Annotated in this window: 51 protein-coding genes and 1 tRNA gene (2 of these 52 running past the window's edge); 24 read left to right on the plus strand and 28 right to left on the minus strand. The window is 69.0% G+C overall.

The window, feature by feature from the left end:
• From G398_RS0113375 to G398_RS18485, 5 genes are all read right to left on the minus strand, one after another.
• On the minus strand, positions 1–202 hold the beginning of the coding sequence (locus tag G398_RS0113375; protein ID WP_026853970.1) for a type IV pilus inner membrane component PilO. 410 nt of this gene lie to the left of the window's left edge; the window shows 202 of its 612 coding nt (coding positions 1–202); its start codon is at positions 200–202; its stop codon lies beyond the left edge, outside the window.
• A gap of 8 nt (positions 203–210) precedes the next feature.
• Entirely contained in the window at positions 211–810 is a 600-nt protein-coding gene (locus tag G398_RS0113380; RefSeq protein WP_026853971.1) for a PilN domain-containing protein, read from the minus strand.
• Positions 807–1,901, minus strand: coding sequence for a type IV pilus assembly protein PilM (gene pilM / locus G398_RS0113385; RefSeq protein ID WP_026853972.1), 1,095 nt, complete (start codon positions 1,899–1,901; stop codon positions 807–809). The genes G398_RS0113380 and pilM overlap by 4 nt, the downstream gene beginning before the upstream one ends.
• A gap of 70 nt (positions 1,902–1,971) precedes the next feature.
• Complete coding sequence (locus G398_RS0113390) at positions 1,972–2,739, minus strand: Stp1/IreP family PP2C-type Ser/Thr phosphatase (RefSeq protein ID WP_043484977.1); 768 nt, start codon at positions 2,737–2,739, stop codon at positions 1,972–1,974.
• Positions 2,740–2,741: 2 nt separating this feature from the next.
• Positions 2,742–3,488 (minus strand): J domain-containing protein, encoded by a 747-nt coding sequence (locus G398_RS18485; protein ID WP_043484980.1) that lies wholly within the window; start codon positions 3,486–3,488, stop codon positions 2,742–2,744.
• 211 nt (positions 3,489–3,699) lie between these two features.
• Here G398_RS18485 and gatA point away from each other — a divergent pair, with 211 nt between their 5' ends.
• The gene (gene gatA / locus G398_RS0113400) at positions 3,700–5,160 is read left to right on the plus strand and encodes an Asp-tRNA(Asn)/Glu-tRNA(Gln) amidotransferase subunit GatA (protein ID WP_026853974.1); all 1,461 of its coding nucleotides are present in this window, start codon (positions 3,700–3,702) and stop codon (positions 5,158–5,160) included.
• Positions 5,161–5,169: 9 nt separating this feature from the next.
• Positions 5,170–6,510 (plus strand): dihydrolipoamide acetyltransferase family protein, encoded by a 1,341-nt coding sequence (locus G398_RS0113405; RefSeq protein ID WP_026853975.1) that lies wholly within the window; start codon positions 5,170–5,172, stop codon positions 6,508–6,510.
• A 282-nt stretch (positions 6,511–6,792) separates the two neighbouring features.
• Here the strand turns inward: G398_RS0113405 and G398_RS0113410 are convergent, their stop codons facing one another.
• A complete protein-coding gene (locus G398_RS0113410) occupies positions 6,793–8,166 on the minus strand; it encodes a replicative DNA helicase (RefSeq protein ID WP_026853976.1) in 1,374 nt (457 codons plus the stop codon).
• A 17-nt stretch (positions 8,167–8,183) separates the two neighbouring features.
• The gene (locus tag G398_RS0113415; protein WP_157492422.1) at positions 8,184–11,327 is read right to left on the minus strand and encodes a CehA/McbA family metallohydrolase domain-containing protein; all 3,144 of its coding nucleotides are present in this window, start codon (positions 11,325–11,327) and stop codon (positions 8,184–8,186) included.
• A 187-nt stretch (positions 11,328–11,514) separates the two neighbouring features.
• Between G398_RS0113415 and G398_RS0113420 the strand changes: the two genes are divergently transcribed.
• Together G398_RS0113420 and G398_RS0113425 are read left to right on the plus strand one after the other, a co-directional pair.
• Positions 11,515–12,084 (plus strand): SanA/YdcF family protein, encoded by a 570-nt coding sequence (locus tag G398_RS0113420; protein WP_052571958.1) that lies wholly within the window; start codon positions 11,515–11,517, stop codon positions 12,082–12,084.
• Positions 12,081–13,223 carry a thiolase family protein gene (locus G398_RS0113425; protein WP_026853979.1) on the plus strand — a complete coding sequence of 381 codons (1,143 nt, stop codon included), beginning with the start codon at positions 12,081–12,083 and terminating at the stop codon, positions 13,221–13,223. Before G398_RS0113420 ends, G398_RS0113425 begins: the two co-directional genes overlap by 4 nt.
• Here the strand turns inward: G398_RS0113425 and G398_RS18490 are convergent.
• Positions 13,220–15,850, minus strand: coding sequence for an AMP-binding protein (locus tag G398_RS18490; RefSeq protein WP_052571959.1), 2,631 nt, complete (start codon positions 15,848–15,850; stop codon positions 13,220–13,222). The two genes, G398_RS0113425 and G398_RS18490, sit on opposite strands and share 4 nt — an antisense overlap.
• A gap of 128 nt (positions 15,851–15,978) precedes the next feature.
• Here G398_RS18490 and G398_RS0113435 point away from each other — a divergent pair, with 128 nt between their 5' ends.
• The gene (locus G398_RS0113435; protein WP_026853980.1) at positions 15,979–16,710 is read left to right on the plus strand and encodes an ABC transporter ATP-binding protein; all 732 of its coding nucleotides are present in this window, start codon (positions 15,979–15,981) and stop codon (positions 16,708–16,710) included.
• Positions 16,711–16,754: 44 nt separating this feature from the next.
• Positions 16,755–17,423, plus strand: a complete 669-nt coding sequence (locus G398_RS18495; protein ID WP_052571960.1) for a carbonic anhydrase — start codon at positions 16,755–16,757, stop codon at positions 17,421–17,423.
• Here G398_RS18495 and era read toward each other — a convergent pair.
• The 4 genes from era to G398_RS18500 are packed head-to-tail and all read right to left on the minus strand — an operon-like array spanning position 17,420 to position 21,350.
• Positions 17,420–18,352: a GTPase Era gene (gene era / locus G398_RS0113445; RefSeq protein ID WP_052571961.1), complete on the minus strand. Its 933-nt coding sequence runs from the start codon at positions 18,350–18,352 to the stop codon at positions 17,420–17,422. The two genes, G398_RS18495 and era, sit on opposite strands and share 4 nt — an antisense overlap.
• Entirely contained in the window at positions 18,345–19,130 is a 786-nt protein-coding gene (gene lpxA / locus G398_RS0113450; protein WP_026853982.1) for an acyl-ACP--UDP-N-acetylglucosamine O-acyltransferase, read from the minus strand. The genes era and lpxA overlap by 8 nt, the downstream gene beginning before the upstream one ends.
• Positions 19,127–19,597, minus strand: coding sequence for a 3-hydroxyacyl-ACP dehydratase FabZ (gene fabZ, locus G398_RS0113455; protein ID WP_026853983.1), 471 nt, complete (start codon positions 19,595–19,597; stop codon positions 19,127–19,129). The genes lpxA and fabZ overlap by 4 nt, the downstream gene beginning before the upstream one ends.
• Positions 19,598–19,646: 49 nt before the next feature.
• Positions 19,647–21,350: an HD family phosphohydrolase gene (locus G398_RS18500; RefSeq protein ID WP_084512688.1), complete on the minus strand. Its 1,704-nt coding sequence runs from the start codon at positions 21,348–21,350 to the stop codon at positions 19,647–19,649.
• Positions 21,351–21,438: 88 nt separating this feature from the next.
• Between G398_RS18500 and G398_RS0113465 the strand changes: the two genes are divergently transcribed.
• Genes G398_RS0113465 through G398_RS0113475 form a run of 3 tightly spaced genes read left to right on the plus strand, consistent with a single transcriptional unit; the run spans position 21,439 to position 23,368 of the window.
• The gene (locus tag G398_RS0113465; RefSeq protein WP_026853984.1) at positions 21,439–22,611 is read left to right on the plus strand and encodes a class I SAM-dependent RNA methyltransferase; all 1,173 of its coding nucleotides are present in this window, start codon (positions 21,439–21,441) and stop codon (positions 22,609–22,611) included.
• Positions 22,608–22,991, plus strand: coding sequence for an adenosylmethionine decarboxylase (gene speD, locus G398_RS18505; RefSeq protein ID WP_052571962.1), 384 nt, complete (start codon positions 22,608–22,610; stop codon positions 22,989–22,991). The genes G398_RS0113465 and speD overlap by 4 nt, the downstream gene beginning before the upstream one ends.
• Complete coding sequence (locus G398_RS0113475; RefSeq protein WP_052571963.1) at positions 22,988–23,368, plus strand: YbaN family protein; 381 nt, start codon at positions 22,988–22,990, stop codon at positions 23,366–23,368. Before speD ends, G398_RS0113475 begins: the two co-directional genes overlap by 4 nt.
• A 166-nt stretch (positions 23,369–23,534) precedes the next feature.
• Here G398_RS0113475 and G398_RS18510 read toward each other — a convergent pair whose 3' ends face one another.
• The 4 genes from G398_RS18510 to G398_RS19915 all read right to left on the minus strand — a co-directional run bounded on the left by G398_RS18510 (position 23,535) and on the right by G398_RS19915 (position 26,943).
• Positions 23,535–24,131, minus strand: a complete 597-nt coding sequence (locus G398_RS18510; RefSeq protein ID WP_084512691.1) for a methylated-DNA--[protein]-cysteine S-methyltransferase — start codon at positions 24,129–24,131, stop codon at positions 23,535–23,537.
• The gene (locus G398_RS0113485) at positions 24,128–25,540 is read right to left on the minus strand and encodes a DNA-3-methyladenine glycosylase 2 (protein ID WP_026853986.1); all 1,413 of its coding nucleotides are present in this window, start codon (positions 25,538–25,540) and stop codon (positions 24,128–24,130) included. The genes G398_RS18510 and G398_RS0113485 overlap by 4 nt, the downstream gene beginning before the upstream one ends.
• A gap of 383 nt (positions 25,541–25,923) precedes the next feature.
• Complete coding sequence (locus G398_RS18515; protein ID WP_052571964.1) at positions 25,924–26,448, minus strand: methylated-DNA--[protein]-cysteine S-methyltransferase; 525 nt, start codon at positions 26,446–26,448, stop codon at positions 25,924–25,926.
• 30 nt (positions 26,449–26,478) lie between these two features.
• Positions 26,479–26,943, minus strand: coding sequence for a methylated-DNA--[protein]-cysteine S-methyltransferase (locus G398_RS19915; RefSeq protein WP_052571966.1), 465 nt, complete (start codon positions 26,941–26,943; stop codon positions 26,479–26,481).
• Between the two features lie 34 nt (positions 26,944–26,977).
• Here G398_RS19915 and G398_RS19920 point away from each other — a divergent pair, with 34 nt between their 5' ends.
• From G398_RS19920 to G398_RS0113525, 6 genes are all read left to right on the plus strand, one after another.
• Positions 26,978–27,787, plus strand: coding sequence for a menaquinone biosynthetic enzyme MqnA/MqnD family protein (locus G398_RS19920; protein WP_052571969.1), 810 nt, complete (start codon positions 26,978–26,980; stop codon positions 27,785–27,787).
• 40 nt (positions 27,788–27,827) lie between these two features.
• A complete protein-coding gene (pepQ, locus tag G398_RS0113505; RefSeq protein ID WP_026853987.1) occupies positions 27,828–29,141 on the plus strand; it encodes a Xaa-Pro dipeptidase in 1,314 nt (437 codons plus the stop codon).
• Between the two features lie 116 nt (positions 29,142–29,257).
• Entirely contained in the window at positions 29,258–29,581 is a 324-nt protein-coding gene (locus G398_RS0113510; protein ID WP_026853988.1) for a hypothetical protein, read from the plus strand.
• 25 nt (positions 29,582–29,606) lie between these two features.
• Complete coding sequence (locus tag G398_RS20900) at positions 29,607–30,278, plus strand: hypothetical protein (RefSeq protein WP_026853989.1); 672 nt, start codon at positions 29,607–29,609, stop codon at positions 30,276–30,278.
• A complete protein-coding gene (locus tag G398_RS18530; RefSeq protein WP_026853990.1) occupies positions 30,254–31,093 on the plus strand; it encodes a sensor histidine kinase in 840 nt (279 codons plus the stop codon). The genes G398_RS20900 and G398_RS18530 overlap by 25 nt, the downstream gene beginning before the upstream one ends.
• 46 nt (positions 31,094–31,139) lie before the next feature.
• Complete coding sequence (locus G398_RS0113525) at positions 31,140–33,302, plus strand: S9 family peptidase (protein ID WP_026853991.1); 2,163 nt, start codon at positions 31,140–31,142, stop codon at positions 33,300–33,302.
• Here the strand turns inward: G398_RS0113525 and G398_RS0113530 are convergent, their stop codons facing one another.
• From G398_RS0113530 to G398_RS0113565, 8 genes are all read right to left on the minus strand, one after another.
• On the minus strand, positions 33,303–34,565 hold the full coding sequence (locus G398_RS0113530) for an MFS transporter (RefSeq protein WP_169720672.1): 1,263 nt from the start codon (positions 34,563–34,565) through the stop codon (positions 33,303–33,305).
• Between the two features lie 120 nt (positions 34,566–34,685).
• Positions 34,686–35,114 carry a CBS domain-containing protein gene (locus G398_RS0113535; protein ID WP_043484984.1) on the minus strand — a complete coding sequence of 143 codons (429 nt, stop codon included), beginning with the start codon at positions 35,112–35,114 and terminating at the stop codon, positions 34,686–34,688.
• 10 nt (positions 35,115–35,124) lie between these two features.
• Complete coding sequence (locus G398_RS0113540; protein WP_026853994.1) at positions 35,125–35,829, minus strand: ABC transporter ATP-binding protein; 705 nt, start codon at positions 35,827–35,829, stop codon at positions 35,125–35,127.
• Positions 35,822–36,541 (minus strand): ABC transporter ATP-binding protein, encoded by a 720-nt coding sequence (locus tag G398_RS0113545; RefSeq protein WP_026853995.1) that lies wholly within the window; start codon positions 36,539–36,541, stop codon positions 35,822–35,824. The genes G398_RS0113540 and G398_RS0113545 overlap by 8 nt, the downstream gene beginning before the upstream one ends.
• Complete coding sequence (locus G398_RS0113550; RefSeq protein ID WP_026853996.1) at positions 36,541–37,590, minus strand: branched-chain amino acid ABC transporter permease; 1,050 nt, start codon at positions 37,588–37,590, stop codon at positions 36,541–36,543. The genes G398_RS0113545 and G398_RS0113550 overlap by 1 nt, the downstream gene beginning before the upstream one ends.
• Positions 37,591–37,600: 10 nt before the next feature.
• Positions 37,601–38,470: a branched-chain amino acid ABC transporter permease gene (locus G398_RS0113555; RefSeq protein ID WP_026853997.1), complete on the minus strand. Its 870-nt coding sequence runs from the start codon at positions 38,468–38,470 to the stop codon at positions 37,601–37,603.
• Positions 38,471–38,536: 66 nt separating this feature from the next.
• Complete coding sequence (locus G398_RS0113560; protein WP_026853998.1) at positions 38,537–39,682, minus strand: ABC transporter substrate-binding protein; 1,146 nt, start codon at positions 39,680–39,682, stop codon at positions 38,537–38,539.
• Positions 39,683–39,829: 147 nt separating this feature from the next.
• Positions 39,830–41,092 carry a porin gene (locus G398_RS0113565; RefSeq protein WP_026853999.1) on the minus strand — a complete coding sequence of 421 codons (1,263 nt, stop codon included), beginning with the start codon at positions 41,090–41,092 and terminating at the stop codon, positions 39,830–39,832.
• A 479-nt stretch (positions 41,093–41,571) separates the two neighbouring features.
• Here G398_RS0113565 and G398_RS0113570 point away from each other — a divergent pair, with 479 nt between their 5' ends.
• The 8 genes from G398_RS0113570 (at position 41,572) to G398_RS0113605 (ending at position 50,330) form a co-directional block, all read left to right on the plus strand.
• Positions 41,572–42,813, plus strand: coding sequence for a porin (locus G398_RS0113570; RefSeq protein ID WP_026854000.1), 1,242 nt, complete (start codon positions 41,572–41,574; stop codon positions 42,811–42,813).
• Positions 42,814–42,941: 128 nt separating this feature from the next.
• Positions 42,942–44,219, plus strand: a complete 1,278-nt coding sequence (locus G398_RS19925) for a LytS/YhcK type 5TM receptor domain-containing protein (protein WP_169720673.1) — start codon at positions 42,942–42,944, stop codon at positions 44,217–44,219.
• Positions 44,216–44,956 (plus strand): LytR/AlgR family response regulator transcription factor, encoded by a 741-nt coding sequence (locus tag G398_RS0113580; protein ID WP_026854001.1) that lies wholly within the window; start codon positions 44,216–44,218, stop codon positions 44,954–44,956. The genes G398_RS19925 and G398_RS0113580 overlap by 4 nt, the downstream gene beginning before the upstream one ends.
• A gap of 133 nt (positions 44,957–45,089) precedes the next feature.
• A complete protein-coding gene (locus G398_RS0113585; RefSeq protein ID WP_026854002.1) occupies positions 45,090–46,493 on the plus strand; it encodes an SLC13 family permease in 1,404 nt (467 codons plus the stop codon).
• Between the two features lie 4 nt (positions 46,494–46,497).
• Positions 46,498–47,901: an FAD-binding oxidoreductase gene (locus tag G398_RS0113590; protein ID WP_052571974.1), complete on the plus strand. Its 1,404-nt coding sequence runs from the start codon at positions 46,498–46,500 to the stop codon at positions 47,899–47,901.
• Positions 47,898–49,130 carry a (Fe-S)-binding protein gene (locus G398_RS22060; RefSeq protein ID WP_211229093.1) on the plus strand — a complete coding sequence of 411 codons (1,233 nt, stop codon included), beginning with the start codon at positions 47,898–47,900 and terminating at the stop codon, positions 49,128–49,130. The genes G398_RS0113590 and G398_RS22060 overlap by 4 nt, the downstream gene beginning before the upstream one ends.
• Before the next feature lie 151 nt (positions 49,131–49,281).
• Entirely contained in the window at positions 49,282–49,653 is a 372-nt protein-coding gene (locus tag G398_RS0113600) for a CidA/LrgA family protein (RefSeq protein ID WP_026854005.1), read from the plus strand.
• Positions 49,641–50,330: an LrgB family protein gene (locus tag G398_RS0113605; protein WP_026854006.1), complete on the plus strand. Its 690-nt coding sequence runs from the start codon at positions 49,641–49,643 to the stop codon at positions 50,328–50,330. The genes G398_RS0113600 and G398_RS0113605 overlap by 13 nt, the downstream gene beginning before the upstream one ends.
• 18 nt (positions 50,331–50,348) lie before the next feature.
• Here G398_RS0113605 and G398_RS0113610 read toward each other — a convergent pair whose 3' ends face one another.
• The 3 genes from G398_RS0113610 to G398_RS0113620 form a co-directional block, all read right to left on the minus strand.
• Positions 50,349–52,850 (minus strand): alpha/beta hydrolase family protein, encoded by a 2,502-nt coding sequence (locus tag G398_RS0113610; protein ID WP_211229094.1) that lies wholly within the window; start codon positions 52,848–52,850, stop codon positions 50,349–50,351.
• Between the two features lie 216 nt (positions 52,851–53,066).
• Positions 53,067–53,143, minus strand: a tRNA-Arg gene (locus tag G398_RS0113615).
• A gap of 17 nt (positions 53,144–53,160) precedes the next feature.
• On the minus strand, positions 53,161–54,393 hold the full coding sequence (locus tag G398_RS0113620) for an FAD-dependent oxidoreductase (RefSeq protein ID WP_026854008.1): 1,233 nt from the start codon (positions 54,391–54,393) through the stop codon (positions 53,161–53,163).
• A 135-nt stretch (positions 54,394–54,528) separates the two neighbouring features.
• Between G398_RS0113620 and G398_RS0113625 the strand changes: the two genes are divergently transcribed.
• Positions 54,529–55,755, plus strand: coding sequence for an MFS transporter (locus G398_RS0113625; RefSeq protein ID WP_043484987.1), 1,227 nt, complete (start codon positions 54,529–54,531; stop codon positions 55,753–55,755).
• Between the two features lie 240 nt (positions 55,756–55,995).
• Here G398_RS0113625 and G398_RS0113630 read toward each other — a convergent pair whose 3' ends face one another.
• Positions 55,996–56,265: the final stretch of an SDR family NAD(P)-dependent oxidoreductase gene (locus G398_RS0113630; RefSeq protein ID WP_026854010.1), read on the minus strand. The gene runs 459 nt beyond the window's last position; the window shows 270 of its 729 coding nt (coding positions 460–729); the start codon falls outside the window, past its right edge; its stop codon occupies positions 55,996–55,998.

Here is a 56,265-nt window from a genome sequence, read left to right on the forward strand (position 1 = left end):
GCTTGGCGACCTCATCGCGCAGTTTCTCGTAGCTGGCCTTGAGCAGGCGTCCCTTGTCGACTTCGGCCTGGAGGGTCTTCACCTCGGTCCGGGTGGTTTCCAGCTCGCTCCGCTTCCCGCCGAGCAGGAAGTAGACCAAGCCGGCCAAGACGATGCCCGCCACCGCGCCGACGCCGATCTGTTTCTGAAGCTGGGGATTCATGGCCTACCTCAGACAGCGTTCTGGAGTTCGAAGGAGATCGTGAAGTCGAAGGAACCCGTGGTCCCGCGCTTCGCGCTCGGATAGTTGATCTTCTTGAACCAACGGGTCCGGGACTGGAGGTTGCCGTAGAAGGCGTTGATGGCCTCGAAGTTCCGGCCCTCGCCTTCGATGGTGATCATCGAGCCCTTCTGGGAGATCTTCTTGAACCACACGTCGTCCGGCAGGCTGTTGGCGAGTTCCTCCATGAGGTGCACCGGAAGCGACTGCTGCCGCTTGAGGGTGGTCATCACCTCTTCCTTCTTCTGGAGGGCGGCCTTCTTCTCCCGGAAGGTCTTCTCCAGGGCGATGTAGGGCTCGTACTGCTTCTTGTCGCGCTCGAGGTCGGCCTTCTGCTTCTGGGCCTTGGTGAGCTCGCTGTTCAGCCAGACATAGTAGATGCCGCCGCAGGCCGCGAACACGAGGCCCACCACCACGCCGGCGATGGGCAGGCTAGAGCGGCTCCCACCTTCACCCGTGTACACCTGGACGGGCTCGGCGGCCGCCTTGCTGGCCCCCTTCTTGGCACCGCCCTGGGCCAGCGCGTCCCCCAGCAGGTTGATCTTGATCATCGGTCCCCCACTTGGCGCAAGGCCAGCCCGACCACGACGGTGGCGCCGCCGCCGATCTCACGGACTGCCATGGGATCCTCGGTCTTGCCATCGATCTCGATGAGCTGGAAGGGATTGAACCGGTCCACGGAAACCCGGAGCCGGTCGCCCAGCGCATCCATCAGCCCGTGGATCATGGAGCCGCCGCCGCTGACGAGCACGCGATCGAGGCGATCCACCTTGAAACTGCTCTTGAAGAAGTCGAGGGTGCGGCCCAGTTCGTCGCCGAAGGCATCGGAGACGGCGTTGATGGAAGGCTGCACCTCATCCGGCTCGTGGCCTTCCGAGGCCTGGTTCCGCTTCAGGCGCTCCGCGCCCTCGCGGGTCACGCCCCAGTCTTCCATGAGCTTCTCGGAGTACCGGCTGCTGCCCCAGGCCATGTCGCGCCAGAACACGGACTTCCCGCCCACCATCATGGTGAGGTTGGTGAAGGTGGAGCCCATGTTCACCAGGGCCACCACTTCATCCCGTCCACCGCCCGAGGTGTTGGCCTCGTAGGCATTCTGGAGGGCGAAGACATCCACATCCACCACCTTGGGGCTGCAGCCCGCCTGGGCGACGCAGCTCACATAGGCTTCGAGCTTGTCCTTGCGGCACGCCACCAGGACCACGTCCATGTTCCCATCGATGGCCCGCTCCTCGATGAGGTAGTAATCGAGGGCGTAGGAGTCCAACCCCTGTCCTGCCGGGAAGAAGCTCTCAGCCTCCCAGCGGACGGACTCGGCCAGTTCCGCCTGGCTCATCAGGGGGAATGTCACTTTTTTGACCATCACCTGCTGACCCGACACGGAGATGGCCACATCCTTGGCTTTGATTTTCTGCTCCGCCATGACCTGCCGGATAGCGGAGGCCACGGCGTTGCTATCCATGATGTCGCCATCCACGATGGCGTCGGGCGGCAGGGCCACCTTGCCCAGTTTCTGCAAGCGGTAGCGAGTCTGACCACCCTTGCCAATCTGCTGCAACTCGCAGACTTTCACCGAGCTGGATCCGATATCCAAGCCGACAAGACTTTTGGCTTTGCTTCCGAAGAGACCCACCGGATGCCTCACTTGGAGAATTTAGGTATTGGAGAAAGGGTAGCGCGGGAATGGATTAGGTCAAGGCTTACTGGATCTTGCATTAGGCGCGATCGGGCTCCAGGCCGACCAGGATGGCCGTGATATTGTCCTCGCCGCCTTGTTCCCGCGCGGCCAGAACAAGTGATTCCACAGCCCTTTGGAGGTTCCCGGACTGCGTCACGATGTCCCAGATCTGTCTGTCGCCGATCATTCCTGACAGGCCATCGGAGCAAAGCAAGAGTCGCTCCGTTTTGCCCAGTTCCAGATCCTGAACTTCAATTTCCAGGTCCCCTCCATTGCCCAGGGCCTGGGTGATGACGTTTCTGAAAGGGTGCACCCGGGCCTCGGAAGGGGTGAGGATGCCATTGGCCACCTGCTCGGCCACCCAACTATGGTCCCGCGTCACCTGCCGGATGCCTTCGGGGCCCAGCAGGTAGGCCCGGCTATCCCCCACATGGGCCAGGGTCACCTTGGACCCGTGGAAGAGACCCGCCACCACGGTGGAACCCATGGTCTCCCGCTCGGGATTGCGGCGGATGTCCTCGGCGATGGCCCGGTCCGACAGCAGGAGGGCCACCTTGAGCCGGTTTCCGTCATAGGACAGGGTGGGATCGTACTCCATGGGCCAGGTGCGGTCCTTCTCGCGGGTGTCCCCCACGAACTTGGCCACCGTGTCCACGACGATCTGGCTGGCCACCTCGCCTGCGGCATGGCCGCCGAGCCCGTCGGCCACCACGAAGAGACCCAGGTCCGCGTCGGACAGGTAGCTGTCCTCGTTGTGTTTCCGGACACAACCGACATCCGTCTTTCCCGCGGCGTGGATCCTCATGATCAACCCTTTCCCGTCAGTCGGCCCCAGAGGTCCTTCAATTGATCCATGAGGCTCCCCGGGCTGGCGGGGGCCGCCTGGGCCTTTCCCTTGTGGCCAGGCGCCTGGGGCGCCTTGGCCCCTTTTCCGCCCTTCGGGGGGGCCTGGCGGAACTTCGGATGATTCGGCGCGATCTCGTGCGCCGTCTGGAGGTGGCGCTGCGCCCGCGCGGCCATCCCGAGGGCCTGGAAATGGCCCGCCAGGCGGATGTGGCTCTCCACGTCCCGGGGTGCCAGCCGCACGGCCGTCTCCAGCGCCTTCACCGCGGCCCGGAGATCCCCCCCTCCCTGCTCGAGGTAGGTGGCCAGCATGGCGTGGTACTGCGGCTTCGTCTCGTCCAGCCGGATGGCGTACTGGATGAGTGCCTGGGCCTGGTCCAGGCGGCCCGCCTCGAAGGCCTCCTTGGCCATGGCCGCCCAGTCCTCGGGGGTGCGCTCCTGGGAGGGATCGGCCCCCTTCTCCGGTTCCCGCGGAGAGGCGGGCGCCGCGGTCGCGGCCTTGGGCATCTGCTGCACCAGCGCCAGCCGCTTGCCCGGATCCTTCAGGGTGCTGAAGGCCTCCGCCAGCTCACGGAACCTCGCCTCGGCCTCCACCTTCGCTTCACCCGTGAACCGGTCCGGATGCCATTGCTTGGCGAGCCGGTGGTACGCGGCCTTGATGTCCTCGGGCGAGGCATCGGGTGAGAGTTCCAGCACATCGAAAGGATTCATGATGGTCCACAGCGCACCCTGGGCCAGCGCATCGCATGGGGATGGAAGAACAGGGCTTGAGCAGAGGATGGTAGCCTATTTCCAGCCCGTGTGCAGGCCCGCGGCACGGAAACGTGCCCGAATTCCGCCACTCGGCAAGGGTCGCCCCGCCTGTCCAGGCTGGAAGACGCCCCGGCGAGGTGGCAGAGTAGAAGGTTCCACGGGAGCGCGCATGGCGTTGGGCACGGCGATGGACTGGCGCGGGGGCCTCGACGCCGGCGACCTGTCCTCCGAGTCCCTTGCACGGGCTGCCTTTGATCGCATCCGGGCCCACGACGGCGTCCTGCGCGCCATCCTGGCCACCGACGAGGCCCGCAGCCTCGACCTGGCGCGGCGAGCCGACGTCCGTCTGCGGGCCGGGGAGCGCACGCCGGTGCTGGGCCTGCCCGTGATTCTCAAGGACAACCTCCACTGGTCCGGCCTCCCCCTCACCTGCGGCTCCCGGGTCCTGGAGGGGTACGTGGCGCCCTATGACGCCACCGTCGTCCGGCGGCTCCTGGAGGCCGGCGCCGTCCCCATCGCCAAGGCCAACCTCGACGAGTTCGCCATGGGCTCCAGCGGCGAGTACAGCGCCTTCGGCCCGGCCCGCAACCCCTGGGACACCTCCCGGGTGCCCGGGGGAAGCAGCAGTGGCTCCGTGGTGGCCGTGGCCGCGGGCTACGCGCCCCTGGCCCTGGGCAGCGACACGGGGGGCTCTGTCCGCCTGCCTGCCAGCTTCTGCAACGTGACGGCCCTGCGGCCAACCTACGGCGTCCTCAGCCGCCACGGGCTCACGGCCATGGCGTCCAGCCTGGACCAAGTGGGGCCCATCGCCGCCACCGCCGCGGATCTGGCCCTGGCCTTGGGCGCCATGGCCGGCACCGATCCCCTGGACAGCACTTCCGTGGACTTGCCGGACCGGGAGCGGCTGGCGGATCTCCAGGCCCTGGACCTGAAGGGCCTCCGCATCGGCCTCCCCAGGGAATGCTTCGCCGACGGCCTGGAGCCCGGCGTCCGGGACCTGCTCGACAACGCCCTCCGGACCCTCGAAGGGCAAGGCGCGGAGCTGGTGGAGGTGAGCCTCCCCCACACCCGCTACGCCATCGACACCTACTACCTGCTCTGCACCAGCGAGGTGTCCAGCAACCTCAGCCGCTTCGACGGCGTGCGCTACGGACTCCGCACGCCCTCCGCCGAGGGGGGGCTGCCCGCGATGATCGCCCGGACCCGGGACCAGGGCCTTGGAGACGAGGTCAAGCGCCGCATCCTCCTGGGGACCTTCTGTCTGTCGAAGGGCTACTACGACGCGTTCTACATAAAGGCCCTCAAGGCCCGCGCCCTCATCGCAGAGGATTTCCGCGCGGCCTTCGCCCAGGCCGATATCCTGGCTTCCCCCGTCAGCCCCGGCACGGCCTTCCCGTTCGGCGCCAAGACGGACGATCCCCTCTCCATGTACCTCGCCGATGTCTTCACCGTCCCCACCGCCCTGGCGGGACTCCCCTGCCTGTCCATGCCGGCGGGGTTCACCGGCGGCCTGCCGGCCGGCATCCAACTCATCGGGCCGGCCCTTTCGGATGTCCGCCTGCTGGAGGCCGCCCACACCTTCCAGTCCCTCACCCGCCACCACCTCGAAACCCCGACCCTGTCCGCATAGGAGCGAACCATGGCCTTTGACGTCGTCATGCCCCAGATGGGCGAGAGCATCGCGGAAGCCACCGTGCTGAAGTGGCACAAGAAGGCCGGCGACGTGATCGCCAAGGACGAGACGCTCTACGAGATCAGCACGGACAAGGTGGATGCGGAGATCCCCGCCCCCGCCGCCGGCACCCTCCTGGAGATCCTCGTGGACGTGAATGCCACGGTCCCCGTGGGCACCGTCGTGGCCCGCATCGGCGCCGCCTCGGAAAAGCCCTCAGGCGCCCCGGCTCCCGCCGCAGCCGTGGCACCTGCCGCCGCCTCCGCTCCGGCTGCAGCGGCCCCTGCCCCGCTGGCCGAGGAGGACGACAACAGCCTCGAGGGTCGTCTGCGCGCCAAGAGCAGCCCCCTGGTCCGCGAGATGGCCAAGCAGCATGGCGTGGACCTGACCAAGGTCCCCGGGACCGGCCAGGCCGGCCGCGTCACGAAGGAGGACATGGAGGCCTACCTGGCCAAGGGCCCGGCGGCCGCGCCCGCTGCTCCGGCGGCCTCCATCGCCCCCGCCCTGCCCGCGGTCCACGATCCCTCCGCCCCCACCATGGGCCTGACCCCAGGGCTCTCCATGGCTCCCGCCCCGGCCATGCCCGCCTTCGCCCCTGGCGAGCGCGTGAAGGTGGAGCCCATGAGCCGCATGCGCAAGATCATCGCGGACAACATGGTGGCCAGCCGCCGCACCTCGGCCCACGTCTACACGGTCTTCGAGATCGACATGACCCACGTGGCCCAGCTGCGGAACAAGCACAAGAAGGCCTTCGAGGAGCAGTTCGGCACCAAGCTCAGCTTCATGCCCTTCATCATGATGGCCGCCTGCAAGGCCCTGCGCGCCTACCCCGTGGTCAACGCCTCCGTGGACGGCGACAACGTCGTCTACAAGCAGGACATCAACATGGGCATCGCCGTGAGCCTCGACTGGGGCCTCATCGTGCCCGTGGTGAAGAGCGCCGACATGCTGAACCTGGGCGGCCTGGCCCGCAGCCTCAACGACTTGGCGGAGCGGGCCCGGAGCAAGCAGCTCAAGCCCGATGAGATCAGCGGCGGCACCTTCACCATCACGAATCCCGGCGTCTACGGCGACACCTTCGGCCTGCCCATCATCAACCAGCCCCAGGTGGCCATCCAGGGCGTGGGCGCCATCGTGAAGCGCCCCGTGGTCATCACCGGCCCCGACGGCACCGACTTCATCGCCATCCGCCAGGTGATGTTCAGCAGCCTGAGCTTCGACCACCGGATCATCGACGGTTCGATCGCCGACCTCTTCATGGCCTTCGTCAAGAAGGAGCTGGAGAACTCCACGTTCGGGCTGGAGTAGCCGCTGATCCTCCGCGGCTGAGCGCGCGCTTCGCTGGCGCGCACGCCGCTTCTGGCAGCCCCCGATCGCGAGCCCCGCAAGGGCTCGCTCCCATTCGGCCTTCGGCCTCATGGAGGGGGGCCCCCCATCGACGGTTCGATCGCCGACCTCTTCATGGCCTTCGTCAAGAAGGAGCTGGAGAACTCCACGTTCGGGCTGGAGTAGCTTGCTTCATTGAGTCATGCGAAAAAGCGGCCGGATGGCCGCTTTTTCGTATAAAGAAACGATAGGAGGACCCACTGTTCACGCGTAGGAGGAAGTCTCTCTGACCATCTCCCGGTACATGGCGTACTCGCCCTGGAAGTGCAGCTGGATGATGGCGGTGGGGCCGTTGCGGTGCTTGGCCACGATGAGCTCAGCGGTGGGATCGGGCTCCTCGTTGGCGGAGGGCAGCATCTTCCGGTGGATGAAGGCCACCATGTCCGCGTCCTGCTCGATGGCGCCGGAATCGCGGAGGTCGCTGAGCTGGGGGCGGCCGCCGGTGCGGTGCTCCACCTCGCGGTTCAGCTGGGAGAGCACCACCACGGGGATGCCGAAGTCCTTGGCCATGAGCTTGAGGCCGCGGCTGATCTCACCGATGCGGACGGCCTCGTTCTGCTTGGCGCCGCGGCTGTTCTCGGGGCTGCTCAGTAGCTGTAGGTAGTCGATGATGACGAACTCCACCCGCCGGTTGCTCTGGCTACCCTGCTTCACGATCATGTTCTGGATCTGGGGCACGGTGATGGAGGCCTGGTCGCAGATGAAGAGCGGCATCTGCACCAGCTCGTCCCGGCACCGCATCACATGGTCCAGCCGCCCCGTGGCCCGGCCGGACTGGAGGTCCTTCATGTTGGTCTGGCTCTGGGCCGCCAGCAGCCGGAGGAAGACCTCCTCGTGGCTCATTTCCAGGCTGAAGAAGGCCCCGCAGTGGGCCGGATGCCCATCCCGCTCCTGGGCGGCCCGCAGGATCCAGTTCAGGGCCAGGGCGGTCTTGCCGATGCCAGGACGGGCGGCCAGCACGATGAGGTTGCCGGGCTGGAAGCCCTGGGTCAGCTCGTCGAAGCGGCTGAAGCCCACCCGCACGCCCGGCGAGAGGCGGCCCTCCAGGCGGTCGTGGAGGCGGTCCATGGCGTCGTCGGCCACGGCCTGGATGGAGAGCAGCCCCTTGGCCTTCGCGTCCCCCTGGGCCAGGTGGAAGAGGCTCTGGGCGGTCTGGTCCACCAGCACCTCGGGCGGCTCTTCCTCCTCGGCGGCCTGGCGCACGAGCTGGGCGCCCAGGTGGACGAGGCGGCGCAGCTTGGCCTTGCGGCGGATCAGGTCCGCCAGCACCTGGGGCCGCTCTACGTCCTCGCCGGCCAGGAGCTCCACCAGCCCGGGGTAGCCGCCCACCTTGTTCAGGCTGTCGTCCTGGTCCAGCGCATCCTTCAGGGTGAGGGAGTTGACCTCGACCTGGGCCTCAATGAGCGTGCGCAGCGCCCGGAATACGGCCCGGTGTGCCGGGTGGACGAAGTCCTCCTCGGCCAGCGCGAACACGGCCTCGCTGGCGGCGAAGCCCGCCCCCGGGGCGCAGCAGGTGGCCAGGAAGGACCGCTCCGCGTCGATATCCTCCGGAAGCCGCTCCGGAAGCCAATCCGCCATCACATCACCCCTGCCGTCTAGAGTCCCGGAGGAGTGTACCCCCCGCCGTCCACATCCACAAAGACGGGGTTGGTGACAGCGATGGGGTAGATGCCCTTCATGATCCGGTTCCAGGGCGTTCCCGCCTGGTAGGCCCCGGTGGTGGCCAGGGGGACACCGGCCTCCACCACCACCCAGGCATCCTTGCCCGCAGGCATGGCGATGCCGTCCAGGGTGGCCGTCCGCAACCGGAAGTCCGCGGCGGAGGCCGTGAAGCTGGTCATGGGAATTACCTGGGCCACCCCATTCACCACCACGCGGACTTCGTCCACGGGCACCCAGTCCGCCGCATAGAGGGAGATGGCAATGGAGACGGTGGCCGCAGGTCCGGACACCAGGCCACCGGGGCCCACGCCGTTGACGGTCACGTCGAGCATCGGCCCAGTGGAAGCCACGGCCGCGCCGCTGCGGAGCGCCGAGAGCACGGGATCGAGGGCCGTCTGCGACAGGGCGGAAGATCCGGTCTTGAGGTAGGTGCGGGACAGGCCCACGGGCGTGTCGAGGCTGTACTTCGCGGCGGAGAGCCCCAGGCCCTTGGTGAAGGCGCCCGGCGCCTGCTGGCTCAGCAGGGAGAACCAGTCAGCGCGGACCGCCTTGAACTCGGCGAACCAGGAAGTGGGATCCGCGGGATCGCATCCTTCGGCCCGGAGCAGTTCCAGGGCGTCGAAGTCACCTTGCCGCTTGCCGAGGGACTCGGGGCCCGTCTGGGTCCACCAGGCGTTGGCCCCCGTCCCGAGGGGCACCGCCGGATCGAACCCGCGCACCGTGAACAGGCCCTGGGGGCCCCGGGGACGGTGGACGATGGTGTAGGCGCCCTCCGCCTGGGTGATGAAGTCCGCCAGGGTCCAGCCCTTGGAGGGCCGGGCCCCGCCGTTTCGGTCGCCGGTGGGGGTGGGGGTGAACAGGGTGGTGGTGAAGCCGTCGGCCAGCGCCGAGCTACGGGCGCCAACCACGAGGGGATCGAGGCCGAGGGGGGCCCGCTGGGCATCCGTGACGGCAAGGTTGTCCACCTCCGCCCGGAACTCGTCCCGGAGCGCCGTGGGGTCCGTGAGCCGGTCCTCCTCGGTGCGGGCCACCACATGCACGCCCTCCGCCAGGGCCGAGCTCAGCATCTCACCGGGGTTCAGGCCGCCGGTGGTGGCCTGGGTGGGCCCCGGGAGGTCGAAGTTCGTCCAGCCCGCGGGCAGGACCGGGGGAAGGGTCACGAAGACGTGGGTCGTAATCTCCTGGCCGTCGAAGACGCTCACGGGCAGGGCATCGAGGTGGGACAGAGGACCGCGGGTGCCGTAGGCGAGGTACTCCCCGGGTGGGAAGTAGGCCGTGGCCGCTCCGCCGGAGTAGCGGAAAGACGTGCCGAAGATCTGGTTTCCGGCCGTGTACTGGTAGGCGGCCATGTTGGCGCCGGAGATGTCCTTGGCCTTGAAGACCTGGTTGTAGTACCCGGCCAAGTGGCTGAAACGGCGCATGGAAGGATCGGCTGTCCCGCCCTGACCCAGCAGGGTGATGCGGAGGGGGTTCAGGCCCAGCAATTCGAGGGTTCCCGCTTGCCGGACCACGAAGTTATGGGCCAGCTGCTTGTGGTGGATCACATTCCCAGACGCGTCCACGACCTCGGCGCGCTCGGGGCTGAGCTTCTCTCCCAAACTCCAGACCTGGTCCTTCGAAGGCGTGATGGGAGTGACCAGGTACGGGCGGTTGGTGTCCGAGGTATTCGTCCCAAGGTAGAGCGCATGGCTCTGGAAGGCGTTGGTGGAGGTGATCCGGTAGGGCTGGCTGTGCCCCGTTCCGCGGGCATCGGCCACCGCCGGGAGCAGCACACCGATGGCACCGCCCACCGAGGGGATCTCGCTCCCCTCGCGCCACTCCACCCGCTCCGTCACCCAGCTCGACGGGTTCGCGTCGGTGGAGGGATCGGCGGCGGGGCCGACGTACCGGTCGAACCGGAACTCCGTCTGCAGGGGCCCGCCCCGGGCGGCCGTGCCGAAGGAATCGTAGCTCAGGACGCCGAAGTCTCCGCCCCGGAGGCCGGCCCGCGCCTGGACCATCTCGTTGAAGACCGAGGTCGCCTGGGCGGGCTGGGTCGCGGAGATGCTTGCCCCTCCCAGGGTGTAGAGCCGGCGCCGGTAGGTCATGGACTGCCCGGCTGGAAGGCTCGCCGCGGCGGGACTGCCCACCACCAGGCGGCCCGGGAAGCGCGGACGCAGTTCCGTGAGGGCGGGCTGGGGATCGGAGGCCACCAGCACCTGATCCACGTCCAGGGGCAGGAGGCCGATGGAGGAATGGGAATCCAGAGTGTTTCCGGCGGATTCCGCACCCATGAAGGCCACCATGGGTGCCACCACGCTAGAGGTCAGGGGAGCCGAGAAGTCCGATCCCGGGATCTCCACACCCCAGCTGCTGATGGGGGTGCCATCGAAGGCCGTGAGGGCCGGGACCACGAAGCGGAATCCGCCCCCGTGCTGGGAGAGGAAGTCCCCCAGGCTCCGGATGGGGAGCGCTGAGGTCCCGTTGTTGGTGAGGGTGGTCTCCAGGGTGAAGAAGGTGTCGGCCTTGGTCAGGGTGATGCGGTGCGAGACGGTGACGCCCTGCACCCGGCCCTGGAGGTCCGTGGCCGCGCCGAGCTTCCCCTTGGGATCCAGGAGGTAGCCCTGCATGTCCAGGTACACCTCATTGGCGGCAGTCCCGGGCGTATAGCGGTCGAAGACCAGGGGCAGATCAGGGTCCTGGTTCGCCACGGGCCCCAGGCGCTCCACCAGGTCCGTGGGCATGGTGACCCGCTTGAAGTTCTGGTCGAGGGCCACGTGGCCCACATCCAGGATGGCGCCGCCCGAGGGCGCCCCGAACTGGCCTTCCCGGTCCCCGAAGGCCGCGCCGTCCACCGCGATCTGCACCGCGTCATTGCCCAGGTAGAAATCCCCCGGGCCGGACGTGGCCTTCAGGCCCGCCAGGCGGTCGCCGCCGGAGGCGGGAATCTCCTCCACGGCCACCGTGGGCCGGCCCACGCCCGTGGCCCGGAAGCAGCCCACGCCGCCCGCGGCCAGGATCAGGGCCAAGGGGGCCAGGACCAGCTGGAGGCGACGGGAGGACAGACGAGCGTGGCGAATGACAGGATCAAGGCTCATGTTCATCAAGGCGTCTCATTCGGGCGGGAGGTCCATGGGGCTGGGGCGTACGGAAGGTCTATGCTAACTCACGATGCCGATCTCCGCCTTTCTTCATCGCTGCAGGCCGCACCGGCGGACCCTGATCCTGGCCCTGGCGCTTCCCCTCCTGGGAGATTTGCTTTGGACCCTGGGAAGGTTCCCGCACATGCACCACCAGCAAATCTACCGGGCCGAGGCGCTTCCGCCCGTGGGCGGCCCCGTGCTGGTGCTGGGGGCTGGCGTCTATGGGGACGGCGAGCCCACCGAGCTGCTCCAGGGGCGGCTCCGCACGGCCCTCAGCCTCTACCAGGCGGGCAAGGTCCGCTGGTTCCTGGTGTCCGGCGACAACCGCCACCCCTCCTACAATGAGCCCCAGGCCATGAGGCGCTGGCTGGTGAAGCAGGGCGTTCCACCCACCCACATCGTCAGCGACTACGCGGGGCTCCGCACCTGGGACAGCCTCAAGCGGGCCCAGGCTGTCTTCGGCCAACGGCAGGTGGTCATCGTCACCTCGGATTTCCACCTGCCGAGGGCCCTCTATGTCGCGGACCGCCTGGGCATCCAGGCCTGGGGCGTACCGGCCTCCACGGAGGACCGGCCCCCCGTGAACCGCATCCGGTACTGGGTCCGGGAGTACGTGGCCCGGCACCTGGCCCTCTGGGACGCCTGGTTCCCTCCGGACGTCCGGCTGGGGCCCCGGGAGCCGACCCCGGACGACTGGACCCCGGCTTCATGAAGGGCCCCAACGATCTGCTGATCCTCGCCGCGGGTCGTCTGCCGCAGGGTCGTTACGGCGGCAGCCTCGCCGGCCTGGGCGCCGTGAGCCTCGGCCGCTCCGCGGTGGAAGGCCTGCTGGCGGATGCAACCCTGCCCCGCCCCCGTAGCGTCCTGTGGGGCATGGCCCGCAGCCACACCCAGGGCATGAACCCGGCGCGCACCCTGGCCCTCGGGGCCGGACTCCCGGCGGACACTCCGGCGTTCACCGTCAACATGGCTTGCGGCTCCAGCCTCCAGGCCCTCATCCTCGCGGCCCAGCGGCTCCGGGACGGGGCGGAGGCGCCCATCTTGGCCGGCGGCAGCGAAGCCATGTCCGACACCCCCCACCTGGTGCCCGGTCTGCGTTGGGGCTTCCGCATGGGCCACCGCCAACTGCCGGACGTCATGCACCACGACGGCCTGCGCTGTCCTGTGACGGGCCTCCTCATGGGCGAGACCATCGAGCGGCTCGCGGCGAAGCGGGGCGTCACGCGACTGGAGGCCGACGCCTGGGCCGCGGAGAGCCACCGCCGTGCCGTGGCAGCGGACTTCGGGGCCGAGCTGCTGCCCTATCCCAGACTTGATCACGATGAATCCATCCGGCCGGGGATCACGGAGGAAGGCCTGGCGCGCCTGGCCCCTGTCTTCGACCCACAGGGCCAGGTCACAGCCGGGAACGCCTCGGCCCTTTCCGACGGGGCCGCGGCCATCCTCGTGGCCCGGCGGGACCAGGTTAGAGATGCCGTTCCCCTGGCCCGGATCCTGGGCTGGAGTGAAGCCGGCGTGGATCCCCTGGACATGGGCGAGGCCCCTGTCCCGGCCGTGCAGCGCCTCCTGGCGGCCCACGGGCTGGCGGTCACCGACATCGACCTCTGGGAGCTCAACGAGGCATTCTCGGCCCAGCTCCTGGTCTGCCAGCTGCAGCTGGATCTTCCCCCGGAGCGTCTCAATGTGGCCGGCGGCGGCGTGGCCCTGGGCCATCCCATCGGCGCCACCGGCGCCCGCATCGTGGCCACCCTCATCCACCAGCTGCGGCGCCGGGGCGGCGGGCTGGGCGTGGCCACCCTCGGCATCGGCGGAGGACTGGGACTGGCGGTGCTGCTGGAGGTGCCCGCCTAGGCCGAGGCCTCCTCCAGCAGGGCTTTCAGGGCCCGGTAGTCGGTCTTTCCCGTACCCAGGGTGGGGATCTGGTCGATGTGCCGGACCACCCGGATGTTGTGCAGAGAGGAGAGTCCCGCCGCACGGATGGCGGCATTCGCCTCCTCCCGCGCGATGTCCGACACGGAGAAGAGGATCAGATCCGGGTTGAGATCCTCATTGGTGGCCTCCACCGCCAGGAGGGGCTCGACCTCGTCTTCGCCCTGGAAACGGCGGGAGAGGGCCTCCTCGATGGCCGGCAGAGACACCATCTCGCCGCCCAGCTTCACGAAGCGCTTGAGGCGGCCGGAAAACACCAGGACGCCCCGGTCCTGGAACACCAGGTCCCCCGTGCGGTACCAGGAACGGCCTTCGAAGGTCTCGAAGGGCGATTCCACGTCCGGGTTGAGGTAGCCGGAGAAGATGCTGGGGCCCCGCACCAGAAGCATGCCGGGCTGGCCGGGCTGCACCCGCCGGCCCGTGTCCAGGTCCACGATGGCCCACTCGACGGAAACCAGGGGCTTGCCGATGCTGCCCATGCGGACATCCCCTTCCCGGTTCACCGAGACCACCGGCGAGCACTCGGTGATGCCGTAGCCTTCCAGCACGGCGATCCGGGGCCAGCGCCGGGCCAGGGTGGCGTAGACCTGCTCCGGGCACTTCTCCGCTCCGGAGACCACGATCCGCAGGGACTCCAGGTGGCGGTCCTCCGCGGTCCGCAGGATGCCCGCCAGGAAGGTGGGCGTGCCCACCAGCAGCGTGGCCTGATAGGCCCCGATGAGGCGGGCCAGCATCCGGCCCTCGGTGGGGTTGGGATGGTAGACCACCCGCAGCCCGAGCAGCAGCGGGAGGATGGTGGTGGTGGTGAGGCCGAAGGCGTGGAAGGGCGGCAGGCAGCCCATGACCCGCTCATCCTCGCGGAAGCGGATGGCCTGGGTGATATCGCGGATGTTGGCGAGGATGTTCCCGTGGCTCAGCGGCACAGCCTTGGGGTAGCTCTCGCTGCCGCTGGTGAAGAGCACCGCGGCGGTGGCCGGGGCTGCGGAGGCGTCGAGGGAGGTCCAGCCCAGACGGGCCCGCAGGGCGGCGGACAGCTTGGTGGCCAGCGTGATCCGCTTGCCCACCACGTCCAGCAGCACCAGGCGGTCCTTCACGGCGGACAGGTCCACGCTCTGGGCCTCGAGCCGGCTGATCAGGGTGGACACGCTGACCACCTGCTTCACGCCCACCAGGTCCAGGCCGTAGGCCATGCTCCGGGCCCCGGAGGTCCAGTTCACCAGCACGGGGGTCTTGCCCGCGAACAGCAGAGCCAGATAGAGGATGCTGGCGCCCCCGGAGGCCGGGAGCATGAGGCCCACGTGGGTGCCCTCCAGCTCCTCGAAGATGGGCTTCAGCACGAGGATCGCCGTGAGGATGTCCCGGTAGGTCTTCACGCCGCCGAGCTGGTCGGCGATGACCACGCGACCCGGGTCGCGGCGCGCCTGCCGGAGGAACACCTCCGGGATGCTGTCGCCCTCGGGCATCTCGATGGGCAGGTCCGTGCGGGTATGGAACCACGCGTGGGGCACGGCCTTGAGCTCGCCCTGACGCAGGGAGACCGCTGCGCCCGTGGCCGCCAGCGCCACGTCGCCCACGGTCTGGAGGGAGGCCGGATCACTGCACCGGTACCCGTAGGCCCGCTCGATCCAGATCTCCAGCTCCCGGTGCCCCAGGACATCGAGGCCCAGGTCCTTCACGAGGTCCTGGTAGTCCTGGAGGTCGCCGCGGCCTGTCACCGTCTGCAGGTGACGGCGCACGGCGTCCCGCACCTGGGGCGGCACGCTGCGCGGGTTGCCCTCCACCATGGGCCGAGGCGGCTCCGGGAGGGTGCGGGGCGCGTGGTCCTTCCAGACCAGGTAGGGCACGAAGGTCCGCGGCGTGGCGCCTTCGTTCAGCCGGGTCTCCAAGGCCCGGTTCACGGCCTGGCGGCCCTCCGCCACGGGTAAGTCCCGGATCTCCTCGAAGGCCACCTGGACATCCCGCCGGGGCATGAAGAACAGCCCGTTGGCCAGCAGGTAGCCCAGACTCTTCAACAGCTCAAGCCCGATGGAGGGCCGGCACCCGGAGGCCGCACTGAAGCGGCTGCCCCAGAGCCCCTGGAGACGCACCACCACGACCCGAGTTCCGGGCGCCTGACGGAGGATCGAGGCCACGGCGCTGTTGTCCGAGAGATCCTGGGTCTTCTGCCGGGCCAGCCGGGCGCCCGGGAACATGAGGAGGTTGCGGCCTGCGGCCAGATCCTCGGCCAGGGCTGTCAGGCGCTGGTCCAGGAGGGCGCGGGCGCGGTCGCCGGCATCCACGGGATCCGGTAGCGGCCAGGCCCCCAGGGCCCGGGCCAGCCAGCGCAGGGGGGCCGAGGCGGCATGGTCCCGCCCCACCACCAAAATCGGGGCATAACTGGGGTGCAGTTCGGCCCCCAGCAGGAATGGATCCACCAGCGTCGGGTGGGAGGCCAGGAAGAGGATCCCCGGCTTCCCTGGGGCGGGAACGGCGTCCAGACCCTCCGCATGGATTCGGTAGCGCAGCCGCAACAGCGGCCGACCCAGGGCTCGGATCAGGGAATCAATCATCGCGGAGAACCTAACGGCGGAATGCAGGACGGATCCAGGATTGTAGCGGGAATCCGCCGCTGGCCCTAAACCCGCCCCAGACGTTCTGCGAAGATGGACCAGGGCCCCGCCGGCCCTTCGAGGATCCCATGACCGACGCCCCTCTGATCCGGCTCACCGACATCACCAAGGTCTACCAAATGGGCGACATGGAAGTGCGGGCCCTGGACGGCGTGTCCATGGAGATCCACCGCGGGGAGTACGTGGCCATCATGGGACCCTCCGGCTCCGGCAAGTCCACCATGATGAATGTCATCGGCTGCCTGGACACCCCCACCACCGGCGCCTATGAGCTGAATGGTAAGCTGGCCTCGTCCATGAGCGATGACGAGCTGGCCCAGATCCGTAATGAGGAGATCGGCTTCGTCTTCCAGACCTTCAACCTGCTGGCCCGGACCACCTCGCTCCAGAACGTGGAGCTCCCGCTGATCTACGCCGGTAAGTCGCCCGCCGAGCGGCACCAGATGGCCCTGAAGGCCCTGGAGAACGTCGGCCTGGGCACCCGCAGCGACCACATGCCCAACCAGCTCTCCGGTGGCCAGCGCCAGCGCGTGGCCATCGCCCGGGCCCTGGTGAACGACCCTTCGATCCTGCTGGCGGACGAGCCCACCGGCGCCCTGGACTCCAAGACCAGCGTGGAGATCATGGCCCTTTTCGAGGACCTGTACCAGAAGGGCAACACCATCATCCTCGTCACCCACGAGGAGGACATCGCCCGGCACGCCCACCGCATCGTGAAGCTGCGCGACGGCAAGATCATCCACGACGAGCCCAACACGCCCATCTCCTCCGAAGAGCATCTGGCGCACCTGAACCTCTGAGCGGGCCCATGCCCCCGGGACCTGACCTCCGGTAGACTGGAGACATGCAGAAGCTCGTCCACGGCATCCACCAGTTCCAGACCCAGATCTTCAGCTCCCACAAGAACCTCTTCGAACGCCTCGGCCGGGACCAGGCGCCGGAGACGCTCTTCATCACCTGCTCGGACTCGCGCATCAGCCCGAACCTGATCACCCAGACCCAACCCGGCGAGCTGTTCATTCTGCGCAACGTGGGGAACCTCGTGCCCCCCTACGAGAGCCTGGGCAGCACCTCGGCCGGCATCGAGTTCGCCGTCTCGGCCCTCCAGGTGAAGGACATCATCGTCTGCGGCCACTCCAACTGCGGCGCCATGAAGGCCCTCCTGGAGCCGGAGCAGCTCGGCGAGCTCCCGGCCACCAAGGCCTGGCTGGCCCACGCCCGCAAGACCGAGCGGATCATGTGGGAGAGCTACGGCCACCTCAAGGGGAACGAACTCCTCCACGCCACCGTGGAGGAGAACGTCCTCGTCCAGCTGGAGACCCTGCGAGCCCACCCATCGGTGGCCAAGGCCGTGGCCGGCGGCCGCCTGCACCTGCACGCCTGGGTCTACAAGATCGAGACCGGCGAGGTATTCGCCTTCGACCCGGATCGCGGCCAGTACACCTCGGTCACGGGCACGGCGGGCCTGGCGCCCCTCGATACCGAGCACCGCGCTACGGACTTGTCGATTTAAAGATCCAGCCGATCCAGCCGGTCGGGCCGGTCCCGCCAGCCCTCGTCCACCTTCACGAACAGCTCCAGGCGCACGGGCCGCTGGAGCAGCTTCTTCAGCTCGCGCTGGGCGCTCTGGCGGATGTCCTTGATCATCTCCCCCTGGCTGCCCAGCAGGATCTTGCGGTGGCCGTCCCGGTCCACCAGGATGCGGGCCGCGATGAACACGCCATCGGGGTCCATGTCCTCGGGATAGTCGTCGTGGCCCGGCTCGATCCAGCGCTCGATGACCACCGCCACGCCGTGGGGGACTTCCTCCCGGGTCTTGCGGAGCACCTTCTCCCGGATGAACTCCGCCGCCAGGGAGCGCTCGGTCTGGTCCGTGAAGGTCTCCTCGTCGTGCAGCCAGCCGGGCTGAGCGGCATCGCGCTCCAGCAGGGCCCACAGGGGATCCAGGTTCAGACCCATCTTGGCGCCGATGGGGACGATCTCCCTGAAGGGGAGCAGGTCCTTGTAGGTGGCCACCTTCTCCAGGAGCCGGCCCTTGGAGAGCAGATCGATCTTGTTCAGCAGCAGGTAGGTGGGGCGGCCGAGCTTGCGCAGGCGCTTGGCCAGAGCATGCTCCCCGGTTCCCAGGTAGTCGTCCGCGTCCACCATCCACAGGAGGAGGTCGGCTTCCTCGAGCGCCTGCTCCACATGGGCCATCATGCGCTCGTTGAGGGCGTGCTTGGGCAGGTGGATGCCGGGAGTGTCCAGGAAGGCCAGCTGCACATCGCCCCGGTTCACCACGCCCAGCACCCGGGTGCGGGTGGTCTGGGGGATCTGGCTGGTGGCGGCGAGCTTCTGGCCCAGCAGGGCGTTCAGCAGGGTGGACTTGCCCGCGTTGGGAAGGCCGATGATGGCGATGGTCGCGTGGCGCCGCTGCGGACCCGTGGCGGGCTGCTCAGCCACGGTGGACGCCCCGCTTGGCCTCGCGGATGAACCTCAGCAGGTAGGCCACCTCGGCCACGTGCCCCACTTCCTTCTCGGTCTGGGCCATGGCCTCCTCGCGGAGCAGGCCCGCGTGGAAGAGCAGGCGGTGGGCCTTCTTCAGGGCCTCCACGACCTCCACGGGGAACCCCTTGCGCTGCAAGCCGATGGTGTTCACGCCGTAGCTCTTGGTATCGCGGGCGCCGGCGGTCTTCATGAAGGGCAGCACGTCCTGGGTGGCCACGGTGAAGCCGCCCATGAAGGCGTGGTCGCCCACCCGGCAGAACTGGTGCACGGCGGAGAAGGCGCCGATGTTGCAGCCATCGCCCACATGGACGTGCCCGGCCAGGGTGGCGCAGTTGGCGAAGATGTTCTTGTTCCCCACGTGGCAGTCATGGGCGATGTGGGAACCGGTCATCAGGAAGTTGTCGTCGCCCAGGGTCGTGAGCCCGCCGCCGCCCTCGGTGCCGCGGTGGAGGGTGGAGCCCTCCCGGATCACGTTGCGGTTCCCGACCACCAGCCGGGTGGGCGCGCCCTTGAACTTGAGGTCCTGTGGGCCCATGCCCAGGGTGGCGTGGGGGTAGATGTCGTTGTCCTCGCCGAGCTCGGTGTGGGGGCCGATGACGACGTGGCTGCGCAGCAGGGTGCGGGCGCCGATGACCGCGTTGCCTTCGATGACGCAGAAGGGGCCCACGACCACGCCCTCGCCCAGCCGGGCCTCCGGGCTCACCACGCTGCTCGGATGGATCTGCGCGCTCATCGTCCCTCTCCCTCGGCCAGGTCCATCAGCATGGACATGAATTCGGCTTCCGCGACCTTCTGGCCGTCCACGAAGGCCTCGCCCCGCATCTTGCAGATCCGGCCCTTGAGCTGGACCACCTTGACTTCCATCACCAGCTGGTCGCCGGGCAGCACGGGCTTGCGGAACTTGGCCCCGTCGATGCCCATGAAGTAGATCACCTTGCGGGCGCGGTCCTCGATGTCCTGGAGCAGCAGGCAGCCGCCGGTCTGGGCCATGGCCTCCAGGACGTAGACGCCCGGGAACACCGGCCGGCTCGGGAAGTGGCCCTGGAAGATCTGCTCGTTGTAGCTGATGTTCTTGAGGCCGCGAATCCACTGCCCGGGCTCGAAATCCAGGACGCGGTCCACCAGGAGGATCGGGTACCGGTGGGGCAGCAGGTCCAGGATTCCCTGCAGGTCGATGGTTCGGGGCTCGCGTTCCGACATGGGCACTCCAATCCCCTAGATTACAGGTTCTCCCGGCCTTCCTCCACCCTCAGCTCCGCCGGGCCGTCCGCTCGAAGACCCTGGCTTCGATGAAGAGATCCAGCAGGGCCCGGTCCAGGGCCCCCTCCCGGGCCTCGTCCTCGAGAATGGCCAGGCTCCGCTCCACGGGCACGGCGCCCTTGTAGGGCCGGTCCTGGGCCGTGAGGGCATCGTAGACGTCCGCGATGGCCATGGCCCGGCTCTGGACCGGAATCTCCCGCTCCGACAGCTTCCGGGGATAGCCCCTGCCGGTGAGGCGCTCGTGATGGGCGTAGGCGATGTCGGGGATGCCCGCCAGGTCCCGGGTCCAGGGGATGCGCTCCAGGAAGCGGAAGGTGTGGGTGACGTGGCTCTCGATCTCGAGCCGTTCCGTCTCCGACAGGCTGCCCTTGCGGATCCGCAGGCTGGCCAGGTCGGCGGGCTCCAGGAGGGACCGCCGCTCGCCGCTCCAGTGGGTGAAGGTGAGGCCTTCCAGCAGCCCCAGCCCTTCCGCCACTTCCTGGGCCATCACCGTCGGTTCGTTGCTCTGCCGCACCAGATGGATGAGCCGCTCCGATTCGGCCCTGCGGTCCCGGCTGGCGCGCTCCCACAGCTCGGGGTCCCCCCCGCCCTTCCAGGCCTGCGCGAGGGCCTCCAGGGCCTCCTCCAGCTCCAGCTGGCGCAGGCGCTGGAGGATGAGCTCCAGCTGGCCCGGATCCAGCTTCTTGGCCTTCACCAGCACCTGCTCGCGGACGCCCACCTTGCCGAAGTCGTGCAGCAGGCTGGCGTAGCGCAGCTCCCGCAGCTGGCGCTCGCTGAAGGAGAGGCTGCCGTAGGCGCCGTTGGGCGTGGCGTTGACGGCCTCCGCAAGCCCCACGGTGAGGTCCGCCACCCGGCCCGAGTGGCCGCTGGTGACGGGATCCCGGGCCTCGATGGCCGTGACCGAGGCCGCCACGAAGCCCTCGAAGAGCCGCTCGATCTCCTCCCGCAGCTGGGCGTTCCGCACGGCCACCGCGGCCTGGCCCGCCAGGCTCTGGGCCAGGCGCTGGTCTGCCCCGGAGAAGGCCACCGTGCCTCCCTCCTCGTCCAGGCGGTTGAGGAGCTGCAGGACGCCCAGGACCTGCCCTTCCGTGTCGAGCATGGGCACCACCAGGACGGATTGGGTGTGGTACCCGGCCTGGCGGTCGAAGCTGTCGTTGAAGCGGTAGGGCGCCTCCGCGGGGATGCGGTAGACGTCCGGCAGGTTCAGGCTCTCCTTGCTGAGCGCCACGTAGCCCGCCAGGGCCTCGCGCGAGATGGGCATGGCGACGCGCGCGAAGGGCAGGCTCACCCGGGCGTTCTGGGTGTGGGCGAAGAGCAGCTCGGGGCGGTCCTCGTCCCCCGTGAGCAGGTAGATGGACCCCGCCTCGGCCGTCAGCAGCTCCCGAGCCTTGCTGAGGATCAGGTCCAGCAGGCGGTCCAGGTTCTGCTCCGAGGCCAGGGCCCGGCCCACCTCGTGGAGCCGCTCCATGTCCCGGCGGTCCTGCAGGCGCGCCCAGGCCGCCCGCACCAGGGCCTCCGCCGCCTCCAGGCCGGGCCAGGCCTCGCAGTCCGCGAAGGTGCCGTCGCCCGGCAAGCCCAGCACCACGTCCGCTGTGCCGCCCTCGGTGAAGACCATGGAGCGGCGCATCTCCCCGGCCACGCGGTCCAGGAGGATGCTACGGTGCTCAGGGGGGACGGCGACAGTGAATCGCAAGGCGGAACCAGACTCCAGGAAGAGGACGACGAAAGTCCCGCCAGCATATCGGAATTCCCCGGCCCCCACCGCGACCTGGCAGGGCCCCGTGGACCGCTTGGCCTGGGGCGGCCGGGGCGTGGCCCACGAGGCCAACGGACGCCTCCTGCTGCTGGAGGCGCCTCTGGCCCTCTTCCCCGGCGAGGTGGTGGAGGCCAAGGTGGTGTGGAAGGCCCGCCACGGCGAGGGCCGCGTCACCCGCTGGCTCACCCGGGATCCCCGCCGGACCGCGGCCGAGTGCCCCGTGGCCGGGACCTGCGGCGGCTGCGAGCTGTGGGAGGCGGGCCGCCACGCGCCGGACCTGAAGCGGCAGATGGTGGCCGACCTCCTCCGCCGCCAGCTGGGTGAGGCGGTGCCCTGGGACTGGCATCCCGCTCCCAGTGACGCGCGCCGCCACCGCATCCAGCTCCACTGGGACGGCTCGGCCCTGGGCTACTTCCGCCGCCACAGCCACGCCCTCGTGCCCGTAGCTACCTGCCCCGCCGCGGCGGAGCCCCTGTCCCTGGCCATCCCGCGGCTCCAGGAGGCCCTGGCCGCCCGCATCCTCCCCACCCGTCCAGGCCGCTGGGAGCTCTCCACGGGCACGCCGGCGGAGGAGGTCCTGGCCACGGACGAGCGTGGCCGCACCTGGCGCCTGGAGCCCGATGGCTGGCACCGCAGCGACGCCCCCCTCGCCCAGCGCCTGGGCGGTCTCACGCTCCGGCACGAGCCCGGCGCCTTCTTCCAGGTGAGCCCGCCCTGGGCCGCCCAGGCCTTCCGGGAGCTGCTCGAATCCTGGGACGTGAAGGGGCGGACGCTCTACGACCTCTACGGCGGCGTGGGCCTCTTCTCCGCCCTGCTGGGCAAGCGCTTCGACCGTCGTGTGCTGGTGGAGTCCGGCGAGGCGGCCGTGGCCTGGGCCCGGCGCAACCTGGAGGCCCTGGGCCTGCCCTCGGATTGCCAGGTGGGAGATGTGGGAGCCTGGGTGCCCGAGGGCCTCGGCGAGCCGGGCGACGTGGTCCTGCTGGACCCGCCCCGGGCCGGGCTGGAGCCAGCCCTGGCGGAGCGCCTCTGCGCCGCGCGCGCTTCGACGCTGGTGCTGGTGGGCTGCGACGGCGCGGCCTTCTGCCGGGACCTCAAGCGGCTGGGGCCCGCCTGGGACCTCGAGAAGCTGGCGGTGCTGGACCTCTTCCCCCTCACCAGCCACGTGGAGTGCGTGGCCCTGCTGGCGAGGCGGCCGTGAGCGCCCCTACGAGCACCCCGGGGAGCGCCCTCGGCCGCCACCTCCTGGTGGAGTTCACGGGCTGCGACGCCGCGGTCCTCGCGGACCTGGACCGCGTCACTGCGGCCATGCTGGAAGCGGCCCGCGCCTCCGGCGCCACCATCGTCACCCACAGCTTCCACCACTTCAGCCCCCACGGCGTGAGCGGGGCCGTCATCATCGCCGAGAGCCACCTGGCCATCCACACCTGGCCCGAGCACGGCTTCGCCGCCGTGGACTACTTCTCCTGCGGGGCCGTGGAGACCGCGAGGGCCGTGGCGTTCCTGGGGGCCGCCTTCGGGGCCGCCTCGACGGAGACCCTGTGCCTCACCCGCGGCCCCCTGGGCCGCCTGGACGGATGAACCCGGGGCCCGCCCGCCCCTGGCTCCATCCGCTCCTCGTGGCCGGAGGCCTGCTCTGCCTGGGGCTGGCGGTCCTGGGCCTGTTCCTGCCCCTGCTGCCCGCGACCCCCTTCCTCCTGCTGGCCGCCGCCTGCTTCGCCCGGTCCTCCGAGCGGCTGCATGGCTGGATGCTCAGGCACCCCCGCATCGGCCCGCTGCTCCGGGACTGGGAGACCCGCCGCGCCATCCGGCCCGGCGCCAAGCGGGCCGCCACGGCGGCCATCCTGGCCAGCGGCCTCCTGACCTACGGCCTCGCCCGTCCATCGCCGGTGGTCCAGGTGGGCCTGGCCCTGTGCCTCGGCGGGGTGCTCGCCTTCATCTGGACCCGGCCGGACTAAGAGGTCGTATCATCACCCCCACGTGGCCGCGCGAGGGAACCGGGCGAGCGAGGCGAGGAAAGCGAGGAGAAGCGTAGCGGGCACTACGCGCGACGAGCTTGACGCGGCATCGCGACGCCCGGTGCCCTCGCCCGGAGGGATGAAGCCAGGCGGGCGCCCCACGGCGTCACCGCCCTTGAACGATATCCCGCATCGCCCTGCGGGCGCTTCCTTTCGGTGCATCCCGCCTGGCTTCATCGCGGCCCCGTCGGGGTGTTGATACGACCTCTAAGGCTCCTTCAAGGTCCAGCAGGCGGGCCTTCATGGCCAGGCCGCCCGCGTAGCCGGTGAGGCTGCCGTCCGCCCCGATCACGCGGTGGCAGGGCACGAGGATGGAGATGGGGTTGGCGCCGTTGGCGCGGCCCACGGCCCGGCTGAGGTTCGGATCGCCCAGGTCCGCGGCCAGCTGGCCGTAGCTGCGGGTCTCACCGAAGGGGATGCGCTGGAGCCCCGCCCAGACCCGCTGCTCGAAGGGGCTGCCGTGGAGGCGGAAGGGCACGTCGAAGGCGGTCCGCCGCCCCGCGGCGTAGGCGTCCAGCTGATCACGGAGGCGGGCCACAGCCCCGCCCGCCGGGTCCGCCACGGGGCCCAGCCGGGCCACCTTCGCCAGCAGGGGCTCTCGGAACTCGTGGTCCGCGAAGCCCAGGTAGATGACCGAACCCCGGCCGTCGAAGGCCGCCAGGATGGGGCCGAGGGAAGTGTCGAGGCGATGGAAACCCGTCATGCGGGCACTCCTTTCAGGCTGGCCCAGAGGTGGAAGGTGGCGAGGCTGCGGTGGGGCGCGAAGGGGGCCATCAGGCGCAGGGTGGCCGGCCCATCGGGACGATCCTCGAGCTTGAACCAGCGCTGGAGCGCCAGGGTGAGGGCCGCGTCGCCCACGGGCACGCAGTCCCGGAAGCCCAGGCCGCGCATCAGCACGTACTGCGCCGTCCAGGGACCGCAGCCCCGCAGAGACAGGAGGGCCTTCTCCGCCGCCGTGGCTGTGAGCAGGCCCTCCAGCGCCGGGCGGCCCTGGGCCACCTGGGCGGCCGCATTCAGGAGGTACTCGGCCTTGCGCCGCGAGAAGCGCAGGGCCGTCAGGTCCGCAGGATCCAGCGTCGCGAGGCGCGGAGCCTCCGGGTGGGCGATGAGGTCCCCCACGGGGGTTCCCGCCAGGCGGATCAGGTCCCGCCGCAGGGCGTAGGCGAAGGCCAGGTTCACCTGCTGGCCCAGGATGGCCCAGACCAGGGCCTCGAAGGGATCCAGGGTGAGGGGCACCCTCAGGCCCTCGCGGCCCCGGGCCAGCCGGGGCTGAGCCGCCTCGAAGGGGGCCGGATCCCCATGCCAGCCCAGCAGCCTCAGGGCCGCCCGGTGGGCCTCCACCATGGCGCGGGGTCCGGCGGCCCCCTCGAGGGTGGCGGTGACGGCCGAGGGGCCGAAGGCCAGGTGGAGGATTCCGGGCTTCCCATCGAAGTGGGCGGCCTTGCGGAGGGCGTCCCCCCGCACCCGCTCGGACACGCTTTCGGGATCCCGGCCGTGGAACCGGAGCAGGTCGCCGAGCCGGGTGCCCTCGGGCAGCGGCAGCGTGAAACGGTCCGAACTCAGCAGATCCCGGTAGGCGCCGGGGGCCAGGCCCGTCTGCCGGCGGAAGGCCTCATGGAAGCCGGAGGGGCTCTCGAAGCCCACGGCGGCGCCCAGGTCGAGCAGGGGGGAGGCGCTTGCGGCCAGCCGGGCGCAGGCGGCCTGGATGCGGGCCCGCTGGAGGAAGGCCGCGGGCTGGGTGTGGGCGTGGTCCCGGAACAGGGCCTTCAGCTTGGTGAGGCCCACCCCGGCCACCTCCGCCAGGGCCTCCGCCTCGGGGAAGGCCGCGGGATCCGCCAGGGCCCGGGCCATGGCCTCCTCCAGCCGGGCCAGGTCCGCATCCTCGCCCCGGTAGAAAGCGTCAGGGCGGCAGCGTTTGCACGGCCTCAGGCCCGCGGCCTGCGCCGCGGACTCGTCCGGGAAGAACCGCACGTTACGGGCCAGGGGCTTCCGCGCCGGGCAGGACGGCAGGCAGTAGATCCCGGTGGTGAGGACACCCGTGAGCACCCGCCCGTCGAAGGAGGCGTCCTTCGCCAGGATCCGTTCGTAGAGGTGCTCATCCGACCAGCGCATGGCTCCATGCTAGGAGCCCTCCGCGCGGGAAATCCTCCGATGGGCGGCGCCGGAATTTTTCCTCCCACCCGGTGGCCGGTGGGCTTCAGGTTGGTCATGGACCTCAACAGCCTCCGCGAAGGACACGAAGGAGCAAGTGAAGGCCACGAAGGCAGGCCCCAGCATCCTGCCAAAGACATCCGGGCCTTCGGCCCCCGGGCGCGCCGCGCCCGGCTTTGTGGGCGGCGGCACAGTGCGGCTTCCAGGAGCCGCCGTGGCCGCCGCCCGCAAAGGGATGTTGCGGTGGGTCGAAACCCATTCGTGGCCTTTTCGCGCCTGGAAGGGCGCATTCGTGCTCTTCGTGGTGATCTTTCCGGGCCGGGGTCCGCCGGTAACGAGGTCGCCTATTCCCATTCCAGCGGCAGCCTCGGCTGGGGCGGGGCCTTGGGCAGCACGCCCTCGAGGCGCAGGAGGAACTCCTTCATGTCCAGGCCCCCGGCGTAGCCCACCAGCGAACCATCGGAGCCGATGACGCGGTGGCAGGGGATGAGGATGGAGATGGGGTTGGCCCCGCTGGCCCGGGCCGCGGCCCGGATGCACTTCTCGTCGCCCAGGCGCCGGGCCAGCTCCAGGTAGGAAATGGCCTGGCCGTAGGGGATCTTCTGCAGTTCCTTCCAGACCCGCGCCTGGAACTCGGTGCCTTCCGCATGCATGGGGATGTTGAAGTCCCGGAGGTTCCCCGAGAAGTAGGCCTCCAGCTGCCGCTTCAGGAAGGGCAGGCTCCTGGGTGGGGGGCCGGCGGGCACCGGAGGCGGCTGGCCGTGCAGCCGCACCAGGTGGGACAGGCGCCCCTCGCCGTCGAAGGCCGCGCCCAGGTCCCCCAGCGGGGTGGGCAGCAGGTGGAAGGGCCCGTTCATGGGCACCAGCATGCCAGAATCACGGTTTTTTGTTGCGTCGGATCAGGGCCGCCGCCAGCCCATGCCCGACTCCAGCTCCCGCAGGGCCTTGGGGAGAGGGCCCTCCCCGGGCAGGACCACCCGGTGCGAGGGCACCAGCACCACGATGGGGTTCGCCGCGCAGGCCATGACGATGAGGTCCTCGTCCACCCCCAGCCAGGCGGCCAGATCCGCCGGACGCCGGGACTGCCCGTAGGGGACGGTCCGCACCGTGTCCCAGATCCGCAGCTGCATGGGCGAACCCTGGGGATCCACGGGCACCGTGAAGGTGCGCAGCGTGCCCGCCAGGTAGGCGTCCAGCTGGCGGTCCAGGTAGCGCTTGGCCTCGCGCTGCTCCTTGGGCGGCAGGGGGCTGGTCTTGCGCGGATCGAGACCCTCCACGGCCAGCTCCCGCAGGCGTCCGCGGCAGTCGAAGGCTGCCCGCATCGCGCCCATCAGGGTGTTCAGCTCGTAGTGCCAGAGGACCATCAGGGAATCATCGCAGGGTCGTTAGACTGTTTCCATGGCCAGTGAACCTTTCCGCCTCTCCATCATCGACTACCTGAACGCCGCACCCCTGAACCACGGATTCAAGCACGGACTGGGCTGGGAGCACTTCCACCTCAAGTTCCACTTCCCCTCGGCCTGCGCGGACCGCCTCCGGTCCGGCGATGTGGACGCCGGCATCGTCAGCTCCATCGAGTACCTCCGGATCCCCGACCTGCTCATCGTCCCGGGCCTCTGCATCGCCTCGCCGAAGCGGGTGCGCAGCGTGGTGATCCTCTCCAAGGTGCCCCCCGAGCAGATCCGGACACTGGCCCTGGACACCTCCAGCCGCACCAGCGTGGTGCTGGGCCAGCTCATCCTCCGGGAGCGCTACGGCGTGAGCCCCGAGATCACGGACATGGGACCGGACCTGCCGGCCATGCTGGAGGCCCACGACGCCGCCATCATGATCGGCGACTCGGCCATGCGGGCGCCCAAGCAGGGGCTCTTCGTGCTGGACCTGGCCGAGGAGTGGCACGCCTGGACGGGCCTGCCCTTCGTCTTCGCCCTGTGGCTGGTCCGGAAGAACGCCCCCCAGCTGCCGGTGCCCGGCGGCGTGGCCTCCTTCTTCCACAAGAGCTACGAGATCGGCCGCTCCCAGCTGCCGGCCATCATCGAGGAGGCCCGGCGCAGCATCGGCTGGACCAAGATCGAGCTGCACGAGTACCTTACCGAGAACATCAGCTACACCCTGGGCGAAGCCGAGCGCGAGAGCCTCGCCCTCTTCTACGAAAAGGCCGTGCGGCACGGCTTCGCCCCTGAGGAAAAACCGCTCCGTTTCCTATGAGCGGACGCCCCTGCCCCCCGACCCCCCACCTGGACGCCCCATGACCGACCTCGCCCCCCTCTTCCACGCCCACATCGCCGAGCGCCAGCGCACCACGGCCGAAGCCCTGGCCGAAACCGGCTTCGACGCCCTGGTGATCTCCAGCGGGAAGGTCTACACCCATTTCGCCGACGACCAGGACGCCCCCTTCCATCCCATCCCCCACTTCGCCCACTGGTGCCCCATGGCGGGCCCCCACCACGCCCTGGTGGTGCGGCCCGGCCAGCGCCCGCGCCTCATCCGCTACGCCCCCGAGGACTTCTGGTACGAGCAGCTGCCCCTGGGGAACCCTTTCTGGGCCGCCGAGTTCGACCTCGAGGAGGTGGGGACCGTCGAGGAGGTCTGGAAGCGGGTGGGCACCCTGGAGCGGGCGGCCTACCTCGGCAACGAAACGGACCAGGCGGGAGCCGCGGACCTGGAGCTGAACCCCGCGGGGCTCACGGCCCGGCTGGACTGGCACCGCACGAACAAGTCCGCCTATGAAGTGCAGTGCATCGAGGAGGCCACGGTGCTGGCCGCCCGGGGTCACCTGGCGGCCCGGGCCGCCTTCCTGGCGGGGGCCAGCGAGCTCGAGATCCACTACGCCTACATCCAGGCCATGGGCATCGTGGATCACGAGATGCCCTACGGCAGCATCGTGGCCCTCAACGAGAAGGGCGCCATCCTCCACTACGAGCACAAGCGCCCCGCCGTCAGGAACGGCTCCGTCATGCTCATCGACGCGGGCGCCCAGATCCGCGGCTACGCCTCCGACATCACCCGCACCGTGGCCGCGCCCCACTGCGACAGCCGCTTCGCCGACCTGGTGGACGGCATGGTGAAGCTCGAGCTCGGGCTCTGCGACGCCGTGAAGCCCGGCATGCCCTACGGAGACTTCCATCACCTGGGGCACCTGGCCATCGCAGGCCTCCTGAAGGAGCACGGCATCCTGAAGGCTGGCCCCGAAGAGGCGGTGGAGAAGGGCCTGAGCCGCCCCTTCTTCCCCCACGGCCTGGGCCACCACCTGGGCATCCAGGTGCATGACGTGGCCGGCCGCCAGGGCGCCCCCGACGGCACCCTGGCCCCCCCGCCGGCCCAGCATCCGACGCTTCGCACCACCCGCATCATCGAGGCCGGCCAGGTGTTCACCGTGGAGCCGGGCCTCTACTTCATCCCCATGCTCCTTCGCCCCTTCCGGGAGAACGAGCACCAGGCGAAGTTCGACTGGAAGCTCATCGACGAGCTCACCCCCTGCGGCGGCATCCGGATCGAGGACAACCTGCTGGTGACCGCCGGCGGGCACCGCAACCTCACCCGGCCGCACCTGCCCAACTGAGGACCTGGCAGACCCCAGATGCATCTTGTGAGGTGCCGAGTCTTCGGGTCTGATGGGGGGGAACCTCCCTCTGTTCCCCCCCGACCAGCCCCCCGGCTGCTACCCAGGAGCATCCTGTGTCCACCCAGGCCTTCGACCCCGCCCGAGACCACCGCATCACCCGCGAGGAGGCCGAGGGCCTCGTCCGGAACTTTCACGCGCAGGCGGCGGCCGGGGCGCACCGGTCCTCGGCCTTCAACCGCAGCGCCTTCGAGCAGCTCCTGGCCCAGCCCGGCGCCGCCGGCATCCGCATCTACCATGCCCGGCACGCGGACCATTCGCCGACGATGGTGATGGTGGCGGTGGACGAGCAAGGCGCAGACTTGGCCGGAGCCTCCTCCCTGTTCATCCAGAACAGCCACGACTGTCCGCCGTACTGCGCGGGTTCCAGCCTCCTCTGAGCCCCTTGAGGATTCGGGTGTCCCGGTGATCAGACCCCTGTACCGCTGGATCTTCCTCTACCTGTTCGACCCCTTCATCCTGGCGCCCATGCTCGCCTTCGCCTGGGCGCGGGTCCGCGGGGGGTTCCATCGCCCCTCCTGGATGCGGAGCTACCTGGCCGTCCAGGTCTTCGACCTGCTCCAGGGGGCCATCTTCATCGCCCTGGCCATGTCCCACCGGAACAACCAGTGGTTCCGGCACCTCTCACAGCCCCTGGTCTTCGCAGGACTGCTCTGGGTCCTGGCGAGGACATCCACGCCCACACCCCGGCGCAGGGCCCTCTACCTGGCCTGCCTCGGGATCGGGCTGCTGGCCGCCGTGGCCGGGGTCTTCCTGAACGGGCTGTTCCTCCGGAATGCGCTTTTCACCACCACCCAGAGCCTGATCTTCACGGGGCTGGGAACCTATGAACTGCGCAGACTCATCCTCCAGGACGACGACGAGGCCCTCTCAAGCAAGCCCGAGTTCTGGCTGGACGGTGCGATCCTGATCTACGGTTCAGCCACCCTGATCTTCAACGCCAGCTCCAACTTCTTCCTGAGGACGCTGCCGCCGCACCTGCTGCCTCTTCCCTGGCTCGTGAACGGACTCGTGATCGTCTTCTACCAGATCTCCCTCGCCAAGGTGTTCCTGTGCAGGAAGCCCATCTCTTCCTGATCTTCACGCTCAGCACCTTCGTGGTGGTGGTGCTGGCCTGGCTCGCGCTCTTCAGCGCGGTGTCGGCCAAGTCGCGCATCATCCGCGAGCAGCGGAAGGCCCTGGAGGCCGAGCAGCGGCTGCGCCTGGCCCAGGAGGCCTTCACGGAGAACGCGCACCACGAGCTGCGCACGCCGGTGCAGGTGCTGGGGGGCCAGCTGCAGATGCTGCGGGACCTGGAGCCCCGGGAGGACCAGGCCGCCATCCTCGGCCAGGCCCAGGAGACCACCATGCGCCTCGGCCATCTGGTGCAGGGGCTCCTGGACTACTCGGGCCTCACCCAGGGCACCCTGGCCCTGCGGCCGGGCCCCTCGGATCTGGGCGCCCACTTGGCCCGGCTCGGGAACAGCCTGGAGGCCCGGGTCCGGACCAAGGGACTGGAGGCCGAGGTGACCCTGGAAGCGCTTCCGGCGCCCCTGGTCTGCGATGCCGCCCGCCTCCTCCAGGCCCTGGAAGCCCTCCTCGACAATGCCCTGGGCTTCACCGAGCGCGGCACCGTGTCCTTCCGCATGACCACCCGTCCCGAGGGCCGGAGTTGGCGCCTGCGCTTCGAGATCCAGGATGAGGGTCCGGGCCTGCCCCCGGACTGGGAGCGGCTGCTGAAGCCCTTCGAGCAGGAGGAGCGGAGCCTCCGGCGGCGGCGGGGCGGCCTCGGGATCGGCCTGCCCCTGGCCGCGGGCATCGTCCAGCTGATGGGCGGCCGGATGGGCCTGGTTCCACTCGCCACGGGGACCCTGGCCTGGGTGGAGATCTCGTTGGTGGAAGCTGAGGGCTGACGACGCCTCGTTTTCCGATATACATGGAAGATCCCCTGGAGCCTCCATGTCCGTCCGCGCCATCCTGGCCTGCCTGATCCTCGCCCCTGTCCTGCTGGGCCAGGGCGCCGGCCGGCTCACCCTCGAAGCCGTCGCCCACCCCGCCAAGCGGGTGGCCTACGCGGGCCAGCCACCGACCCGCCTGGCCTGGCTGCCGGACGGCGCCCTGGTGGAGACCCGCCGGACCGGGGACCAGGTGGCCCTCTACCGGGTGGATCCAGCCACCTGGGAGCGGAAGCCCCTCCTGGAATCCAACCGCCTCCAGGCGGCCCTGGTGGCCGCGGGCGCCGGCGAATCCGCCGCCAGGGCCGCCCTGGGCCGGGGCGGCCTCACCTGGAACGAGGACCACAGCGCCTTCCTCCTGGACGTGGCGGAGGAGCTCTTCCTGGTGGACGTGAAGGCGGGCGCAGCCAAGCGCCTGGCAGGGGGGAAACCTGAGGAGCCGGCCTTCAGTCCTGACGGGACCCAGGTGGCCTACCTCCGGGGCAGCGACCTCTACCGCGCGGACGTGGCCACCGCCCGGGAGACCCGCCTCACCACGGGTGGCAGCGAGACGCTGCTCAACGGGCGCCTGGACTGGGTGTACCAGGAGGAGGTCTACGGCCGCGGCAGCTTCCGCGCCTTCTGGTGGGCGCCGGACTCGAAGCGCCTGGCCTACCTCAGCCTGGATGAATCCAAGGTGCCGGTCTACACGCTCATGGACGACCGCTTCCAGCCCCAGAAGGCCGTGGCCACCCGCTACCCCAAGGCCGGAGACCCCAACCCCGTGACCCGGCTGGGCGTGGTGGACCTCGCCGGGACCACCACCTGGATGGACGAGCCCTACCCGGGCCAGGAGACCCTCATCGTGCAGGTGGGCTGGGATCCGGAGGGCCGCCTGCTGGCCATCCACCAGGACCGCGTCCAGAGTTGGCTGGATCTCCGCCGGTACGACGGCGCCGCCTCGAAGCGGCTCATCCGGGAGAACGGCCGGGCCTGGCAGGAGCGCCTGCCCCTGCCCCGCTTCCTGCCGGACGGCGGCTTCCTCTGGGAGTCCGGCCGCACGGGCCACCACCACGTCTTCCGCTACGGGAAGGACGCCCAGCTGCTGGGCGCAGTCACCGCCGGAGACTGGGACGTCCGGCAGGTGCATGGCCTGGACGCCGCGGGCCGGACGCTGTACTTCGACGCCACGGAGCGCAGCCCCATCGACCAGGATGCCTACCGCATCGGCCTGGACGGCAAGGGACTCACCCGGCTGACAGAGCGCCCCGGCACCCACCGCGTCCGCTTCAATGCGGCCTTCACGGCCTTCCTCGATACCTGGAGCGACATCCAGACGCCCCCCCAGCAGGCCCTCCGCGACGGCGCCGGACGGCTGGTGCGCCTCATCGACGCCAACCCCGCCGGCCCCTGGAAGGCCCTGAAGCTCGGCAAGGTGAGCTTCCAGCAGGTGAAGACCCGCGACGGCTTCCCCATGGAGACGCTCCTGGTGCTGCCCCCGGACTTCGATCCCGCGAAGAAGATCCCGGTGTTCCAGTACATCTACGGCGGGCCGGCCTCGCCCGTGGTGCGGAACGCCTGGAGCCGGGACATGCCCTGGTACCAGTTCCTGGCCCAGCAGGGTATCGCCACCTGGATCTGCGACAACCGCAGCGCCTCCAACAAGGGCGTGGCCAGCGCCTACGGCATCCACCGCAACCTGGGCGCCCAGGAGCTCCAGGACCTGCTGGACGGCCACGCCTGGCTGAAGCAGCAGGGCTGGGCCGACATGGACCGGATCTGCCTGGACGGCTGGAGCTATGGCGGCTTCATGACCACCTACGCACTGACCCACAGCAGGGCCTGGAAGCTGGGCATCGCCGGAGCCCCGGTGACGGACTGGCACCTCTACGACAGCATCTACACCGAGCGCTACATGGGCCTGCCCGCTGACAACCCGGCCGGCTACGACACCAGCTCGGTGCTGAAGGCCGCCGGAAACCTCTCCGGCCGCCTGCTCCTCCTGCACGGCACCCTGGACGACAACGTGCATCCCCAGAACACCGTGATGCTCATCGACGCCCTCCAGAAGGCGGGCTCCCCCACCCAGCTCGTGCTGCTGCCGGGCTCGGACCACAGCCCGAGGGCGCCCCAGCACAACTGGGCCCGCTTCCAGGCCATGTGGGAGTTCCTGTCGAAGTACCTGTGATCAGGCTTCCTTCGGCGACATCACCCGGTCGTAGATCCACAACAGGGCGGCCGTGAGCACGCCCACGCCGATGATCGTCCAGAGCATCCCCGCCGGCGCCCGCTTCACCTCCCCGAAGTGGTGCATCAGCTTGCCGCCGAACCATCCGCCGATGAAGGAGCCCAGGCCGATGGGCAGGAAGGCGAAGCCCATGTAGGTGCCCTGCTGCCCCGGGGGGGCGAGCCGCGAGATGTACTCGTAGTACCGCGGCGACTGCACGATCTCGCCCAGCGCGACGCACACCAGCGTGAGGATGACGCCCGTCACGCTGGGCACGAAGATGAGGACCAGCCAGGCCAGGGAGGACATGAGGGTGCCCAGGGTCACCGCCTTCACCGAGGCGATCTTCTGGGTGGCCAGGTTGATCAGCACGGTGAGGGTGATCACCACCAGGGGGCCCGTCGCCAGCAGAAGCTCCGTGTCGGCTTTGGGATCGACGTACTTCACCACGTAGAGCGGCAGCGTGATGAACTCCTGCCAGTACACCACCCAGTAACCCGTGAAGATGAGCAGGAACAGCATGAACTTCGGGTTCGAGACCACCGTGAGGAAGTTCCGCCCTGTCTCCCTCAGGGAGGGGACCGGCGCGTCGCCCTCCTTGCGCGGTTCCTTGAACAGGATCAGGACGGCGAAGAACATCAGGAACACGCTCACCGCGGCCACGCGGAAGACGTTCTCGACGCTCATGTGCCGGTGGACGTAGGAGGCCACGTAGGGCCCGGCCGCGCCGCCGATGTTCACCAGGGTGTAGTAGATCGAGTAGCCGATGGACCGGACGTTCTCCTTGGAGGCGCGGGCCGTGGTCCCCACCACGGCGGGCTTCACCAGCGCGATGCCCAGGGCCGGCAGCATCAGGAGGAAGGCCACCAGCGCGCTCAGGGGCACAGCCCCGCGCACCGGTCCCATCCAGGCCGATCCCAGGGAGCCCAGCAGGAAGTAGGAGCCGGAGAGGATCAGGTAGGCCAGGGAGAGGGCCCGGCGGAATCCGAGACGGTCCGCGATGGCGCCGCCGAAGGCCGCCAGGAACCACACCAGGCCGCCGAAGAGGCCCGCCAGGCTGCTGGCATGCTGGGTGGGGAAACCCAGGGACTCGTTCAGGTACCGGGCGAGGGAGGCGAAGGCCGCGTAGTACGAGAGGCGCTCGAACAGTTCGCTGACGTTCGCCACCCAGAAGGGGCGTTCAAAGCCATCACGGATGTCGCGCAGACGTCGAGCAAGGCTCAAGGGGCCTCCGGCAAAGGGGGATCGCCCCTCGATCTTCCCGGGGATCCGGCACCGGGGTCAACCCGCCCCCGGCCCTCCGGCCGCGGGCGGGTGGCCCGGGAATCCCAGCCCCCGCGCCGGCTACTTGCCGGCCTTGGCGAACTCCACCACGGCCTTGAGCATGTCGCCCACGGACATGATGCCCACGAGCTTGCCCTTGGCATCCACCACGCACAGGCCGTACAGCTTGTGGTCCAGGATCGACTGGGCGGCCGTGGCCAGGTCCGTCTCCGGCGTCACGGTGTGCGGGTGGGCGTTCATGACCTCCTTCACGGCGGTCTTGGAGAGCAGGTAGTGGACTTCCCAGGTGTCCAGGGAGGTGGCCTTGCCTGGGGTGTAGTCCTTGATCATCCGCTCCGTGATCAGGCCCGCGAGGTGGCCCTTGGCCATGACGGGAAGCCGGCGGATGCCCTTCTCCTTCATCAGGTGGATGGCCTCGATGATCGAGGCGTCCTCGCTGATCGTGACCGGGTTCTTGGTCATCCACTGGGAAACGGTGCTCGTGCTCATGGGAATCTCCTCACATGCCCAGGAAGGCCTTCTTCACGTGTTCGTTGTTGAGCAGTTCCTCGCCGCGGCCCGTCAACACCACCCGGCCGGTCTCCATGACGTAGGCACGGTGGGCGATGCGGAGGGACTGGTAGACGTTCTGCTCCACGAGGAGGATGGTAACGCCCTCTTTGTTGATGCCGGTGATGATGTCGAAGATGTTCTTCACCAGCAGGGGGGAGAGGCCCAGGGAGGGTTCGTCCAGCAGCAGGACCTTGGGGTTGGCCATGAGGCCCCGGGCGATGGCCAGCATCTGCTGCTCACCGCCGGACATGGTGCCGCCGAGTTGTTTCTCGCGCTCCTTGAGGCGCGGGAACAGCTTGAACACCCAGTCGATGTTCTTCTGGCGGTCCTTGCGGGTGGCCTTGACGTAGGACCCCATGCGGAGGTTCTCCATCACGGTCATCTCGGGGAAGATGCGGCGCCCCTCGGGCACCTGGACGATGCCGGCCTCGACGACGTGGTGGGGGGCCATCTTCCCCAGATCCCTGCCGTCGAAGGTGATCTTCCCGGAGGAAGGCTTCACCAGCTGGGAGATGTTCTTGAGGGTGGTGGACTTCCCGGCGCCGTTGGCGCCGACCACAGTGACGATCTCACCCTCGTTCACTTCCAGATCCACATCCCACAGGACCTTCAGGTCGCCGTAGGCGAAGTTCAGCTTCTCGATCTTAAGCATGGCTCTCACCCAGGTAGGCGTCGATCACGTCCTGATTGCTCACCACCTCCTGGGGGGTGCCTTCGGTCAGCTTCTCGCCGGAGGTGAGGACCACGATCCGGTCGGAGATCCGCATGATGGCCTTCATGTCGTGCTCGATGACCATCTGCGTGAGCCCGTGCTTCTTGATGTCCAGGATGAGGCCGATGATCTCCTCGCTTTCAGCGGGGTTGAGGCCGCCCATGACCTCGTCCAGAAGCAGGAGCTTGGGTTGCGTGGCCAGGGCCCGGGCCACCTCGAGCTTCTTGCGCTCGCCGATGGGCAGGCCGCCGGCCAGGAAGTCGGCCCGGTGTTCCATGCGGACCACCTTGAGCTGTTCCATGGCCATCTCCCGGGCCGTCTTCAGGGAGGAGGTGCGCGCCAGGGCGCCCACCATCACGTTGTCCACCACCGACAGCTTGGCAAGGGGCCGGACCTTCTGCCAGGTCCGGACCATGCCGAGCTTGCACACCTTGTCGGGCTGGAGGCCGTTCATGCGGCGGCCATCGAAGAGCACCTCTCCCTTGGAGGGGGGGTAGTAGCCGGTGATGCAGTTGAACAGCGTGGTCTTGCCCGCGCCGTTGGGTCCGATGAGACCCATGATCGTGCCCTCCTCCACGGAGAAGGACACATTGGAATTGGCCGCGAGGCCGCCGAAGAACTTGCTGACGTTCTTGATCTCCAGGATGGCCATCAGACCGCCTCCCGATGCCGGCGCGCCGCCAGCTTCTTGACGAAGCCCATGAGCCCATCCGGCATGAAGAGGATCACCAGCACCACGAGGATGCCGTAGAGGAGGACGTGCGCATGGGCGAGGTTCTCCTTCAGGAAGACTCCGACCTTCGAGTCCACGCTGACCAGGCCGATCTTCACGAGCAGGTCGGTGATCATGTTGCTGCGGAGGGCCTCGGACAGGGGTACCAGGATCAGGGATCCGAGCACCGGGCCCCAGAGGGTGCCCATGCCGCCGATGATGCAGATGAGCATGATCTGGACGGAGACATCCAGCCCGAGCACCGTGGGCGGATCCACGAACCCGACGTAGATCCCGTAGAAGCTCCCCGCGAGCGAGGTCAGGACCGCCGAGATCACGAGGCCGATGTTCTTGTAGACCGCGATGTGGATGCCCAGGGAGTGGGCCGCGTCCTGATCCTCCCGGATGGCTTGGAAGTAGTAGCCCAGCTTGGAGTGCTGGACCCAGTAGGTGACCGCAATGGTGAGGAGCGCCAGGAAGAGGCCGATGTAGTAGAAGGGCACCTTGGTGAGGAATTCCGTCACCACGGTCTCACCGATCTTGAAGGCCGGGATCTCCGTGGCCAGGATGCCTTCGGCCCCGTTGGTGAGGGTGGTGAGGTTGATGGCGGACAGGCGCATGATCTCGGCCACCGCGATGGAGGCCAGCACGAAGTAGGGGCCGCGCAAACGGAAGCAGATGCTCCCGATGATGAGCGCCACCACGACCACGGCCGCCATGCCGGCCCAGACGCCTACCCAGGGGACGACCTGCTTGGCGTGCATGAGCATCATGGTCGTGTAGGCGCCCACGCCGAAGTAGGCGGCGTGGCCGACGGAATGCTGCCCCGCGTAGCCGCCCAGGATGTTCCAGCTCTGGCCCTGGGACACGCTCAGGAAGAGCAGGATCATCATGTGCAGCGCGTAGGGGCTGTCCACGTAGCGGGGGACCGCCAGGAGGGCCGCCAGGACGATGAGGCCGATCAGAGCCTTGAGAATGGTCTTGTTCATGTCGTCCTCCTCAGGTCCGCGACTTGCCCATCAGGCCCGAGGGCTTGAAGAGGAGCACGAGCAGGAAGAGCACGAAGACCACGACATCCTTCCAGCCGGAGGAGATGTAGACCGCGCTCATGGATTCGGTGACGCCGATGAGGATCCCGCCGAGGGTCGCGCCCACCACGCTGCCCATGCCGCCCAGCACCGTGATGACGAAGGCCTTCAGGGTGAAGGTCCCGCCCACCTGGGGGAAGATGTAGTAGGTCGGCGAGATCAGGGCGCCGGCGGTGCCCGCCAGGGCCGCGCCGAGGCCGAAGGCGATGACGGACATGCGGCTGACGTTGATGCCCATGAGTTGGGCCGCGTCCCTGTCCTGGGCCGTGGCCCGGATCGCCTGGCCCGTGTCCGTCTTCATCAGGAACCAGCCCAGGGCCGCCGTGATGGCCGCCGTGATCAGGAACGAGATCAGCAGGGGCGTGGAGATGGAGACCCCTCCGCCCGCCTGGATGGTGGAGGAGGAGTACGAGGTGGTGAGGATCTTGTAGTCCGAGGTGAAGATCAGCATCACCGTGTTGCTCATGATGAGGCCCAGGCCGATGGTCAGCAGGATCTGGTTCTGGGCGACGGCATTGAGCACGCGGTTGATGAAGACCTTCTGGAGGAAGCCCCCGAAGAGGAACATCAGCGGGAAGCTGATGAGCACCGAGACGAAGGGGTCCACGCCCATGAGCGTGAACAGCAGATAGGTGAGGTACATCCCGACCATCATGATGTCGCCATGGCCGAAGTTGACCACCCGCATCACCCCGAAGATGAGCGTGAGGCCGATGCCGATAAGCGCGTACACGCCGCCGATCAGGACGCCGCTGATGAGAGATTGCAGGAATACAGCCATGGGCGCGTAGGGCTCCTGGAGATGGATGGAAGGGGGCGCCTCGCGGCGCCCCCGCTCAGACCTGACCTACTTCCACTTGGGGAAGGGGAAGATGGCCTTCTTGGTGGCGAACTTGGCAGGCAGCACGGTCTCGTAGTCCCCCTTGATGATCTGCTGCACCAGCATCTGGTGGTTGTTCTGGTTGGTGAAGCCCTCGTAGTCCGAGAACTGGACCTCGCCCATGACGCCGTTCCACTTGCCGGCCTTCAGCGCGTTGCGGGTCTTGACCCGGTCGCCGCCGGAGTTCCGGGCGGTCTCCGCCATGATCATCATGGAGGCGTAGGCGCAGGCGGCATGGTAGGTCGGCTCCTTGCCGAACTTGGCCTTGTAGCGGGCTCCGAACTCCTTCGCGCCGGGCCAGTTCACGTCGCTCGTCCACTGGGTGCAGGAGATGACGTTCTCCGAGATGGCTTTCTCCTTGGCGAACTCGGCGGTGGTGAAGCCCGCGCCCGCGCCCAGGAAGGCCTGGGGCTGGAGGCCCACCTCCTTCGACTGCCGCATGAGCAGGATGGCGTCGGCCACGTAGGACACCATGAAGACCAGGTCCGGGTTCTTCGACTTCACCTTGGCGAGGGTGGAGCGGTAGTCGGCCGCGCCCTTGGGATAGGATTCGTCCGCGACCACCTGGATGCCCTTGGTTGCCACGTAGTCCTTGGCGGTTTTGGTGGTGGAGGTGCCGAAGTCGGTGTTCTCGTAGATGAAGGCGATGGACTTCGGCTTGCCGAGGGCCAGAGCCGCGTCGATGAGGCTGGAGGCGTACTTGTCCGCAGGGGCGTTCATGCGGAAGACATGCTTGAGGCCCTGGCGCGTGATCTCCTCCTTGGCGGCGGCGGGGATCAGCAGGGGCACGCGGTACTTCTCGGCGAGCTTGGCCACGGCGTTGGAGCAGGCTGACGTGTAGGGGCCCACCACGCCCACGACGTTGTCGCGGGTGGCCAGCTTCTCCATGGCGCTCATGGAGATCTGCGGCTTGCCCGTGTCGTCCTCCCACACGAGCTGGATGTTGATGCCCTTCTTCTTGAGGTCTTCGTCCGCGAGCTTGATGCCGTTGGTGATGTTCTCCCCGATGGGCGCTTCGGGACCGCTCATGGAATTGATGACGCCGATCTTCTGCGCCATGAGACACGGAGAGAGCGCGATGGCGGCGCCCAGGGCCAAGAGGTGCTTTCGCATGGCAGCTCCAGTGCAAAAGAGATGTGGGTGGAAGGTATCCAGGAGTCTACACCCATCCGCACCCAAAAAAACCACGGAACCCGTGGGTTGTGACCCAAGAGTTCCGTGGTGTTGCGACGGCAAGATCCGTCAGGTTGGATGCGTCGATCAGAAGCCGATCATGAGCGAAGCCACGAGGCTGTCGCCGCCCTGCTCGCCCGTCTGGCCCGCGCGGGGGAGGAGGAAGTTCTTGCTGCGGTGCACGTAGTCCAGCTTCAGCTTGCCGGCGCTGTACTTGGCGGGGTTGAAGAGGAGGTTGTAGCCCACGGTGATCTCGGTGTACTTGGGCTCGAGATCGTTGCCGGTGGGCAGGCCCGTCGCCACGGCGGTGGTGTAGGGGTTGGTGGCCGTGTACCAGTCGTCGCCGGTGTTGTAGTTCAGCACGTCATAGCGGGCGGTGAACCAGTGGCGGCCCATCTTGTAGGCGCCGTCGATGGCGTAGCCGAGGAACTTCTGGTCGAGGTGCTCGCGGCTGGGGTTGGTCGTGGCGGCCGCGAAGAGGGTGGGGTTGCGGCGGCCCAGGAGGCCCGTGGCGACTTCGGCGCTGGCGTGCCAGGTGGCGTTGTCGAAGGCGTAGTAGGCGCCCAGGAGGGTCGTCTTGTCCTTGTTGTCCTTGATCTGGGCGGCGCTGACGTAGCCGGCGGTGGTCCAGGCGGAGGAAGCGTTGTAGGTGGAGTCCTTCAGGTTGGTGAGGCCCTCGCGGTAGTAGGCGCCGAACTTGTGCTCGGGACCGTAGGCCAGCTCGAGGCGGGTGGTCCAGTCCTTCTGGGCGTTCAGGTCGTTGTTCTTGCCGCCGCTGCCGTCATCGGTGGTGCCGTTGGAGACGGCGACGTTGAACTTGCCGTTCCAGCCCTTGGCATCACCGAAGGCGTAGATGCCCCAGACGCCGCGGTCGCGCTTGTCGCCGAACACGCGGTTGATCTGGTTGCGCTCGAAGAAGAGGATGTTCGTCGCGGCGACCATGGTCGCTTCATAGGTGGTCGGCATCTTGAACTGGCCGGCCTTCACGGAGAAGCCGTTGCCGATGTTCCAGGTGATGACCGCATCCTGCAGCACGTTGTTGCCGACGCTGGAGGTGGAGTTGTTCGGGTCGAACATCAGGTTCCAGCTGACGTCGTCGGTGATCTTGCCGTTGAGGTAGATCTCGGCGCGCTTCACGGCGAAGGTGTTCTCCGTGAACCGGGAGTCCAGGCCGTAGTAGTTGGAGACGCCACCGGGCTTGGCCTGGGTGTTGTTCCGCAGGTTGCTGTCCAGCATCTGGGTCTGCCAGAACTCGATGAGGACGCCGGTGAGCTTCACGTCCTGGGCCTGGGCCTGGGTGAAGCCGGCGGCGAGAAGGGCGGCGACGCCTGCGAGGCGGGTGATCTTCATGGATGGGCTCCTATTAAGGGAGGGTTGGAGGGATTGATAAGGGGGGATCGGGATCAGGTCAGACCACCAGATGTCCGGGACATCAGTCACACAGGATCGGGGTGGATCAAACGGATTCAAGCTAAACGCGGGGCCACGTTGCGTCTATCAAAAATGAACGGAAAGTTCCGACGGTTGTGATGCGGGACACAAAGGTGTGGCGACACCCCCGGCACCTGGGTTCCGGGCCGGCGATCCAGCCTCCCCCCAGGTTGATTTCATATCGGCCCTTCAATCCAGGAATACCGGGAATGGGCTGGTCAAATTAAGAGACTTCGCAAGAAACCCGCCACACCAAATCCTTCCAGCCGGATAGAAATCAGGCGGCCCCGCCGGGAATTCACGCCACCGGCACATGGACGGACCCGAGTCTTCGCGACTGCGTCACAGGCAACCGGGAACCTTTTCTCCGTCGGCCCAACGGCCCCCTAGGAGATCCCATGAAGCGCACCCGCAACCTCGGCCTGGCCGCCCTCGCCCTCGCCGCCCTCCCGGCCTCCGCCCAGACGGCGAAGATCGGCGGCGACATCCAGCTCTGGTACACCCAGATGACGGACAGCAACCTCCGCCGCAACAGCGCGGCCCCCGGCGGGTACTACAACCTCCGCAGCGAGTTCAAGGAGAACACCTTCACGATCCGCCGCACCGAGATCAAGGTCTCGGGCAACGTCGCCGAGGGCGTCGACTACGAAGTCATGTTCGACCCCTCCATCTCCACCGGCACGTCGAATCCCAACATCCTCCAGGATGCCTTCATCGTCTGGAAGCCCATCGCCGGCTTCGATGTGAAGGCCGGCCAGTTCAAGAACCTCCAGACCCTAGAGGGCGTGACGAGCTCCACCGAGTTGCTCTTCGCCGAGCGCAGCCAGCTGGGCCGGATGTTCGGCGACAAGCGCGACCGGGGCCTCGCCCTCGGCTTCTCCTACGGCGATCCCAAGGGCTTCGCCGGCAAGGTCACCGCGGCCGTGTTCAACGGCATGAACGATGCAGTCGCCGGCAAGGCCAATGACACCAACGCGCAGAAGGACTTCGTCCTCCGCCTGGACTTCAGCCTGGGCAAGGTGCACAAGTTCGGCGCCTACACCCTCCAGGGCACCACCGACGTGGCGGACAAGGGCAATCCCCCGGCTTCCATCGCGGCCAACCCCGGGGGCGTCTGGCCCAGCCAGGCCGCCATCTACGACAACAAGGACAAGACCACCAACCTGGGCGCCTTCTACGCCTACCAGGACGGCACCTGGACCTTCACGGCGGAGTACATGACCGGCCTGCTGGGCCGCCGCTTCGCCACCCTCGCCGCCAGCGCCCCCGCGGTGAAGCGCGAGCACCTGGACCAGAAGTTCCAGAGCTACTACGTGACCGGCGGCTACACCTTCGGCCACCACAGCTTCCTGGCCCGCTACGACATGATGAACCTCAACAGCGGCGACGACTGGTACACGGCCACCAACCCCTACACCACCAACGTGGCCACGGGGCTGCCCACCGGCACCGACTTCGAGCCCAAGTACACCGAGGTCACCGTCGGCTACACCTACGCCTGGATCCCCGAGAAGGTGAAGGCCGCCAACTTCAAGGTCAACTACATCGCCCGCAGCAAGAACTTCCTCAAGCCGCTGGGCACCGAGACCGGCGAGCAGGGCGGCAACACGGTCGTGGCGGCGCTGCTGGTGGCCTTCTAGCTCCATCGCTCGGCCCGACATCCTGGCCCGGACCTGCCGGAAACGGCAGATCCGGGCCCTGCTGCATCGCGCCGAGGCCGGGGGTGCCCTTGGTCGGGCCGTCCCGGCCGTGGATACTGGGGCGGATGATGGACTGGACGAACTTCTCGTGGGGTCCGTTCGAAGGCAGGCTGCTGTGGGATATCCTCCGCAACCTGGCCCTCAACGGCATGGGCGCCTACCTCGTGACCCGCCTGAGCGCTGTGCGCCGGGCGCTCACGGGATCCCGCTCCCGGCGCCTCGACACGCTGGTGCTCACCCTCGTGTTCGGCCTGTTCTCGGTCCTGGGCAATTTCCTGGGGCTGCCCATCCACGGGGCCCTCGCGAACACCCGCATCGTCGGCCCCATCGCCGGGGGTCTGATCGGAGGCCCCCTGGTGGGGGCCGGCGCCGGCATCCTCGGCGGGCTCGCCCGCTGCGCGATGGGGGGCTACACCGCCCTGGCCGCCCTGGTGGCCAATGTGCTGGCCGGCCTCATCGGCGGGTGGGTCCAGGCCGGCCTGGGCTACCGCCGCATCACCGTTCCCGTGGCCTTCCTCACCGGGGTGGCCGGGGAACTCGTCCTCAAGGCCTGCATCCTGACCATGTCCAAGCCCTTCGACCTGGCCTGGACGCTCGAGAAGACCATCGCGGCGCCCACCATCCTGGCGAACGCCGCCGCAGTCGCCCTCTTCCTCCTGGTGGTCAAGGACGTCTACCGGGAGCAGGAGAAGGCCACGGCCGACGCCCGCAACCAGGCCCTCCTCGTCCAGGCGGAGCTCCAGGCCCTCCGGGCCCAGGTCAATCCGCACTTCCTCTTCAACACCCTAGCCACCATCGGCGCCCTGACCCGCGTCAGCCCGGATGGGGCCCGCGAGGTGGTGAAGCGGCTCTCCGAGTTCCTGAGGCGGTCCCTGCACCGCCGGGAGGAGCAGATCCCCCTCGCGGAGGAGCTGAAGACGGTGGAGCTCTACCTGGGCATCGAGCAGGCACGGTTCGGGCCGCGGATCGCCAGCCGGATCGATGTGGATCCCGCCCTTTCCCGCGCCCTCGTGCCCGTCTTCTCAGTTCAGGTCCTGGTGGAGAACGCCATCAAGCACGGCATCGGCCCGCGGCCGGAGGGCGGCCGGGTGGAGGTGGCCGCCGGGCTGGAGGCCGGCCGGCTGCGTATCCGGGTCCAGGACGACGGGCTGGGCCTCTCCCAGGAGCGCCTGGACCGGATCAACCGCCGGGAGCCCGAGGCCTACGGGGAGGGGAGTGGACTGCGCAACCTCCAGCGGCGCCTGGAGCTGCTGTGCGGCAGCCCGGCCGGTCTCACGCTCGCCCGGGCCCCGGGCGGTGGTGGGACACTGGCCCTGCTGGACCTGCCCCTTCAGGAGGCCCCATGAAGCGCCTCAAGGCCGTGCTGGTGGACGACGAGCCAATCATCTGCGGGGAGCTGAAGTGCCTGCTGGAGGAGCAGGGCTGGGCCTGGGTGGTGGGGGTGTACCACGACGGCCCCTCGGCGCTGGCCTTCCTGGAGGCCGAGGGGGCCGACCTGGTCTTCCTGGATGTGGACATGCCGGGCATGGATGGCCTGGAGGTGGCGCGGCGCCTGCTGGCCCTTCCCCATCCGCCCCAGGTGGTCTTCGTGACCGCCCATGCCTCCTTTGCCCTCGAGGCCTTCTCGGTGAGGGCCCTGGACTACCTCCTCAAGCCCTTCGACGCCGAGGACCTCCGGCGGGTGGCGGCGCGGATCCAGCCGCCGCCGACGGGGCCGGCCCCAGACCAAGGTTCCTGGGCCCGCAACCTCCTGGTGGAGCATGGGGCCAGCCTGGAGGTGGTCTCCGTGGCCAGCATCCGCCTGGTGCAGGCCCGGGAGCGGGAGGTGCTCGTCGAGACCCTCGATGGGCGCCAGTGGCCCATCAGGGCCAGCCTGCGGGACCTGGAGGAGCAGCTGGACCCCCGGATGTTCCTGCGCTGCCACCGCAACTTCATCGTCAACCTCGACCAGGTCCACCAGCTCACGCCCTGGTTCAACCACGGCTACCTGCTGAAGCTCCGGGGCCCCCGCGACCAGAAGGCCGTCGAGGTGCCGGTGGGCCGGGCCTACGCCGAGCGGATCAGGGCCCACTTCCGACTCTGAGGCGCCGCCACGGGCCGTTCGTCGGACCCCAGGGGCCGTTCGTCAGGCCGGAGTGTTTGGGGACCCCCTCGTCGCGATTTGATGCCTGTGGCGGGCCGAGGGGCCCGGACACCGGCATCCGAGGAGGACCGACATGGGCCCAAGGAAAATCGCATCGTTGGTGGGCGCGTTCGCGCTGCTCGCCGCGATCCTCTGGCTGACCCCCGCCATCCCGGGCCTCAGCCCCCAGGGAAAGGCCTCCATCGGCGTGGCGGTCTTCGCCATCGTGGTGTGGGTCACGGAAGCGCTGGAAGACGCCCTCAGCGGCCTGGTGATCGTGTTCCTGCTGGCGGTGCTGAAGGCTGTGCCCCTGGCCGCCGCCTTCGGCGGGTATTCCAATACCGCGCTATGGCTCATCGTCATCGGCTTCATCATGGCCGGGGCCATGGAGAAGTCCGGCTTCTCCAGGCGCGTGGCCCTCTGGCTCGTGGCCCGGGCGGGAGGCAACATCATCCGCATCTACTGGGCGGTGGCTCTGGTGATGGCGGTCATGACCTTCCTGGTCCCCTCCATCACGGCCCGCACCTTGCTGATGCTTCCCATCATCCTCGGCATCGGCCAGGCGGTGAAGGCCGAGCCCGGTAAGAGCAACACCATGAAGGCCCTGATGTTCATCGTGGCCATGAGCGGCACGATGATGAGCCTGGGCGTGCTCACGGCCCATGTGGGCAACCCCATCACCGCGGGCCTCATCGAGGCGGCTACGAAACGTGCCGTCTCCTGGTCCCACTGGCTGAAGGTGGGTGGCGTGCCGGCCTTCCTGCTGGCGTTCCTCAGCGTGTACGTGATCCGCTGGATGTGGCCGCCTGAAGCCGAGGCCGCCAGTGGCGGCGCCGACTACATCCGGAAGGAGCTCGAGGCCCTCGGCCCCTTCTCGGCTGCGGAGAAATACACCCTGGTGGTCTTCCTCCTGACCCTCCTCCTCTGGGCCACGGACGCCTTCCACAAGGTGAACGTCGTCCTCGTGGGGGCGGCCTCCGTCATCGCCCTGCTCTGGCCGGGCAAGGGCATCATGAAGTGGAAGGAAGCCCAGACCCGGGTGCCCTGGAACGTGTTCGTCCTCTACGGTGCGGGCCTCTCCCTGGGCACCGCCCTGGCGACCTCCGGCGCGGCCAAGTGGATGGCCGGGGTCTTCCTGGGGCCCATCGGCGGAATGTCGCACGTGCTGCAGGTGATCATCCTCATCTGGGTCGTGACCGCCCTCCAGATCTTCTTCACCGGAGGCGGGCCCAAGACCACGGCCCTCACGCCCATCATCATCGCCCACGCCCTGGCCATCGGCGTGGATCCCATGGCCTTCGCCCTGATCCTCGGCATGAACATGCAGCACCAGTACCTGCTGCCGGTCACCAACATGCCCAACGCCGTCGCCATGGGCAGCGGCCACGTCACCTCCCGGGAGATGATCCGGACGGGCGCCGTCATGAGCCTGCTGGCGGCGGGGTTCATGTCCCTGGTCTCCCTGACCTACTGGTACTGGCTCGGCCTGACGCGGTGATCCCATGACGACCTGCACCGCCCTCGAACCCGACCTCCTGGAAGGCTTCCGCGAGGCCGTGGGGAGGGAGAACGTCATCGAGTCGCCGCTGGAAGTCTTCGGCTACTCCTACGACGCCTCATTCCTGCCCCTGGACACCCGCACCGTGCCCCAGGTGGTGGTCCGCCCCCGGACCACCGCCGAGATCAGCCGGGTGATGGTCCTGGCCCATCGCAGCCGGATCCCCGTCACCCCCCGCGGCGCCGCCAGCGGCCGCACCGGCGGGTCGGTACCCCTGCAGGGGGGCATCGTCCTGGCCCTGGATCGCATGACCTCCATTCTGGAGCTGGACACGGCCAACATGATGGTGAGCGCCGAACCGGGCGTCCGCACCATCGACCTCCACGACCACTGCGCCCGCCAGGGCCTGTTCTTCCCCCCCGACCCCGGCAGCTGGAAGGTCTCCACCTTGGGGGGCAACATCGCGGAGAACGCCGGCGGCATGCGCGCCGTGAAGTACGGCGTGACCCGGGATTACGTGATGGGCCTGGAGGTGGTGCTCGCCGACGGGTCGGTGCTCGAGACCGGGGGCAAGGCCGTGAAGAACGTCACCGGCTACGACCTGACGGGCCTGTTCGTGGGCTCGGAGGGGACCCTCGGCATCGTCTCCAGGGCCCTGTTCCGGCTCCGCCCTCTTCCCAAGGCCCGGGGCGTTCTCCGGGTGGTGTTCCGGACCATGGACGAGGCCTGCGCCGCGGTGCAGGCCATGCTGCTGGAGGGCGTGACACCCTCGGCCGCGGAGATCATGGACGCGGCCTGCCTGGAGGCCGTGGCCCTGGCCCGGAAGACCTCCCTGGAGGCGGGGGCGGGCGCTTGCCTCATCCTCGAGATCGACGGGGACGGACCCGAGGCCCTGGACGCCCAGTCCCGGCGCATCGAGGCCATCACCGGCCAGGCGGGCCGCATCGGCTTCCGCGCCGCCGCCACCCGGGAGGAGACCGAGGCCCTCTGGGCCGAGCGGCGGGGGCTCAGTTCCGCCGTGGCCGCCATGGCCCCCAATCGGCTCGGCGAAGACATCTCGGTGCCCCGCAGCGCCTTCCCGGAGGTGGTGCGCCGCATCAACGCCATCTCCCGGGCCACAGGACTGCGGATCCCGGTGTTCGGGCACGCGGGGGACGGCAACCTCCATCCCTCCGTGCTCTGCGACCTGGCGGACCCCGACCAGGCGGCCCGGGCCCACGAGGCGGTGGACGGCATCTTCAAGGCCGCTCTGGAGCTGGGCGGCACCCTGTCCGGCGAGCACGGCATCGGCGTCAGCAAGCGCCCCTACTTCGCCGGGGCCGTGGGACCCGTGAGCCTGGAGGCGCACCGGGCCGTCAAGGGAGCCCTGGATCCCCTGTGGATCCTGAACCCGGGGAAGATATGGTGAGCGCCGCTCCGAAGGCCGGCCTCGCTCCTCTGGCGGCCGCGCGGCAGAAGGTCCTGGGCTGCGACCGCTGCGGCTCCTGCCTCCCGGTCTGCCCCCTGTTCGATGTGCAGGATGTGGAGCGCGCCAGCGCCCGGGGCAAGAACGCCCTGGTGCGGGGCCTGGCGGAAGGCCTCCTCGCGCCCGGCCGGGAGGCCCAGGAAGCGCTGGAGTTCTGCCTCCTCTGCCGGGCCTGCACCGACGCCTGTCCGGGCAAGGTTCCCACGGACGAGGCCATGGTCCAGGCGCGCCAGGCCCTCGCCGACACGCTGGGCCACACCCCGCTCCGAAGCCGGCTGATCGGGCGGACGCTCCGCAGGCGCAGCCTGGTCACCCTGGGCGCCGCCGCTCTCACTGGCCTGCGGTTCCTGGGCCTTCACCGCCTGCTGCCCTCCAGCGTCGTTCCCCGCGAGGTGTCGCGAAGGTCCTACCTCGCGCGGCGCGCGGGTCCCGCCCTCCTCGGAGCCCCCGCCCCGGGGGTCCCACCGGCCGTCCACCCGACCGCCCGGGTGGCCTACTTCCAGGGGTGCGGCATGAAGCTGCTCTTCCCGGACGCCTCCCGCAGCACCCAACGGATCCTCGGTGGCCTCTCCGCCTTCCAGCGGCCGGACCACCCCTGCTGCGGCCTGCCCCACCTCGCCCACGGCCAGCGGGCGGCCTTCCTCGAGCTGGCGCGGGAGAACATCCGGGCCTTCGAGGGGGCCGACCTGGTGGTGACCGACTGCGCGAGCTGCGGGGGAACCCTCAAGCACCTGGCCTCCTGGTTCGAGGGTAACCCCGAGTGGGAGGGCCCGGCCGCGCGATTCGCCGCCAAGGTCATGGACCTGACGGAGTACCTCGTGGCGGCCGGGTACCGCCCCCGCGCCCTCCCCGGAGCCACCTTCACCTACCATGACCCCTGCCACCTGGCCCGGGGCCAGGGGATCCGCCGCCAGCCCCGCCAGCTGCTGGAGCAGGCCGGACAGCTGGTCGAGCTGAGCGCGAAGGAGCGCTGCTGCGGAGGCTCCGGCAGCTTCCACCTCGAGCATCCCGCCGCCGCCGCGGCCATCCTCCAGCGCAAGCAGGCGGACATCCAGGGCACCGGCGCCCAGGTGGTCGTCACCGCCTGCCCCGGCTGCCTGATCCAACTGACCCGCGCCGCGGACCAGAGCGGAGGCGCCTTCCAGGCCCTGCACATCAGCCAGGTCATCTGAGCCGCGCGGAAAATCCCCTGGGCGCCCCGGCAGCACGATCCCCAGAGGCCTCCCGCAGGTTCACCTTCAGCGCCAGAGCCCTTGCCGAGGCATAGTGGAGAGGCCGGCCTGACCTCATCCATGGACAGGCCGACGCTCGCTCGAGGCTTTCGTGAAGAAGAACCTGCGGTTCCTCGGCCAGGTCGCCCTCCTGGCCGGGATCTACCACATCGGCAACCTGATCGCGCGCTGGGCCCACCTGCCCATCCCCGGGAACGTGGTGGGCATCGTCCTCCTCTATGTCCTGCTGAACCTGGGCCTGGTGCGCCTGGAGCACGTCCAGGAGGCCGCGGACTTCCTGCGGAGTCATCTGGTGTTCTTCTTCATCCCCGTGGCCGTGGACCTGATGAACTGGGGCGGGGTCTTCTACCGGTACGGCTTCGCCCTGGCCCTGGCCATCGTCGCCAGCACCGCCATGACCTTCCTCGCGACCGGCGCCATCGCCCAGTGGATGGAGGCGAAAGGGAAGGCATGCGCGGACTGATGATCCTCTTCACCATCCTGCTGACGGTGGGGTCCTACCTGCTCTCCAAGGCCCTGTACCTCCGCTACCGGCATCCGCTCCTGAACATCGTGCTGCTGGGCGCCGGGCTCGTCATCACCACCCTGCTCGCCTTGCGGATCCCATACGCAGCCTATGTGCCTGGCCGGCAGGCCATGACCTGGCTGCTGGGCCCCGCCACCGTCGGCCTGGCCGTGCCCCTCTACCGGCAGCGCAGCCTGCTCCGTCGCCATGCCCGCGAGATCGCGGCGGGCGTCGGCCTGGGTTCTCTGGCGTCCATGCTCACCGCCGGGCTGATCGCCCTGGCGGCCGGCCTGCCGAGAGAGGTGGTCCTCTCGCTGCTGCCCAAGAGCGTCACGATCCCCTTCGCCGTGGAGATCGCCGGGATCCACGGCGGCAGCCCCGGGCTGGCGTCCGCCATTGTCGTGGCGACCGGCACCCTGGGCTCCGCGTTCGGGGGCACCCTCCTGACCTGGGCCGGCATCAAGGTCCCCGTGGCCCGCGGCCTGGCCATGGGCACGGGCGCCCACGGCCAGGGCACGGCCATGGCCTTCATGGAGGGCGAGCGGCAAGGGTCCATGGCGGGCCTCGCCATGACCCTCGCCGGCATCACCACCGCCACCCTGGCCCCCCTGATGGTCAGGCTGCTGCTGAGGTAGCGGTGGCGGATGGCCCCATCAGGGCTTGGGCTTGCCCGCCGGTTTCACATAGGTGTCAAACCAGCGCACCATCTCATAGAGGAGCTGTTCGTTGGACTCCAGGGCCGTGTACCAGTGGGGCTCGAAGGGCAGCATGACCAGCCGCGTGGTGCCACCGTTGCCCCGGATGGCCTCGTAGAGCTTGGTGGCCTGGAGGGGTGTCGTCCCCGGGTTCGCGTCGTCGGCGCCGTGCATGATGAGCAGCGGCGTCTTGAGCTTGTCGGCGGAGAAGAAGGTGGAGACCTTGCGGTAGACCTCGGGGGCCTCCCACACGGAGCGGCGCTCGTTCTGGAATCCGAAGGGCGTCAGGGTCTTGTTGTAGGAGCCGCTGGTCGCCACGCCGGCCTTGAAGAGGTCGGAGTGGGCCACCAGGTTCGCGGTCATCAGGGCGCCGTGGCTGTGCCCGGTGACGCCGATGCGGTCGCGGTCCGCCACGCCCAACTCCACGGCCTTGTCCACGGCAGCCTTGGCATTGGCCACGAGCTGTTCGAGGTAGGTGTCGTAGGCCTTGGTGGGGTCACCCACGATGGGGAAGGAGGCGTTGTCGATGATGGCGTAGCCCGCCAGCAGGAGCAGGCGGTAGTTCCGGAGCCGGGTGAAGGTGTACTGCGACCCCGACACCTGGCCGGCCTTGGAGGGATCGGCGTAGTCCAGAGGATAGGCGTACAGGATGGCCGGGACGCGGGTGCCCTCCTGGTAGCCCGGCGGGGTGTAGAGGGTGAAGGACAGGTCCACGCCATCGGCCCGCTTGTACTTCACCAGGCGCTTCTTGATCTGGCGGATCTCCGGCGTGGGGTCCGGGATGTGGGTCACCGCGCGCCGGGTGGAGGTGAAGGCCGCCTCGCCGGCCTCGGCCTTCACCGCCTTGCCCAGGCTCCGGAGGGTGACGTTGGGCGGATCCACGGGCGACTGGTGCCAGGTGAGGAGCTGCTTCGGGTCCCTGCCCGCGAAGCCCACGAACTGCTCGTATTCCGTCCTGCCGGAGCGGAACAGGCGCTCGGTTCTGAGGCTGTGCAGATCCAGCCGGTCCAGGAAGGGACGGTCCCCCTCGGGCGAGGCGCCGCTGCCGCGCAGGTAGATCGTGTCCCCGTCCTGCCGGAGCACGTAGGTGCCGTTGGGCTGGACGCTCATCACGGGCGAACCCGGATCCGCGTACCGCTCCTCGGTGGACAGATCCCAGAGCTTGCGGGGAGCCTGCTTGGGATCATCCGGATTCACGATGAAGGTCCGCTGCCAGTGGCGGTTGTGGTCGTATTCGTACCGCAGGGCCAGGCCCGGCTTCGCGGACCACCACATGCCCTCGTACCGCTGCTCCGTGCGGAAGAGCTCCGCGGGCGCCCCGGTGAAGGGTGCCTTCAGGGCCATGACCTTGTCCCGATGCGGCACCTTGGCCTTCCAGTCGCCGCCATCGAGGGCCTCCACCCACAGCAGGGTCGCCGGCTCGGTGGGCCGCCAGGTGAACTGGCGGGGCCCCAGGGGCTCGCCGTGGATGGGCACCCGGTCGGCCAGGGGAAGGGAGGCGATGGGCCGCTTCACGGGCGTGGCAGGCGCCGTGAGCTCCCATACCTCGACCACCTTGGGGAAGCGGTCGAAGGTGGTGACGTAGGAGTAGGGCTTGCGAAGGACCGAGACCAGCAGGTGCTTCCCATCGGGCGCCGGACGCACCTGCAGGAAGCGGTCGCGGGCGCCGACGGAGGTCGCGGTGCCCGTCTCCGCATCCACCAGCAGGAGCTGCGAGGTGGCGTAGTGGTCGAACACATCCTCGTCGTGGGGGCTGCCCAGGGTGTCGCGGGTCTCGTAGGTGCTGCTCTGCCCCTTCCCGCCCATGGATTCCTGGATGCTCGGTCCCGGGGGCACCTCCGGGGCGGCGGGGGCCGGGCCCAGGTCCGCGGGCACGGCCTTCACCAGCAGGGTCTTCTGATCCGGCAACCACTGGACCTCGCCGCCGAGCATCTGGTTCACCCAGACGCCCGGAACCTGCCGCGTCGCGCCTGTGACACCGTCCCCCACCCACAGCTCCACGGAATGGTCGGTCACCCGGGAGAAGGCGAACCGGGTTCCGGTCGCGTTCCACAGGGGGGCCTGCACGATGCCACCCGCCGGGAGCTGCACCTTCGTGGTCGCGCCATCCGGGATGCGGACCAGCTCGAAGCTGCGGGCCGCCAGCGGAATGCCGTAGCCGCCCGGCGTGTCGTGCTTGCTGTGGTTCCTGGGCTCGATGCGGACGCCGGCCAGACGCAGGTAGGGCGTGGCCACCCGGGAGATGGAAGGATAGTCCTCCCAGGACACCAGCAGCATCCGGTCCAGCGAGGGGCTGATGATCGGCGAGGCGGGCGAAGGCGCCAGCATGGCATCGAGGATCGCCTTCGGAGGCTGGCTGTACCCCGCGCCCGGCTTCGCCTGGGCCCACAGCAGCCCCGGCGCGAGCGCCAGCGCGCCTGCCCATGCCGTCCATCGCTTGGATTGAATCGTCCTGAACAAAGGCGTCCTCCGGGAAGTGGGGACCGAGCCCTGGATGGCCGGTCTTGGGGTCTGGTGGTGATGGGGGAAGGCACCCCATCATGACCAGCCTCATCCAAGTCGTGCCCGACAGATGTGATCGGCGGCCCTGAAGTCGAGGAGCCGACCTGATCTTGTTGGGATGTCCAACAAGACAAAGGCCCAGGCGATTGGCCTGGGCCTAAGCATTGTATTGATTGGTGGTCCCGGAGCGACTCGAACGCCCGACCCTCAGATTCGTAGTCTGATGCTCTATCCAGCTGAGCTACGGGACCGCACTGAAAGAACGATTCTACCGGAGTTCCGGCGCCTGTCCATCCCAAACACGCAGGGGCGCGGTGGTGGAGGCTTCGCAGCGCAGGCCCGTGAGGTCCGTGGCGAGCCGGTCCATGAGGGCCCGGGCCGTGGTGAGCTTGCCGCCGAGGACCAGGGTCAGGTTCCGGAAGCGGTCGTGCCGCTCCAGCACGGCCTCGCGGCTCAGGTGGGTGGTGGCGCCGGTGGCGGCCACCAGGGGGCGCACCCCCAGCTCCTCGGCGCGCACGGGCAACTTCCGCCAGGGGATGGCGGGCAAGTTCGCTTCCAGCGCGCCGAACAGCTCCTCGCGCTCGGCGTCGAGGATGGGCACCCAGCCGTCCTCCACCTCCCGCTCGGTGGTGCCCACCTGGAGCAGTCCGTCCCGGGGGATGACGAAGAGGATGCGTCCCTTGGGACGCCGGATGGCCCAGGGCCGCTCGCAGCCCGGCACGGGGTCGAACCAGAGGTGGATGCCGGATGAAAGGCGCAGGCGCTTCCGCGTCTCGCCGAACCAGCGGGCCATGGCGCCATCGGTCCAGGGCCCCAAGGCGAAGACCCAGCGGCGGGCCGTGAGCTGGCGCTCGGCCCCGCTCCGGCGGTCGCACAGGCGCAGGGACCGCAGACCGTCCTCGCCCTGCTCGAAGGCCTCCGGTTCGTGGAAGTCCAGGAGCAGGGCCTGGCTGGAGGCGGCCAGATCCTTCGTCAGGTCCCGGTCCCAGGTCATGAGGTCTGCGTAGGCCGTGGCGCCGCGGAAGGGGCCGCCCTGGCTCCGGGGGTCCGCCTGGAAGGCCCCGCCGGGGACATGGCCCAGCCTCAGCTCCGCGGGCCAGCCTGGCCGCTCGGCGCCCCAGTGGTCGTAGAGGCCGATGCCCACGCGGTGGGCCAGGCCCTCCACCCAATAGCGGTGGGGCATCCAGAACGCCTCCCAGTGGCAGCGGCTGGGCGCGATGCGGGCCCAGGCCGCACGCTCGGCCAGGCCCTCCCGCATCTGCCGGGTGTCGCCCGTGAGCATGTAGCGGATGCCGCCGTGGAGGAGCTGGCTGGACCACTGGCTGGTGCCCCCGCCCACCCCGCCCTTGTCCACCAGGGCGCAGGGCACCCCGCGCAGGGTCAGCTCCCGGGCCAGGGCCGCGCCGTGGATGCCGGCGCCCAGGATGGCCACCTCCGTCTCGAGGGTGGAGGGCAGGCCGCAGATTCCCTCGGGTGGCGCAGGCCAGGCGGGTTCGGACACGGATGCCTCCAGCGCCCAGTGTGCCCGATCCGGGGTTCCTCCGTAGGAGGGACCGGTCCGGCCGGCCTCGGCCCTTGAACTGCGGCCCCCCAGAAGGAACCATGGATCATCCACCCGCCCATCTGGAGCAGCCTGATGAAACGCCATTCCTGGAAGGACGTCGTCAACCTCACCGTGATCGTCGGCGCCCTCGGCTACTTCGTGGACATCTTCGACCTGATCCTCTTCCCCATCGTCCGCACCCAGAGCCTCAAGGATCTCGGGGTCCCGGCGGGCCAGATCCTGCCCACCTTCGTCTACCTGTTCAACTTCCAGATGATCGGCATGCTGGCCGGCGGCGTGCTCTGGGGCATCCTCGGCGACAAGAAGGGACGCATGTCGGTGCTCTTCGGGAGCATCACCCTCTACTCCCTCGCCAACATCGCCAACGCCTTCGTCACCACCATCCCCGCCTATGCGGCCATGCGCTTCCTCGCGGGCCTCGGCCTCTCGGGCGAGCTGGGGGCGGCCATCACCCTCGTGAGCGAGGTGCTGCCCAAGGAGATCCGGAGCTACGGCACGGCGGTGGTGGCGAGCGTCGGTATCACAGGGGCCCTGGTGGCCGACGTCGTGGGCAACCTCCTCTCCTGGCGGGGCGCCTTCATCACGGGCGGCGTGCTGGGCCTGCTGCTCCTCGTCCTCCGCATCAAGGTGACGGACTCCGGGATGTTCAAGGACCTTGCCAGGCAGGACGTGGCCAAGGGCAACTTCCTCATGCTGTTCACCAACTTCGCCCGGTTCTCCCGCTACCTGCGCAGCATCCTCATCGGCGTCCCCATCTGGTACGTGGTCTCGATCCTGGTGGCCTCCTCTCCGGAGCTGGCCAGGAGCCTGGGCGTGGTGGGAGAGGTGAACCCCGGGCACGCCATCGCCTCCTGCTACCTGGGCCTGGCCATCGGCGACCTGGGATCGGGCTTCTTCAGCCAGTGGATCGCCAGCCGGAAGAAGACCGTGCTGATCTTCCAGGGGCTCACGCTGGTGACGGTGCTGGCCACCCTCCTCAGCCGGGGGCTCTCCGCGCAGGCCTACTACGCCCTGTGCGTGGCCCTCGGCTTCTCGGCAGGCTACTGGGCCGTGTTCGTCACCATCGCCAGCGAGCAGTTCGGCACCAACATGCGCGCCACGGTCACCGTCACCGTGCCCAACTTCGTCCGGGGGGCGGTGGTCCTCATCACCACCTCGTTCCTGGCCCTCAAGGCCCACTGGGGCATCGTCAACTCCGCCCTGGCCATCGGCCTCAGCTGCCTGGCCTTCGCCGCCCTGAGCCTCTGGGGCATGGAGGAGACCCACGCCAAGGACCTGAACTTCCTTGAGGTGGATTGACCTCTTAGCGGGCCTCAGTAGTCGGCGTCGGCACCGCCGCGAAGCGGATGCGGGTCGCGAGTGGAGGCTGCTGCGGCAGCTTCCCGAGCGGGGCCCCGCACCGCTGAGCATCGCCTGGCCCGCGGGCCTAATAGACCGCGTCGGCACCGCCGCGAAGCGGATGCGGGTCGCGAGCGGAGGCTGCTGCGGCAGCCTCCCGAGCGGGGCCCCGCACCGCTGAGCATCACCTGGCCAGCGGGCCTAATAGACCGCGTCGGCACCGCCATCAATCGGGATCACCGCCCCCGTCGTCCACCCGCTCTCGGCCCCCAGCAGGTGCGCGGCCAGGGCGGCCACCTCAGCCTCGGTGCCCAGGCGCCTGAGGGGGTTCACCGCCGACAGGCGCGCCAGATCGCCCTCGGGATCCGCGCTGGCCTCCAGGCGGGCGTCCACCATGGCCGTCCGCACCGGACCGGGCGCGATGGCGTTGCAGCGGATGCGCCGGGGCGCCCACTCCAGGGCCAGCACCTT

Source organism: Geothrix fermentans DSM 14018 (assembly GCF_000428885.1).
GTDB lineage: Bacteria > Acidobacteriota > Holophagae > Holophagales > Holophagaceae > Geothrix > Geothrix fermentans.

Coding starts and splice junctions, on each gene's coding strand:
- G398_RS0113535 (WP_043484984.1), bottom strand. CDS start 35,114: ATGAGCACGAGCACCGTTTCCCAGTGGATGACCAAGAACCCGGTCACG.
- G398_RS0113585 (WP_026854002.1), top strand. CDS start 45,090: ATGGGCCCAAGGAAAATCGCATCGTTGGTGGGCGCGTTCGCGCTGCTC.
- G398_RS0113420 (WP_052571958.1), top strand. CDS start 11,515: ATGCACCACCAGCAAATCTACCGGGCCGAGGCGCTTCCGCCCGTGGGC.
- G398_RS0113485 (WP_026853986.1), bottom strand. CDS start 25,540: ATGCGCTGGTCGGATGAGCACCTCTACGAACGGATCCTGGCGAAGGAC.
- G398_RS0113570 (WP_026854000.1), top strand. CDS start 41,572: ATGAAGCGCACCCGCAACCTCGGCCTGGCCGCCCTCGCCCTCGCCGCC.
- G398_RS0113555 (WP_026853997.1), bottom strand. CDS start 38,470: ATGGCTGTATTCCTGCAATCTCTCATCAGCGGCGTCCTGATCGGCGGC.
- G398_RS0113410 (WP_026853976.1), bottom strand. CDS start 8,166: ATGGCGGATTGGCTTCCGGAGCGGCTTCCGGAGGATATCGACGCGGAG.
- G398_RS19920 (WP_052571969.1), top strand. CDS start 26,978: ATGGCCAGTGAACCTTTCCGCCTCTCCATCATCGACTACCTGAACGCC.
- fabZ (WP_026853983.1), bottom strand. CDS start 19,597: ATGTCGGAACGCGAGCCCCGAACCATCGACCTGCAGGGAATCCTGGAC.
- pepQ (WP_026853987.1), top strand. CDS start 27,828: ATGACCGACCTCGCCCCCCTCTTCCACGCCCACATCGCCGAGCGCCAG.
- G398_RS0113540 (WP_026853994.1), bottom strand. CDS start 35,829: ATGCTTAAGATCGAGAAGCTGAACTTCGCCTACGGCGACCTGAAGGTC.
- G398_RS0113475 (WP_052571963.1), top strand. CDS start 22,988: ATGAACCCGGGGCCCGCCCGCCCCTGGCTCCATCCGCTCCTCGTGGCC.
- G398_RS0113550 (WP_026853996.1), bottom strand. CDS start 37,590: ATGAACAAGACCATTCTCAAGGCTCTGATCGGCCTCATCGTCCTGGCG.
- G398_RS0113435 (WP_026853980.1), top strand. CDS start 15,979: ATGACCGACGCCCCTCTGATCCGGCTCACCGACATCACCAAGGTCTAC.
- G398_RS18485 (WP_043484980.1), bottom strand. CDS start 3,488: ATGAATCCTTTCGATGTGCTGGAACTCTCACCCGATGCCTCGCCCGAG.
- G398_RS0113415 (WP_157492422.1), bottom strand. CDS start 11,327: ATGAGCCTTGATCCTGTCATTCGCCACGCTCGTCTGTCCTCCCGTCGC.
- G398_RS18490 (WP_052571959.1), bottom strand. CDS start 15,850: ATGATTGATTCCCTGATCCGAGCCCTGGGTCGGCCGCTGTTGCGGCTG.
- G398_RS0113560 (WP_026853998.1), bottom strand. CDS start 39,682: ATGCGAAAGCACCTCTTGGCCCTGGGCGCCGCCATCGCGCTCTCTCCG.
- G398_RS0113525 (WP_026853991.1), top strand. CDS start 31,140: ATGTCCGTCCGCGCCATCCTGGCCTGCCTGATCCTCGCCCCTGTCCTG.
- G398_RS0113380 (WP_026853971.1), bottom strand. CDS start 810: ATGATCAAGATCAACCTGCTGGGGGACGCGCTGGCCCAGGGCGGTGCC.
- G398_RS0113545 (WP_026853995.1), bottom strand. CDS start 36,541: ATGGCCATCCTGGAGATCAAGAACGTCAGCAAGTTCTTCGGCGGCCTC.
- G398_RS0113625 (WP_043484987.1), top strand. CDS start 54,529: ATGAAACGCCATTCCTGGAAGGACGTCGTCAACCTCACCGTGATCGTC.
- G398_RS19925 (WP_169720673.1), top strand. CDS start 42,942: ATGGACTGGACGAACTTCTCGTGGGGTCCGTTCGAAGGCAGGCTGCTG.
- G398_RS18510 (WP_084512691.1), bottom strand. CDS start 24,131: ATGACGGGTTTCCATCGCCTCGACACTTCCCTCGGCCCCATCCTGGCG.
- G398_RS0113590 (WP_052571974.1), top strand. CDS start 46,498: ATGACGACCTGCACCGCCCTCGAACCCGACCTCCTGGAAGGCTTCCGC.
- lpxA (WP_026853982.1), bottom strand. CDS start 19,130: ATGAGCGCGCAGATCCATCCGAGCAGCGTGGTGAGCCCGGAGGCCCGG.
- G398_RS0113405 (WP_026853975.1), top strand. CDS start 5,170: ATGGCCTTTGACGTCGTCATGCCCCAGATGGGCGAGAGCATCGCGGAA.
- gatA (WP_026853974.1), top strand. CDS start 3,700: ATGGCGTTGGGCACGGCGATGGACTGGCGCGGGGGCCTCGACGCCGGC.
- G398_RS19915 (WP_052571966.1), bottom strand. CDS start 26,943: ATGGTCCTCTGGCACTACGAGCTGAACACCCTGATGGGCGCGATGCGG.
- G398_RS0113390 (WP_043484977.1), bottom strand. CDS start 2,739: ATGAGGATCCACGCCGCGGGAAAGACGGATGTCGGTTGTGTCCGGAAA.
- G398_RS0113565 (WP_026853999.1), bottom strand. CDS start 41,092: ATGAAGATCACCCGCCTCGCAGGCGTCGCCGCCCTTCTCGCCGCCGGC.
- G398_RS0113605 (WP_026854006.1), top strand. CDS start 49,641: ATGCGCGGACTGATGATCCTCTTCACCATCCTGCTGACGGTGGGGTCC.
- G398_RS0113580 (WP_026854001.1), top strand. CDS start 44,216: ATGAAGCGCCTCAAGGCCGTGCTGGTGGACGACGAGCCAATCATCTGC.
- G398_RS18515 (WP_052571964.1), bottom strand. CDS start 26,448: ATGCTGGTGCCCATGAACGGGCCCTTCCACCTGCTGCCCACCCCGCTG.
- G398_RS0113425 (WP_026853979.1), top strand. CDS start 12,081: ATGAAGGGCCCCAACGATCTGCTGATCCTCGCCGCGGGTCGTCTGCCG.
- G398_RS18495 (WP_052571960.1), top strand. CDS start 16,755: ATGCAGAAGCTCGTCCACGGCATCCACCAGTTCCAGACCCAGATCTTC.